Below are 57,671 nucleotides of genomic sequence, written 5' to 3'. Positions count from 1 at the left end.
GATCATGCGAGATAATTCAGAAGCTTGTCTTGGCAGATCGGTTAACATTTCTACTGCATGTAATGCCCCGTCAGTGATACGTTGGCGAACTTTGTTAGGTGCATATTTTTCTCGCAAAAGTTTGCGTCCAAAAGGCTCCGCCATACTCAAAATACTGAGCGATGGATCTAACCGCTCAATTACACCTTCCAGTGTAATCAGTGATTTACCCAACAACGTCAAATCTGGTGGAATTCCGATTCGATAACGGCGTACCACATCAAACATTTCATTTAATGCACTACCTAGATTAATACGGGAAAAAGGAACATCATAATACTGCTCTCGCATACGTTCAAAATCGCTACGTAGTGCAGACATATTCACATCTTCCGGTACAAAACCGAGTCGCATCACCGCACGAATCATACTGTCTGTATTTTTACGTAGCAAAGCAATAATTAATGCGGTCAGATGACCTTTCATTTCACTGCTAAGTCGCCCCATCAGTCCAAAATCAAGAAAAGCAATCCGTCCATCACGCAAAGCGAGTAGATTCCCCGGATGCGGATCGGCATGGAAAAAACCATCGATAAAAATCTGTTGCAACATCGAATCGACCAGATGTTGCGCCACATTTCCCAAGTCTAATCCTTGCTCTAAAATCTCTTCTCGCTTACCCAAAGCAATCCCATCGATATATTCCATCGTCAATACACGAGCAGACGTATAATTCCAGTACGTGACCGGAATATGGATATTGCGATCCCGTTCAAACTGACTAGCGATACGCTCCATATTACGTCCTTCGACACTGTAATCCAATTCTTCACGCATCGACTTGGCAAATTCTTCAACGATTTCTTCCAGTTGATATTGTGAAGCCCATTCCATATGCTTTTTGATCAATCCTGTCAGATCACGCAAAATCTCCAAATCTCGATTAACGACTCGTGATACGCCGGGACGCTGTACTTTGATCGCTACTTTTTCTCCTGAATGTAAAGTGCCTAAATGCACCTGTCCAATAGAAGCAGCAGCTACAGGTACATCTTCAAACGACTCAAAGACTTCTTCGATCGGCAATCCCAATTCTAGCTCGATAATCTTACGTGCTTCTGTTGCAGGAAATGGAGGGACTTGTTCTTGTAACTTGGTTAATTCTTTAACAATATTTTCAGGCAATAGATCAGAACGTGTACTGGCTAATTGCCCTAGCTTTACAAAGGTGGGACCTAATTCTTCAAGCACCAGACGGATACGTTCTCCTAGCGTACGAATACCGTGTACTTCACGACGTGCCAGTCGAAGCGGAATCGCTAGCATCTGGTGTAGCCCTAATTCCTCGACCATATAACCAAAGCCATGACGCATGAGCGCCATGGCTATTTCTCTGTACCTTCCGGCATGCCGGATATGAAGAGCCATCTTATTCCGGTTGTTGCGGTGATTCCAGTTCGGCAACACGCTTCTCTAGAACCGTAATCCGCTCATTCAATTGTTCTGTTGTTTCTTTGGACGGTACTTCCAGTTCAGTCAGCACTTTCTGAACTTGTCCACGAATCCATGTTTTCACTTGGTTCTGTTCTTCTTCTCCACGATCCATTAACTTGTTCACTAATGCACGAGATTCAGAAGGAGCCAATTCTCCACGTTTCACCAAATCTTCTACTGTTTTTTCTACTTTTTCTTTGCTGACAATGGTAAGTCCCAGCCCTAAAGATACTGCTCGTTTGAATAAATCGCTCATTTTCATTCCTCCTGTTGTATACTTCCATCTATCTATGCTAAGTATCCTTTTACCTAACAGAAGCCCTGCACATTGCCATAGTCCGGTTACTTGTTCATTACCGACTCATGGCAACATGCCCATGTCTTGTCGATCTATTATAAGTATAACGTCTAAAAGCAGATATGCCTAATTTCTGTACATGCAAGATGATTCCCAAAGCGATCTATATCCTCTACGTATCTGTACATCATTTCTACTATTTTTCATTGTCCAGACCTGCGACCCAAAACATACTTTGCACTACGATTTTGCGATACTCGGGATAGTCGAACGAAGCTGCATGATGTCCTGGCATAAGATACACAACCCGTCCTAATCCGTAATTAGAACACCATGCGGCTGGCCATGTGGTACCTTCCAAATTATATTCCATTAATATTGTACGCTCTGCCGCAGATAACAATGAAAATTCATAAGGTTCTTCTTCCATCGAAAAAGAAAAAATTCCCTGCATAATCGGGTGACTTGGTGACGATACGCTCATATCCAGTGGCTGGTAATCGGTATGTCCACGATAAACAGCTCCCATAAGTAACTTTATTTCGTGACGCTGTTCTTGCATGGATACCCCTGCATGAATAATCAGCAATCCGCCTCCATTGACAATATATGAAATAATGCCGGCAGTATGCTTGTCACTCATCTTTTTGTCAAAAGAATCGGTATACGAAATGCACAGGTCATAAGCTTCTAGACGTTCCGCTGTAAACATATCATAGTCATCGGTTACATGTAATTCCCAGCCTTCAGGCATCAGCTTACGAATCTCTTTTTCAATCGGTTCCAGTGGATGATAAGGTGCATCTTGATGATAATCCCCAATTAAAATAGCTTGTTTGATGTAAGTTTTGCGATCCGGTTGTAATTTCATAAGACAAGTAATCTCCTTTACATAGAGTGTTGACCGAAAATTCCGCTCTCTATGTTCCATTACCCTTTTCTTGCAACAATTCGACAAATAGATAAGCTTTATTTCAAATTTTATTCATATAAGATATGAGAAGATAGAAGTCTATTAGCGATGATGGGTAGAAAAAGTAGCTATTTATCTTGGACTGTCGTATAGCGAAATGTGACTAAGAGCAAAAGCATCCGATTTAGGCGTATAGCCTACTTTCTTTTTCGTATCTTCTAAATTGAGACGCTTAAATCGATTATCTGAAATCCCATGCAGAATCGTAAACGGTTCAAGATCCGTAGCTATAATAGATTTATAAAATAGATCACACATATCTGCCGGGCTGAGATATGCACTCATATCACGCGCTTCAAGTGTCGGCCCTTCTTCCTTAAAATCATCATAAGCTCCGATACGAATTGCAATACTCTGCAATCCCTCGGTATACGCAAAATATGATGCTAATGATTCGCCAAAACATTTGCTCACGCCATACAGATTACGTGGTCTTGTGGGTGTGTCAGGATAAATCTGCGCATCAATCGGATAGCCTTCGATCGTCTGTGCGCTACTTGCTAGAATGACCCGCTGTACCCCTTGATCTTTGGCGGCACGGAAGATATTAAATGTACCTTTGATATTGTTATCTAATAAAGATTCATAGAATCCTGAATCTGGCAAAGGATCACCTGCTAAGTGAATGACGGTATCGATTCCTTTGCAGGCTTGCTGGCAAGCTTCTGGATCAGCAACGTTGAGAGTGATGATCTCGTGCTTGGTATGCTCATACGTCTGTAATCGATCGGTATGCAGATCCGCCAGACGCAGTTGGAATTTATCTTGTAAATAAGCGGTCAGTTCACTGCCAATCTTGCCAGCGGCTCCAGTGATAAGAATATTCATAGGTCAGCTCCGATTCTGTCTAAAGATAGTATTTTTTATAGATCAATGATCTGGATACTATTATTTATAATCTTCATTATCTTTAAATTCTTCTGGACCTGCATCCATTTTGAATGTGCCATCTTCATATAGCCACGGGCTTGCTTCTACCCCTCGACCGGAATATTGTTCTACATGACTAATACTGGTTGCATCATTAGCGGTAAAATCAATATGAGCAATCGCTACCCAATACGCATAATTATTCTTTTCATGGAGTGGAGAGGTGATGACTTGCCCTTGATTATTATCTACAACTGCACGAACTTTCATTGATTTGAAGCTACCTGTGCCATTGCTTACAGCGCTATAGGCTGCAAATAACACATATTTCAAAGCATCCGGTCGATGAATCTGAATTGTTTCTTTGCCATGTGTTAACGCATCTCCATCAAGGGTGATGTACGGCGTTTCATGAGTCGAGCCTAGATTACGATAATATACTTTGCCTACCTGATTGGCTTGGGTGACATAAAAGCAATATAGATCCAGATCTTTTTTGGTTTCCCATTCTAATGTAGCTGTAATCGTCGGCGACTTTTGGATATTAATGCTTTCTTTCTTTTTCAGTTCAATCTTCATGAGTGACACAGGAGCAACCGTAACTGGTGGAGTCACTTCTGGAATAGGATCAGGTGTAGATACATCATCGTCTACAGATAGCCCAAAATTCTGTACCAATGCTGATAATCCACCGTTAAACCCACTACTGATCGCATTAAATTTCCATTCGCCGTTATGTACATATACTTCGCCTACCACAATCGCTGTTTCACTACTTAATCCTTCGCCAAAAGCAAACGTGATCAATTCTTCGTTGGTCACTGGATCGTAAATACGACAGTTCACTTGTTGTACATGTTGAAAGGACTGATGATGATCGCCTTCTTCATGAATTGTTAATGTGATGGCAATTTTGGAGATATTCGAAGGAACTAGACTCGGAGTAATTTGAATCATTTCACGATCTGGCGGACTTTGATCGGAATGAGTGACCGCATGTTGACGGCTACTTTGTTGATTATAGAAGATCATATCTTCATCTTGCGTACAGACTCCTGCTGAATTAAGTAGAAAAGCAGAAGCATTAATATCCAAATTAGCTTGAGCAGTTGTCCAATTAAGTCCGATTGCGATACTAGATAATTGGCGTCCTTTAGTAATATCAACTTTTTGTCCTTTAGTGATGTTCATGCTGTTTCCTCCCCGGGGTACAAATGATTAGGATAAACCCATTGAGACTGAATATACATACCAAAAAAACCTCAAAGTAACTATACAGAGCATAGCACAATGAGGTTATAAGAATCATTCCAAAATCAGGTTATATTTTATATTATTCTAAATACTCTGAAGGTAGATAAACAATTTCTGATGCGGCTTCGATAATTAATTGGTGTTGGTCTGCTTGATACTGCACACCTTGTTCTTTGACATAGTACCAGTGCTTGATCTGTGGAGCATCTTCAGGTAGTTCAAAGCGGAATAGATTTAGCTCATTTTGCAAAGTAAGAATATCTTGCACAATCTCTTCAGGCACATTCATAAGCGTCATACGGAAACCACCTGCTGGCAGATCGCTTAATTCATAAGTGAACGTGTGCTTATTATTATTTAACAATTCTCGACCTGTCACTGCATGCTTGACCATTACGGTTTCTTTCATCAGCTATATTCCTCCTAAGGCAAGTCGATCAGCAAGAAAAAGACAGGTTCTTCTGCTGTCATCTGTAAATGAGTTTCTTGTTCGATCCGCACAGCATCTCGCTTGGATAACAAATGTTCTTGATTCATCGTCAGACTGCCTTGAATCACAAATACATACGTACGGCGATCTGGATGCTGAACGAATGGAATCTCTTGCCCTTTTTCCAGACGACTGAGATAGATGGTCATGTCTTGATGAATCGTCGCTTGATTCTCGCCACCCTGACGACTTACGATCGGTAACAATTGACCATTTAACGAAGCTGGATTATACGATGAACTCATATACGAAGGCTTAAGACCACGTGCTTCTGGCTCAAACCATAACTGCAATAGATTACAATGCGTCTCATCTGAAGCATTATGCTCTGTATGAACAACACCAGTACCCGCAGACATCCGCTGAACACCGCCAAAAGAACTTACAGCTACATTCCCTATATTATCTTCATGGCGCAATTGTCCTTCCAAAATAATCGATACAATCTCCATATCACTATGCGGATGCGCACCGAATCCACGTGAAGGTGCAATCACATCATCGTTAAATACACGAAGAGGACCAAAGCTTACATTATTCGGATCTTGATATTCACTAAATGAAAAGCTATGACTTCCTTGTAGCCAACCTCGATCAAAACTAAAACGTTCTTCTGCCGGGTATCGTGTAAACATATCTATTCCTCCCTGAGTAAATGATCTGCTGTTCATTGGTTTATATCATCACTGAATTATTGTAACAAACTTACGAATATAATGTAAAATGTAAAATAAGAACTAGCCGTTGTCACTTAATATGAGACAACGGCTATAGTATTGAAACATGTTCATCGCAATAGTTATACTTTAAAACGAGAAACCAATTGTTGTAACTGTTCTGCTAGACGCGTTAAATCGGTAGCCGCACTGGATACTTCTTGCATTGAAGCCAGTTGTTCTTCTGCTGCTGCTGAGATCGTCTCTGTATTGCTTGCTGCTTCTTCTGAAATACTAGCGATATCTTCAATCGATTCTACAACCGCATTCGCATCACTGTTCAAATGATCTGTTGTTCCGGTTACATCATTCATTTTGCGAGAAACGGCTTTGATCGCACGATTAATTTTGGAGAATGAGCGTCCAGACGTATCAACTGCTAGAATCCCACCAGTTACATTTTCTTTGGCCTGATCCATAACTTCGATCGATTGTGCAACAATACCTTGCATGCCTGTAATCAGACTACCGATCCGTTCTGCGGATTCTCCTGATTCGGAAGCAAGCTTGCGAACTTCGTCAGCAACTACAGCGAACCCTTTACCATGTTCCCCTGCTCTAGCAGCTTCAATCGAAGCATTCAACGCTAACAAATTAGTCTGCTTGGCAATATTACGGATAAGATCAACAATACCACCAATTTCACTGGATTGAGTATTGAGACTGGTGATAATTTCAGCCAAACGATCGACGGTTAATTGAATTTCAAAAATTTGTTGCGTTACATTAATAACCGATTCATTTCCTTTAGCTGAAGCCGTTGCCGCATCAGTCATACTTTGGCTCACTTCTGCCACATGACCAGAAATTTCAGATACACGTTCTGACATACGATGAATAGCATCTGCTCCGATCTGTACGCCCGCTACTTGTCTTTCACTGCCTGTAGACACTTCTTGAATCGCCATCGTTACATGTTCTACAGAGCGACTGGTTTCTTCTGCACCTGCTGCAAGTTCTTCCGAAGCTGCGGATACATTATCTGTTGTATCTCTGACTTTTTCGATCATTTCACGCAGACTGCTCACCATAATCGCAAAGTCATGCGCCAAATCACCAATCTCATTGTTTTTGCGATCATCTATTTGGATAGTCAGATCACCTTCACTAATTTGATGGGTGGTTTTGCGCAAAGCAAGCAATGGCTTCATAATCATATTGATACAGAACGCCACAATGATCGCTGCAATCACAATTGCAATAATAATAATCAGGAATGCTTGATTACGAATCGGTTCGACCGCTGCATCAATTTCAGTGGTGTACATCGTACCTGCAATTTTCCAGTTGGTATCTTTGTTAGTAAGAAAGACCATTTTTTTCGGTTTATTTTCAAATATATAGTTAATCGTACCGGTATCCTGAGCATACATTTTTTCTAAATATTCACCAGTTGCGGGATCACCGGGTACACCACTACGTGTCACAATATATTTTTTCTCGGCATCCAAAATAATCACATAACCTGCTGTACCTACATCAATATCCACTAATTTAGAAACATTTTGCAAATTTAATGTAATACCGACTACACCTGATTGATCTTTTAAACGATGAGCAATCAGCACAACAGGCAGATTATCTGCATTGAGCTTCACAGAAGTAATAATAGATTTGTCTGGAGAAGCTTCTGCCAACTGATACCAATCATTTTTTCGAGGATCATCGCCCGCTTTATTTTCTTTGGTTGCTCCATGAATAATTCTTCCATCTTCAGTACCCACAAAGATATCTGTTGCTTCTGGATGAAGCCCTAAATACTGAGTTAACTTGGGATTAAGAAGAGAGCTAGAACTTTCAGCTAGAAGCGATTTATCAAAAATACCTGATAAGTACTCCACATCGTTATACTTCGCCTGAATCGCATTGCTGATAAATAAATTAGCCATTTCTACACTTTGTGTCGCACTAGCATTTAGATTGTCTTGTGCTTCGACTTTGGCTTTGTTGTACATACTGATACCAATGACTAAGCTTGGACCCAATAAAATTAAAGCGAAAGCTAAAATTAATTGATTACGAATAGACCATCGAAAAGCAGGTAATTTAGCCAACTTTTTTCTTTTTTTCATGAACCCCACTCTTTCTATAAATGAATACAGATGATTCTGATGCCTGATGTTAATCATCTACAATTTGCTGGTACTGTATATATCGCCTAAACGATGTTAGTTTTTTAGGTAAAAAACAAAAAACCGACAATATCGTTATGATATTTGTCGGTTTTTGTTTGATTTATCTTTGGTTTCGCACAAATATATTGTGCGTTACTTAGTTTTCAGCTAGTCGGCTATTGTATTTATTTTTGAAAAGAAGACTATCCACAGATAATAATAGACTACCTGTAAATGCTAATTGAAGGGAGGTGAATAACAACAAATAATCAAATTCGGTACCCATCATAAATGGCTGTCCCGCTTTGGCTGTAAGCAATACGCCAACCATAATTACGGTTAAAGCAACACCTGCCATACGTGTTAGTAGACCCAGAATTAACAGTAGTCCACCTAGAATCTCAATAATCGCTACAACAGGAGCCAAAGCTCCAGGTAACCCTATACTTTGGAAAAATCCCATTGTACCGCCAATACCACCTTGAAATTTAGAAAATCCATGCAATAAAAAGATAACACCTGTTAATACACGAACAATAAACAGTCCTAATTCTACATTACGTTTAAGCAACATTATTATTCCTCCTTAGTATGAGTAAAATCTTCACTACATGGCGTAGTGTATTACTATAAAAATAGCCACTTATACAATCATTATAGAAGTGACCACAATAACAAAATACTGAGTGATATCAATATAACCACAGAAAATAGTACAGTTCCTATTGGCAAACGCAAAGATTTCTCTTGATCAGGTTCAACAATACGATGAATTCGGTAATTGAGTGATGTCTCGGCAAAAGAAGAATAGATCATCCGAAAAGGTTGAGGGGAATGGTATTGCTGACGGTGAACAAGCTTTAATAATGCACCGCCTAAGCCAACAGGTGTACCCAAATGATGAACAGCATAACTATCTGCTAGAATTTCACGCGATATTTTATAATGTAATGTAATATTTCTCAATACAGGCAAAAACCATAATGCAACAGCAAACTGCCCCAACAAAAAAGTCGTTAATGGATCACGATGTCGGTAGTGAAATAGCTCATGATGCGCAACAGCTTGTTGCTCTTGTTGATCCAACATGCGAAGTAATCCATCTGATAAAATAATACGTCGCCGAAAAATACCCATTGTTAACGCCAATGGTTGCGGACAGTGAATAATCACAAATAATTTGTTCGCAGGGCTGTAGACTTCATTATATCGTGCTGACTGTTCTTCATCTTGTAGCGACTGAAAATAACGATATGCTCGGTGCGATCCTAGCCATTGATCTAACCCGTAGCCGATATATAAGACAAATGTACAAAGAACAAGACCTCTGAGTACATGCGCTACTGAAAACCAACCTTGAGCTTCCATCCAACGGTTACAGATACGTAGCAGATCAAAAGGAATATTCCAGCCAAATATCGCATGGAGAGCATAAATAAACATAAGCCCTATCGTAAATAAAGATAGCAATAGCCCGGTATGAAGCAATCTTCTTGAACGACGTTGCCAGTGATTTACGTTTCTTTTTTCCATTGTTTGATTTTATCCTCCAAGGCGCGAATAAGTTGAGGATCTACTTCCTCCAGCACATCTACCATATGATTTACGGCGAGTGACCCGAATTCTTCCATCAATTCATGCGTCAATTCCCTGGACTGATTGTTCAAAAATTGCTCTCGACTTTCAGAAGGCTCATAATGAAAACTTCGACTTTCTCCCGTTTTCGTTAAAGCTCCTTTTTCAACCAAGCGGTTCATCACCGTCATAATGGTATTAAAACTAAGTGTTTTGGTTGTCTGAAGTGAAGCTAGAACTTCTTTAATCGTCATGGGGTGATCCATATCCCATAGAATATTCATGACTTGAGCTTCCAGTGGACCGAAAAAGCGATCCATTCCTGTTGCGCCTACTTTAAAATTTTGTATTTTCATATCCTTATGCCACCTCACTACATATAGTAGTGTATCTCTGTAGCACGCGTCAAACGTCTACCTTTTAGAGTGGAATTGATTCTTTTTTCTGCATTTCCTCTATATAAGGATACATTATACAAATAATACCAGATTAATATCGTTTTGCGAAGCTATTTTTTTGGAAATCATGATCTTATCTATAGCTCTTCTGATAAGCCACTGTCATAAATACTCTTTATGTAAAGGTCATGTTATAATTGAACTGGAATAACAAGCAATAGCTGTATAGCCACAAGCGAGTAGGTCTATAATCTATTTAGAAATGAGGGCATGATGAATGAAAAAAATATGGAGTCTATTCTTGACTGGAATGTTACTTGTCGTCATCGTAAGTGCTTGTAGTAACGCATCTGCACCCGCTAATCCTTCAACTGAGAGCACTCCGGAAACGAATAATACAACCGATACGACGAATACAGAACCGGCAACACCTGGGACAACAGATACAGAATCTTCAGATATGACCACTGAACCTGCTTCGACGACTGATTCTTCCACTGAAGCAACCGAGCCTGCGACGGAAAGTAATGATACTGCAACCAATTCAGGATCACTGACAGAAAAAGGACCGATTGCAGCAGATAGTGTAGAAAAACGTCCTACTTACTTACCGACAGACTTCCCGATTCCCGATGATGCGGTCATCTCCACATCTCATCAAGAAGAAAACAAAGGTAAAAAATCGGTTTTACTTATCTTTACTACTAAAGGAAGTATGGAGACTCTATCCCAAACCTACAAACAATATTTTGATGCCAAATCTCTTACTGATGCAACATCCACAATTGATGAGAAAAACCTTATCATTCAAGGAACCGATCCTAAAACTAAACAAGTCTGGTCGATTATTGGCGGCGCTAAAACAGGCAAAGATGTTGTAGAATTGACAGTAAGCTGGTCAGAGAAATAAGTAGATACGTATTTTAAGTATTTCAAATCAATATACGCTTATACAACAAAAAGATGTGACTTCGCTCAAAAAGGAAGTTACATCTTTTTATTATTTATACTATTCATTTGATTGTATTCATTCCTATCGTTTTCATTTCGATTGATCATCTATCTTTATTGATGTTTCATCACTTTCACCGTTACTTCTACTGTATCTTTGGAGGCAGTAGGTGCACCAGTTAATGACCATTGTTGAGCTGTAACCGGTTCTGTTCCTTGTACGCTCAATTGCTGTTCATTTAACGTCTGAATCGCTTGATCCATATTCACAATACGGAAGTATTCGTCATACGTTTTGGCAAGAGTCTCCATACTACTTTTCGTATGAAAAACAAGCAAAATACTATGTTGTCCTTCAATATACGTTTGTTGAGACGTATCGATCACGGCATCATCGGGAATCGGGAAATCAGCAGGTAAAATGTCTGTGGTTGGTCGCTTGGTTAGAATATCAGGAGTCACAACAGTATAAGATCCATTTTCAGTGGCAGCAAATGCAGGTGCAACGAACGAACTGGACGTTACGACAACAAAGATGAACAACACACCTATCATGCCAACGCTCCATGATTTTCTCATGACTCACATCTCCTTCAATCTTCTGGAATAGTAAGCACCCATCTGTTGATCTTCCTACACTGTATTCATACGAACAGACCCCTTTTGCCTTTCATCACCCCTTTTTTAGAGTATACAAAGGAGCGCACACATGAATTTGTAGCGCTCCTTCGTCATAACTGCGGTCAATAGTGACCTTATCCTACTAAGCTATCTTTTTTTGAGAACGATTAAGGTCTCTATTCACAGCTTATATATAAAAGCGTTCTGCTTCATTTCAACTAACGATACCCCTTTAATATAAAGCGGAACGCTGAATATCTCAAGTCAATCATTTGTCATTTGTTGCAAGTGATGATTACGATCTCATTTGTCCCATAAATTCACTGATATCAATGCCTAATCCTTGTGCTAGACGCATACCATATTCACGGTCAGCACGGATAAAGTTACAGATTGCCAGCAATTGAGTATCTTTTTTAACCTCTTTTAAATCATTAACCAAATTTTGCAATAAATTCTCTTTTTCTTGAGCAGTATATGAACGATATTGATCTCCTGCTTGAGCAAAATCATCGGTTTTGGCAATTTTCTGACGGGTCACATGTCCTTGTTCCAATTCTACTTCAGAATCACGGTAATGCGGATCTTCTGTAGGGCCATCGGTATAGCTATTCGGCTCGTAATTATACGTAGATGTATCTTGCTTGATGTTCATTTGTCCATCTCGTTGCTGGTTACGAACAGGTGCATACGGACAATTAATTGGAATTTGAAGATAATTGGTTCCTAGACGGTGACGTTGTGTATCTGGGTAAGAGAACAGACGACCTTGAAGTAATTTATCTTCAGAAGGCTCAATCCCTGGAACCAAAGCACTTGGTGAAAAAGCAGATTGTTCGACTTCAGCGAAAAAGTTATCTGGATTGCGATTGAGTGTCATCGTTCCGACCGTATGCAAAGGAAATTGATCTTCAGGCCATACTTTCGTTGGATCTAGCGGATCAAATGCATAATTATCGATATCTTTGGGCTCAATAAATTGGACTTTCAATGTCCATTCCGGGAACTCGCCTTTTTCAATATGTTCAAACAGATCACGGGTGGCATGATTGAAGTCTTTACCTTGTTGCTTTTCAGCATCGTCAGCCGTGAAAGTACGTACACCTTGTGCTGTTTCCCATTTGTATTTAATATAAGTCACTTTACCCTCAGCATTAATCCATTTGAACGCATGAACACTGAATCCATCCATTTCACGATAATTCGCTGGTGTACCATGATCTGAAAATAACCATGTCATCATATGCGTCGATTCAGGCGTGAGTGTCATAAAGTCCCAATAACGTGCTGGTGTTTGTAAATTGGTCTGCGGATCAGGCTTGAGTGAGTGAACCATATCCGGGAATTTCATTGCATCACGGATAAAGAATACAGGCAAATGGTTACCTACAATATCGTAGTTGCCTTCTTTGGTATAAAATTTAACAGCAAATCCGCGCGGATCGCGTGCTGTTTCGGGTGAACCTACACCATGAATAACCGTTGAAAAGCGTACAAAAACAGGTGTTTCTGTGCCCACTTCTTGTAAAAATTCAGCTTTGGTGTATTTCTTCATACTTTGATCGACACGGAACACTCCATGAGCGCCTGCTCCACGAGCATGAACAACACGTTCTGGAATACGTTCACGGTCAAAGTGAGCGATTTTTTCTAGCAAATGATAATCTTCTAGTAAAGTAGGTCCTCGACGACCTGCGGTACGGGAATTCTGATTGTCCCCTACAGGTGCACCCTGGTTGGTCGTTAGACGGTGGTCGTTGTTTGTCATTGTTAGAAATCATCCTCTCATCATAAATGGTCATCAATCTAATTTATAATTAGACTCATTCCAAAAGATTAGATTCATTCTAACATCTATCCTTACCACCATTCATGAGTTACCTATGAGCCTTCGATGAAGAAATGATGAAGAGCTCCCTTAATCTGCCAATCGATAACCTACGCCACGCACAGTTTCTACATATTGCGGTGCAGAAGCATTATCACCGATTTTTTTACGTAGACTTTTCACATGAACATCAACAACATTACTACCACCAAAAAATTGAGTGCCCCAAATTTCGCTCATCAAATCTTCACGAGACAATACGCCGCCTTCGCTTTCGATCAGCATAAGTAATAGATCATACTCTGTTTTGGTGAGTTCAATACGCTGTTGTGCACGATGAACGGTCATTTTTTTGCGATCGATCCATAGGTCTTTGAAAACAGTGCGATGTTCGGTATCTCCTGTTGCAGGTGCCGCTGGGCGATTGCTTCCCGCACGAATCACACGTTCTACATGATACAGTCCTTCTTGCGGACGTGCAGGCCAGACTAACAATTCTTCTTCTGCCCATTCGTTCAGATCCGTCGTTAACATATCTTCACGCACAAGGAACAATGTTGGTAAATGAGAATTTTTCTCACTAAACTGTAACTTAGCAGACTCAATATCTTGAGCACCTGATGAAGAAATCAGATCAAATATAAACAAATCAGCACTGATTGCGCCTGCACCATTACTTTCCCAACGGTGAAAAACCATAACATCAAAGCAACTATCTGATAGTGTACGTGTTAATTCATGTACACGGCTTGGTGCTGGACTGATAATAACCACTCGTCTTGTAATCGGGCAGGAATGTGCGATAAGATCGGCTGCATTACGCATATTGCGTTCAGCTACAGACCAGTTCATTAATGTATCTGTTGTTCCTAAATGATAATCATTATCAATTATTTTCGTGATTTGTTTCGACATTCTGTGCACACTCCTCTAAATACGACATGAGCATGGTGTACATCATATCCTGTTTCTTCGGCTACGGCTGCATACCATTCTACAGGTGCGTCTGTCATCACTTCATCTACAGCTCCACAGTTTTCACATACGATGTGTTGGTGATCATCCATTTTGCCATCATAACGACTTGCGGCTTCACCTAATTTTAATTCGCGAATCAAATCTTTATCTGATAAATATCTTAAAGAGTTATATACCGTCCCATATGCAAAATTATGACCACGCTCTACTAACCGATTCATAACATCAGCAGCAGTCGGGTGATCCGCAGCTTCGCAGACGATTTCATATACAGCTTTGCGCTGTGTCGTCAAGTTGATTGTTTTCATTTGGATCATTCCCTTAATTTGATTTTAGAATAAGTATAAATCCATTTAAAATTATGGTCAATAGTTTTGCAGACAATTCTGAGAATCATTATCATAAATTGGGCGGATTTGAGGCTTAAAGAGGTGCATTTAGACGGTATTAGGTAAGTGACGCTACGGCAATCGTTATTCTTGTCGTCGCTGGTAGAACGGAATCCCTTGATGTACCGCTTTGCGGTGGGGATTACGTTCTAAAGGCGAACGCTCCGCTCTTTCAGAATAATGATTGCCTCCGCTGGCGTGGGATATCACGTTGGGTATTGAAATGAATGTAGGGCAAAACCTGAAATCTTGGGTGGGAGGGGAGCAGGGTAGGAATTTTAAAGATGATATTAGTTTAAATTATCTTCATCACTCTTACCTCTTACCTCTTACCTCTTACCTCTTACCTCTTACCTCTTACCTCTTACTAATATTATCGGGTGAATATAGGAATATTTGAAATTATTTAATGGTGAGATATTTGAAATTAAAATGTAGTGGTTATGTATATAGTTAAACTAAAAAGCCTTCCATAACGCGGAAGGCTTGAAAGGGTTATAGATTGAGTTTATTTTAGACGGTTAATACTTTTTCGATGGCTTCGATGACGTCGGATGTGAGTTGGATGCCGGATGCGCTAGCGTTTTGTTTGACTTGTTCAGGACGACTGGCTCCAACGAGTGCGCTGGATACATTTTTTTGACGCAAGATCCATGCTAGTGCTAGATGGGTTAAAGGTATCCCTGCTTCATCAGCGATTTTTTGCAATTGTCCGATTTGAGATAGTTTTTCGTCGCTAAAGCGGTCATCATCCCATTTGAGTTTAGCCGCACGGCTATCGGATGGAATATCGGTTTTGGATGTGTATTTACCTGTCAATAATCCTTGAGCAAGCGGTGAATAGACAACTTGTCCAATACCGTATTTCTCACCAAGTGGAATCACTTCTTCTTCTATATAACGGTTAAACATATTATAGACTGGTTGATTGACAACAATACGATCTAGCAAATAACGATCTGCTACACCCACCGCCGCTTGCATCTGAGCAGCTGTCCACTGACTGACACCTACATATAATACTTTGCCCTGACGAACAAGATCATCGAGCGCACGTAATGTTTCTTCGATCGGTGTCTCTGGGGAAAAGCGGTGGCAATAATAAAGATCAATATAATCATGCCCTAGACGTTTAAGACTGGCATGACATTGTTCGGTAATATGTTTGCGGGATAACCCTTTGTCGTTCGGTCCATCGCCCATATCGCCAAATACTTTGGTTGCCAGTACATACGATTCACGAGGATAGTCTTTAAGTGTAGCACCTACCACTTTTTCAGCTTCTCCACGCTCATAGACATTTGCAGTATCAAAAAAGTTAATCCCTAAATCATAAGCTTCACGAATCGATTGAACCGCATTTTCTTTTTCCACATATCCTCCGTAAGTGAGCCAACTGCCCAGGCTAATTTCACTTACTTTCAAGCCACTACCACCTAATCTGCGATAATTCATTGTCATTGTAGATATGCCTCCTTGGATATGTAGTTATTAATAACGCTTACAAATGATTGCTTTTTTATTTTACCTTTCTCCAGAGATTAAGCAAGCATATTGCGGTTTATATAGTAAGATAGACCCAAATGAGAACTTTCATAAAGCTTCCATTGATGCATCCAACTCATTACTTTTTACGTATGAGTGTATAGGGAATATACAAAGATTCTACATATTGGCCATTTAAGATTCTGAAGGAGGATTTATCTATGCTACAAAGACGCTTTTTCCGTATAGGTGCCGGGGTTGCGCTTATACTCTTGATTGTCTATTTAGGAACACTAGTTGACTTTATTTTCACCCCAATCGCTTCGTTAATTAGCCTCACCATCGTTCCACTGTTGATCACAGCTTTTCTATACTATCCACTACGTCCACTCGTTAACTATTTAGAAAAAAAGAAGTTAAAACGTTCTTTATCTATTTTATTGATGTATCTGGCGGTTATTATCGTCTTAGCCATCTTTTCTATTATCGGCTGGCCGACATTACGAGATCAGGTCTCAAGTTTTATCGAAAATGCGCCTAGATTTACACAAAGTATTATTACGCAGATCCAGCTATTACAACAGAATCCAACGATTCAGCAATATATCCCTGCTGAAAACAACCAAGAGTTGATCGCTAAATTAACAGAATATTTGAATACGATCTTTGATTGGTTATCTGTTCATATTTCAAGTATGTTCTCCTTTATTTCTAACTTTGTACTTGTTGTGGCTACTGTTCCTATCATGTTGTACTACTTGCTTAAAGATGACAAACGGTTGTCACCTCAATTGCTCAAACTTTTTCCAGCTGGTCATAAAGAAGATGGAAAAGCGATGTTGGATGAAATGGATGATTCATTAAGTAGCTTTATTGCAGGTCGAGTACTGGTTAACTTGGCACTATGTGTGCTTCTGTATATTGGTTTCTTGATTATTGATCTACCATATTCATTATTACTTGTATTTTTAGCTTTCTTCTTAAACTTTATTCCTTATATCGGTGCCATTTTGTCTGCTGTTCCAGTAGCGATTGTGGGTTTGATCGAATCCCCTGCTATGGGAATCTGGGCAATCGTGATCGTGATTATTGCGCAAATGATCCAAAATAACTTGCTTGAGCCGATTATTTTCGGGAAGCAGTTGGATATTCATCCATTTACAATTGTTGTGCTCTTATTAGTAGGTGGAGACATGGGTGGTATTCTGGGAATGTTGCTTGTTATTCCATTGTATATGGTTGTGAAGATTGGGATCGTGCATATCTATGGTATGTATTTGAAAGATAAAATGAATCATAATTTCGAAGATAATCCGAACAAACCGAATAAAGATTCTATTTTCAAATTGTAATCCCATCATAAAAGACAAAAAACGAGCATCCTGTTGCATCAGGAGCTCGTTTTTTGTTTTTTCCTACTATAGTATAGAAAGCATTTTATGAATTAAACGCAGTCGTTACTGTTTCTTCGACCTGACGCAATACATTTTCCAATTGAGCTTCATCCGCATAAGGCGCGCTACCGAAGATCAAATGCCCTACACTTTCAATACCTACAAAGCCAAAGATTCCTGTTGTTGATGTGATTTTGAGACCATCGGTCATACCCACTTGATCATAGATTTCATTCGTCTGACCATGTGTGTTAATAATAAGACCTTTTTTACCAGTAAGCAATTGAGCAACGCCTGTTTCTCCGTAACCATAAGCAAATCCGTAAGCAAACACGCGATCTACATAGCCTTTCAAAATTGCAGGAAGACCTGTCCACCAGATCGGATAAATGAAGGTAATTGCGTCAGCCGCAGTAATGTATTCTTGCTCAGCTTTGATATCTGCTGGTGTATTACCAACTTTCATCGCTTCTGTGTCTGCTTCTGTTAATACTGGTTGGAAATTAAGTGCATATAGATCACGAACAACTACTTCATGCCCTTGCTTTTCTAAGGTGTGTACCATTCTTTTCAAAATAGCTTGATTAGTACCTTCTTGATGGGGATGAGCAAATACGATTAAATGTTTCATGAATGACATTCTCCTTATTAGATAGATATCTATATATTTTTATAAAAAAAGGCTCTCACCATCTCAAAGCCCTGAGTACACGCGTTCTAATAAATACTCAAATTGTTCTTGTTCCTGTTCACTTAGACGACCATAGACTTTATGATTGATAGCTTCAGATACTTGATTGAAGATAGGCTCTAATTCCCATCCTTTATCTGTTAAATGAACCATCGTTATGCGCTGATCTTCATCATCTTTGAGACGCTTTACATAACCTAACTTCTCAAGTTTGTTGACCAGTACGGTAACGGTTGGTTGAGTACGATGCACTTTCTGTGCTAGCGTGTTAACAGATAAGCTACCTTTTTCACTGTACAAAAAGCAAAGGATATCTCCATGAGAAGGAACAACATCTGTAATATTGTTCTTTGCTAACTCTGTGATAATCAGCTTGTTAACGTCGTCGCGAATTTTAGAAATGATTGCACATGCGTTGTAATTTAACATAATTTTATATTACATAGATATCTATGTATTTGCAAGTATTATTTATTATGATCTTATTTCTATGAATTATTCTGAAGAATGAGTGTAATATTCTTCTGGCTGGGTAATAATACAGTAAATACTAAATTGCTAAGATAAGGGGTCGACTATTATGGATAACGAATCTACAAAATCAATTATTACAGGTGCAATTGCTGGGGCATTAATTGGTGCAGGAACAGCACTTCTATTCTCTACTCCACAAGGTGAAAAAATTCGTACTCGTGTAGCAGAATTGACTGACCTTGTTGTTGAGAACGCTCCAATGTTGAACGAACGTGGACATGTTCTTGCTGAAAAAGGTCAAGAAGTTGTGGGTATGGTTAAAGAATCTTTAGATGGTGTTAAAGATTTGAAAGATGAAGCTCAATCTGCAACTCAAGAAGTTAAAGGCGAAATTCAAGGCTTCAAAAACTCACATACAAGCTAATTGTAATTTATACATTTCAATACCAAAAAGCCCCTCTATGTTAAATAGAAGGGGTTTTTTGATTGTCAAAAAGGGCTCTATCGTATATACAGGTTATCTATTTTATGATGTAAAGTAATGTCCTTGTTCTAGATCTTCAAGTAATGAAGGATGTGTCGGTTGCCATCCTAAGGTTTTTTGAGTGGATTGACTAGAGCGAGGAATATCCAAACCCGCAAGCGCTCCAAGAAAACCAAAGTGATCTTGTGCTTCTTCCTGTGCAATACTCACTACAGGCAAATCCAAATGTTTGCCAATTATAGTGGCTATCTCTCGAAAAGCTATTCCTTCGTCGCCTACCCCATCTAACCGCGAACCTGCTTCAGCCTGTTCTAAAGCAAGCCGGTATAAATGAGCTGCATCCAGTCTGTGTACAGCAGGCCAACGATTATTGCCTTCTGCGATATAAGCTGAAACCCCTTTGGTTCTAGCAATCTCAATAAGCTGTGGTATAAAGCCAGTATCTCCTTCACCATGAACAGAAGGGCAAAGTTCGATAATCGATGTGCGCACTCCACGTTTCGCTAATGATAAAGCAACATTTTCAGAAGCATTTCCGTTAAAATGAGCTGTGGTCACAAATGGCTTGCCAGAGCCTTCAAGTACCGCTCCTATCGCTTCAATCACTTGTAGATCTGTTGCAAGGGCACCTTCAAAATCTGAAAAATCATGTTTAAACGCTAAATGAATGACGCCGTCTGCACTAGCCACTCCTTGTTGTAGACGATCTGCCTGATCAATATCTCCCTGATACGCTTCAGCACCAGCTTCTTTTAATAATTGAGCACTCCGATCTGAGCGAGCCAGACCAACGACCGTATGACCAGCAGCAATAAGCTCACGAACAACAGCAGAACCGATATATCCTGTAGCTCCTGTGACAAAAACATGCATAATCTTATTCTCCTCATCTAATGAACGATTGAAATAATATTCCTAGACTATTTACCAGGCTACTACACCATTCTCATCTGAAAATGTTCCTGTGGGACCATCTGCTCCAATAAGCGCAAGACGAACAGCTTCACGAGCGCCTTCTTCTACACTACGTGTACCTGCAAAGTTATTCAGTGCTGTTGAGGTGAATCCAGGACAAGCAATATTCACTTTAATCGGAGTCGATTCCAAAGCGAAAGCAAAAGCAAGGGTGACCGCATGAAGTGCTGATTTGGAAGCAGAATACGTGCCGAACATGGCTCGATGCGGATTGTCTGGATTGGAATTCCATGTTAGCGATCCGCCAGAGCTACCGATATTCACAATCCGTCCTGCTGGTGCTTGATGGAGAAGTGGCAACATCGCTTGCGTCAGAGCAATCACACCGAATACATTCGTTTCAAATACCACCCGAATATCTTCAATCGGTGCTACCGTCAACAGACCGGATTGCACACTTGCTGGAAAAGCCCCATCTGCTTTGCCCGGGTGGGAGATACCTGCATTGTTAATCAACACATCAAGGCGACCATACTCACGCTGGATATGCTCGGCAGCGGCTGTAACGGAATTAGCATCTGTTACATCCAATTGCAACGCATGAGCATCCTTCCCTATGCTATTTGCAGCTGTTTCACCATTCTCCAACTGACGTGAACCGATCAGTACCGTAAACCCTTTAGCCACCAGATCTTTTGCAATTTGAAGACCAATTCCTTTATTCGCTCCACTTACCAAAGCAACCTGTTTATTATTCATGAGGATCTCCTTTGTACTGATAAATGTATTTTTATAGGTTGACGCGTCAACCTGAATACAATTTAACACGTTGAAGTTGACGTGTCAACCATGCTATTATACTTTTATGGATAATCACGAGATCAATCAAGAAGAAATGAAAATATGGCATATGTGGAAAGGTACTTTTCATACCATTTTCGGACGTGTCGTTAAAGAAATGTCGGATCACACCGGGCTATCAGAAAGTGACTTTGGAATACTGGATCGATTGATTCTTTTGGGAGAAGGCAAACTTCGTCAACAAGAACTCGCCGATTCTATGGATTGGGATAAAAGTCGGTTGTCTCATCATCTAAAACGTATGGAAAAACGTGAGTTAGTGGTACGAAATCCGCTTGATACCGATCGTGGTGTTCAAGTTGAGATTACATCTGAAGGCAAATTAGCACTGGATAATGCGCGTCCTTTTCTGTTCAAAGCGATACGCAAACATTTTTTTGAACAACTAACAGATCAAGATATTGAGGTTATTACCAAGCTAGCCGAAAGAACTAAAGAAGACCTTTAGGCATAAAAAAAGGCAAAAAGAAGCATTAGCACATTCGCTTCTTTTTGCCTTTTTGATACGGAAAGGAAGATGTTATGAGTATTAATCCCAATATCGCTGAAGTCGCTTCTTTGTTAGCAGAACCTTCACGAGCAACGATACTGACCAGTCTGATGGATGGACGTTTTCATACAGCAAGTGAACTGGCATTGATGACTGGTATTACGCCACAAACGGCTAGTTTTCATTTATCCAAATTAATTGAAGGACGACTGATTAATTTTGAAAAGCATGGACGGCATCGGTATTATGAGTTAGCGAATCAGGATATCGCTTCTATTTTGGAGTCCTTTCTAACCCTATCTTCTCCGCCAGAAGTCCGTTCGCTGCGTCAATCCAGTCAAGTGCAATCGTTACGTGAAGCCCGTACTTGTTATGATCATCTAGCTGGCAAATTAGGTGTAGATCTGACCGATGCAATGCTTGCGAATCAATATATCACTACAGGCGAGACTGAATTTATCGTTACCGCTAAAGGTGAAGTCTTTTTTGCACATTTCGGTCTCGATTTGTATATGCTCAAGCGCAAACGACGTGCTTTTTCTCATGCCTGTCTGGATTGGAGCGAACGCCGACATCATTTAGCAGGCGCTCTGGGACAAGGACTGATGCATCAACTGTTTGATCTTGGATGGATTGTACGTGTTCCTTCTATTCGTGCTGTTCAAGTTACAGAGCAGGGTGCCCAAGGTTTTAAAAATGTATTTGATCTGTAAATCATAGATATACTACTGTACGTTTGCGTTAGAAATGCTTATCCTACACGATTTCTATCCAAAAAAACGTACAGTCTGATCTATAGATAACGTCTATTTTATAAGCGTTGCTGATCTCTTTTTAGATTGAAATTGCTGATTCACCAGATAAATGCCTACTATAATAAATAATCCTCCCACAATACTGGAAAGATACAATGTCTCTCCTAGCAATAACCAGCCGGATAATACGCCGAAAAAAGGAGCTAAAAACAAAAAAGAACTCGTTTTACCGGGATCGCCATGTTGAAGGACATAATACCAGACTGCAAACTGAACAATCGAAGAAAAAATACTTAACCATAGCAAGATCAAGATCGACTCTTTATTCCAGACAAAAACAGGATCTTCTAATAGTAGACTCAGTAGTAGTAAAATAATGCCTCCGCATAACATCTGATACGCAGACAATACCCATGTATCGAACAACATCCCCCACCTTTTCACCAGCAAAGTAGCCATCGCCCAGAATACGGCTGAACATAACCCGAATACAATGCCTATTTTCCATTCAATCTGCGCGCCAACAGTAATGCTCACACCGATCACGCCCAATACAACACCGATCCACTGATACCATTTGTACCGCATACCCATGAAGATCGTACCCAGTACAACGACTAATAATGGATTAGTAAAAGTTAAGATCGACGACTCACCCGCAGTAATTGTGCGTAGACTTATAAATACACAACCCATTACCCCTGCTGTCTGCAAAGCACCAATCAGCCCCATTTTCAGCCAAATCGTAGGGCTTTGAGGATGAGGTCTTCGCAATACCAGCACAATTCCTACCATAATGATTCCTGCTAATACAAACCGTAAACCCACCAAAAAAAGCGGTGAAGCGTAATGTAGCCCTATTTTTCCGACTGCAAATGAAGAACCCATCAAAAAAGTGGTTAACACAATCAGCGCTGAAAATTTCCAAATATTCATCTTGACTCTCCTGACTTTGCTCTATTCTCTCTACTCTGCTGATTATAATTGCAAAACATTTCAAATGTGATCGAAGTATGGAATACATTATTCATTATAATTTTAATACAGAGTTTACAAAACTCGGACTTACACCTAACATTGCCACCCTACAATAAGTGAGTAGTCAAAAAAAACATAAACGTATGGTCCTTTAATTAGGGGGAGGAGATTTAAACGATGTCTAGAAAACTGCCAATTTTATTATTTACACTGACGATGATTCTTGTGCTTGCTGCTTGTGGTTCTAACACAGGTACTACAGGGTCAGGGTCAACAACTGGTACTACAGGAGAAGCTTCCACAGGTACAGAACTTAGCGGGTCCGTGCTTGCTGTAGGATCGACTGCATTGCAACCATTGGTTGATCAAGTCGCTCAGAAATTCATGGCAGATTCAAAATATGCTAACGTCTCCGTTCAAGTACAAGGTGGCGGTAGTGGTACAGGTTTAACTCAAGTATCCGAAGGTCAAGCAAACATTGGTAACTCTGATGTATTTGCAGAAGAAAAATTAGATGCTGATAAAGCAAAAGAATTGGTTGATCACCAAGTAGCAGTTGTAGCAATTGCAACAGTAGCTAACGAAGCAGCTGGTGTAACGAACTTAACAAAACAACAATTGGTTGATATCTTCACAGGTAAAGTGAAAAACTGGAAAGATGTTGGTGGTAAAGATCAAGCGATCGTTATCGTTAACCGTCCAAGTAGCTCCGGTACTCGTGCAACTTATGAGAAATTTGCTTTGGGTCAAAAAGTAGAAGATTTAGCGGGTTCGATTCAAGAAGATTCTTCAGGTACAGTTAAGAAATTAGTAACTGAAACACCTGGTGCAATTGGTTACCTAGCTCTTTCTTACCTTGATGATAGCCTTAAAGCTATTCAATATGATGGTGTAGATGCTAGTGTTGAAAATGTTGAAAGTGGTAAATATCCTGTCTGGGCTTACGAGCACATGTATACAAAAGGCGAGCCTGATGCAGCAACTAAAGCTTTGCTTGATTACATGTTGACTGACGAAGTACAGAACGGTGATGTTAAAGACCTTGGATATATCTCTATCTCTGGTATGCAAGTAAAACGTGATGTTGAAGGTAAGATCACGAAGTAATGAATGAAACATTCTGTGAAAAGAGGAAACTTACGTTTCCAAGGCAATAGCTGGAAGAGGCGGACTATCCGCCTCTCTTTTCACGTTTAATATAGCACAAAATTTTCTAATCATTACCATTTAAGTTTAAGAAAAGAGGTTTTAACGTATGGAGCAATCCAACACAACTCCAAGAGAAGCACGGAGGCGCGCCTGGCCTATGGAAAAGCATCGCGTAGAAGACTGGATCGGTAGAATCTACACGTCTATCTGTGTCGTATTTCTGATTGCTGTTATTATATCTATTGTTTATTTTGTAACATCTAAAGGTGTGGCTACCTTTGCAGTCAACGGCGTAAGTCTTAAAGAGTTCTTCTTGGGTACGAACTGGAATCCTCAAGCAGACACTCCTTCTTTTGGAGCATTACCGTTTATTACAGGTTCATTTATGGTTACTCTGTTAGCGGCATTGATCGCTAGTCCACTGAGTATCTCGGCAGCTTTATTTATGACAGAGATTGTGCCTAGCTTTGGGAAACGTATCCTTCAGCCAGCGATCGAATTGTTATCAGGTATTCCTTCAGTTGTATACGGATTTATCGGTTTAAGTGTTATTGTACCGTTTCTACGTGAACATGTAGGCGGGCAAGGAATTGGGATTGGCGCAGGAGCACTGGTATTGTCGATTATGATTTTGCCAACCATTACGAGTGTTGCTGCGGATGCTCTCGCTTCTCTGCCACGCGGATTACGTGAAGCTTCTTATGCACTAGGTGCTACACGCTGGCAAACGATTTACCGTGTTGTTTTACCAACGGTTATGCCTGCATTGTTAACTGGTATTGTACTGGGTATGGCTCGCGCTTTTGGTGAAGCTTTGGCTGTACAGATGGTTATCGGTAACTCACCACATATCCCTACGTCCTTACTGGAATCTGCTTCAACTCTAACCAGCGTAATTACACTGGGTATGGGTAACACAGCGATGGGATCGATTCAAAATAATGCGTTGTGGAGTATGGCGCTTGTCTTGATGTTGATGACATTTGTCTTCGTCTTGATTATTCGTCTACTTGAAAGGAGAAACCGGTTATGAGCACAGTAAAAGTCAATCAAAAAGCTAGAAAACGCGCGAAAGCTACAGATAAACTGGCTACTGTGCTCATCGTTACTTTTGCTATGGCGATTGTAGCGATTCTTCTTGGATTACTTGGTTTTATTTTATTCCGTGGTCTAGGGCATATCAGTTGGAACTTCTTAACCTCTGTTCCACAGACGATGCGTGCTGGCGGCGGAATAGGGCCTCAATTATTCAACTCATTATTCCTATTATTCTTAACGATGCTAATTACCGTTCCTTTAGGTCTTGGAGCAGGTATTTACATGTCTGAATATGCAAAGCCAGGTAAACTAACTAACTTTATCCGTCTAGTGGTTGAAGTATTATCTTCATTCCCTTCGATCGTTATCGGTTTGTTCGGATTATTATTACTTGTAAATACATTCAATCTTGGTTTCTCCTTACTATCCGGTGCACTTGCACTAACGATCTTTAATTTACCGTTGATGGTACGGATTACGGAGCAAGCTTTTGCAGGTGTACCGAAAGAGCAAAAAGAAGCAGGGCTTGCACTGGGTCTGTCCAAGTGGAAAATCATCACTTCGATTATGTTGCCTGTAGCGATTCCGTCTCTTATTACAGGTACGATTTTAGCGTCAGGTCGTGTATTTGGTGAAGCAGCAGCTTTGCTTTTCACAGCAGGGATGAGTACTCCACCACTAGACTTTACGAACTGGAACCCATTTAGCCCACGTTCGCCAATTAACCCTCTTCGTCCAGCTGAGACATTAGCGGTATATATTTGGAAAGTAAACAGTGAAGGTATTGCTCCAGATGCTACACAGATCGCAGCAGGTGCTTCGGCTGTACTTGTAATCATGGTGCTAATCTTCAATCTGTTAGCACGTTTCTTGGGACGTACTCTTTATCGTTATATGACAGCTTCAAGACGAATGAGTTAATATGTGATCTGGTTTGTAGGGTGAATTAAAGGAGGAATTTCTCAATGGCATTACCTTTTAGTACAGAAGATTTAAGTATCTATTATGGCGAGTATCAAGCTGTGAAAAATATAAGTATGTCGTTCCCGGCACAAAGTGTAACTGCACTGATCGGCCCTTCAGGTTGTGGTAAATCTACATTTCTTCGTTCATTGAATCGAATGAATGATGAGATCGCAGGTTCACGTACAACAGGGCATATCTGGATGGATGGGATTGATCTTACTGCATCCTCTACCGATGTGATCAAGCTTCGTCAACGGATTGGTATGGTATGGCAACGTCCTAACCCATTTTTCAAATCGATCTATGAAAATATTGCATTTGGTCCACGTTATTATGGCACCAAAAACCGTAAACAACTGGATGAAATCGTAGAGTCTAGCCTACGCAAAGCTGCACTATGGGATGAAGTGAAAGATCGGTTAAAAGAATCTGCGCTTTCTTTGTCTGGTGGACAGCAACAACGTCTTTGTATCGCACGTGCATTATCGGTTACACCACAGATTTTGTTATTGGATGAACCGGCTTCTGCACTTGATCCTGTATCGACAGGTAAAGTAGAAGAATTGATCAGTGAACTCAAAGATGAATTGCGTATCGTTATCGTAACTCACAATATGCAACAAGCAGCACGAGTATCGAATTATACAGCTTACTTCTACTTAGGTAAATTGATGGAACACGGAGAAACGGATACGATCTTCACCAATCCAACACAACAATCCACTCAAGATTATATTATGGGACGCTTCGGATGAAGCGTCTTTTTTTATGTCTATATCTTCTATACATACGAACAGAACCTTAAACGGTATGTAAGGAAAGTTTAAGGTAAATCGATAGTTTGGATCTACGTCTGTCCTTTATGCTTGAGTCATCTATTAAAGGACGGTGACTGATATTGTCTATGCTCACACTTCGTAAAGGAATAACGTTGAATCATTTTCAGCTTAAATTACTGGGAATATTATTCATGGTTTTTGATCATGTGCATCAATTTTTCTATATCGATGGAATACCGATGTGGTTTACATGGCTAGGTCGAATTGTTGCGCCTATTTTTTTGTTTTTAAGTGCAGAAGGATTTCATTATACGCGTAATCGGTTCAAGTATTTACTGCATTTGTATATTGGATTTGTTGGGATGAATATTGTAAGTCAAGGATTGCAAACTACTTTCCCTTCAGACCATATGCTGATCAATAATATTTTTGGAACGTTATTTCTAGCGGTGCTTTATATGCTGATGATTGATCGATTGATCCAAAGTATCAGGCATCATCACTGGTGGAATATGCTAGGTACAATAGGACTGATGATGATTCCTGTTCTTTTGAGTTTTGTAGCGATTAGTCTATTATCGCAAGAACATATTTCTTCATGGAGTCTTTATATCATGTATGTATTACCTATACCTATATTGGTTGAAGGTGGGTACTTCTTTATTTTACTTGGCGTCATGTTCTATGTATTACGCAAATATCGTATCGGGCAAATAATTTTTTTCATTTTATTTTCGCTGATGATAGGCTTGCTATCCGGTGCTTCTCTACTAGATTTGGATACTAATTTTCAATGGTTAATGATCTTCGCTGTCATTCCACTTTCTCTCTACAACGGTGAAAAAGGACGTAGTATGAAATATTTCTTCTATCTATTCTACCCTGCTCATATTTATTTCCTTTATATCCTGGCTTATTATATTCAACGTTGATCCAAAAGATACAAATAACGGATATCGTTCGTCTTATAATCAAGAACGATATCCGTCTGAGTAATGAAATCTAATAAATTTTAATCTATTTCTTAACCATGTGGAGGTGGTCTTATGGCTGATCGCTTTATTTTTGCAGGTGTTATTATTGTCGTCGTGGTGATTGCACTTGTTGTCGTTGCTGAACTACCGATTTATCAATTTAATCAGATGCCACGTTAACTACTTGTGTCGATCATGGCTCACGATATTATTCAGAGGATGCTCCGAATTGGAATGTAGAGATGCGCACACCTTTTGAAAGTTTGAGGTAGACATCATGTTTTCCAGTCACACCTGTGATAGATGTCTGCTCTGTACTCCAATGCTGTTCTCCAGATGCACTCGCAAGCACAATAGCACCTACACTTGCTTGATCTACCTGATCCAATGCAATCTCTATCTTCGCTTGATCTTGGGTCGTCGCCATTCGAACCTCAACGTGTTCTACACCTGTACCAAAATCGACATCTTGAAAAAGTATCCATGCCTCATCTGTGATCGCTTCGATGACTGCTCCTCCTTCTTTGGATTCGCCCAGCTGTACATGATGATAGTTATCGTAATTCACAGCTTGTGTATTAACCGTGAGATCACGCGCAGGAATCACTTCTCCATTGACTTTGATACTCATCTGCTGAGCAATATCTGCTGAAGAACGTCCGATCATCAATGTATACGTACCTGCTTCTACACAATACAGATCACGTGTTACATCCCAGAATGATAGTTCTTTCACAGGTATCGTAAAATGCACGGTCTGTGATGTTCCAGCTGCTAGATGTATACGGCGGAAGGCTTGCAACGTTTTGATTGGACGCTTCACACGCGAATGATCAACATGTGTATACAATTGCACCACTTCTTCGCTACCCATAGCGCTGATATTTTTGACCTGTACCGATAATTCGATCACTTCGTCCACTTCTAATTCAGACGAGACCACTTGAATATCACTATATTGGAACGTCCCATACGTTAACCCATGACCGAACGGATACAATACATCTCCTTCAAAATACTGATATGTTCTACCTGTGCGGATAATATCATAATCTCGAATATCACTCAGTTGTTCTTCTGAACGATACCATGTCATATTCAGGCGACCTGCTGGAGCATAATCTCCGTATAATACATCAGCTACCGCATTTCCTAATTCTTGCCCTACATGAGATAAATAGATAATCGCAGGAATATGTTCTTCTACCCACTCCATCGCAAATGGATAACTTCCCACCACTACGACTACGGTATTAGGATTCGCTTTGTATACTTCTTGTACCATATGGAGTTGGGATGCCGCTAATTCTAAGCTTGGACGATCAATCTCTTCTTTACCATTAATCAATGGATTGTTGCCGATAAATACGATAGCTGTTTCTGCTTCTTTGGCTGCTGCGATTGCTTGCTCTAATCCATTTTCAACGATTATTTTTTCAAAAGAAGCATGTTCGTCTAGCGATTCCGGTGTGTCTATGATCGTTAATTGCCCGGAAGTCGGATTGACCGAAACGGTTTTACCATTCCAGGTTGTTATGGCTGTCGTTCCATTCGCTTGAGGTTGAAGTCCAAATACTTCTTTTACAAACCAACCGTACGCTTCATCAGCAGAAGCTGTCACGATGCCTTGATCATCATTGCTTGTCCAATATTTATGATTAGGAGCACGTAGCGTATAACTGCCGAATCCCCAATCAGACAATTCGAATACAGTCTGCTCTGTTGTAGACTCGCTAGCAGCACTGAGTACACCTGTAATCGGTTTGTTCGATTGAATATCATTAGGATTAGCTGATGTGACTGAAGCTGTTACAGACTCTTGTACAGGATCAGGTTGGATCGACAATGATGCTCCTGTTGCTGTCGACGTTAAAGTAATTCGATCATTACCATCTTGATATGATACTTTGCTATTCACTTTCTGTTGAATACCTTCAAGTGCAGTAACGGCATAAGGTAATGTACCAGAGTACCAATCACGATAGACTGCATTTCCCAGTTCACCGATCACAGCTACACTTCCAGTTGCTGTTTTGGATAATGGTAATGTCTGATTGTCATTTTTGAGGAGTACGATCGACTTACGTGAAGCTTCAAGGGATAATGCTTTGGCTTCTGCGGTCATCATAGCTTCTTCGCCGATATGAACATATGGATTCAATTCCGCAGGATCGAATTCACCAAGCAGAAAACGAACACGGAATGTGTTAAATAATGCTTGATCGATATCTTCAAATGTAAGCTGACCATTCGCCAAAGCTTCACGCAAAGCTGTTTTGGATAATTCAGGATCATCAGTAATACTATCTATTCCTGCTTTGACCGATTCGGCAACACCCGGGGTATGAGAGTCATAATAATGATGATCATTTTTGATACCCATCACATCGCCTGCATCGCTAACGATAAATCCGTCCATTCCCCATTCGCCTTTAACCACTTCATTCACCAGTGGATGTAAAATAGCTGGCGTTCCATTGATCGAATTATAAGCCGTCATCATCGACTTTGCTCCGCCTTCTACAAAAGGCTGTTCAAATGCTTTTAGATAATATTCACGCATATTCCGTGGATCGATACTGGAAGAACCACTGCCCCGTTCCACTTCATTATTATTGCCAAGAAAATGCTTTAACGTAGCTACAGCTTTGAGATATGTAGGATGATCTCCTTGAATACCTTGCACTAAATGACTGGTTAATTCTCCTGTTAACTTAGGATCTTCTCCATAAGCTTCTTCGTTACGTCCCCAACGTGGATCACGTTCCATATCTACCGTCGGTGCCCACAACGTTAGACCATTCACTTCTGGATTGCGTTTGTAGACTACACGCGCTTCATCTGAGATTACATTACCGATTTTTTTCATCAATTCAGCATCCCAAGTACAAGCTAATCCTGTAGGTTGCGGGAAAAAGGTAGCTTCACCTAGCCATGCGATTCCATGTGCCGCTTCTGTACCGTGTTTATATCCGCCTAGACCTAGACGTTCAACAGCAGGCTGATATTGCAACATGGATTCAATTTTTTCTTCATCGTTCAAGCGAGATACCAAATCGTGTACACGTGTATCAATATCTAGCGTATGATCTTGAAATGGGTGTTTCTGAGTCTGTTCCATATTATTATATCTCCTTTAAGTTTATCGTTATTTTATTGAATATTGGAAGGTTATTTCATTTTATTTTGTGTTTCTTTTCGTACCTCATTGTTATATTAAAACAAACTATTTCTAAAAGAAAGCCCTTACATACCAAATCACCCATGAGTAATTAGCGTAATAATTAGTGATGCCATACAAACAAAAAAAGAACAGTTTCCTCTATAAAGGGATACTGTTCTCAGTGACTTTTTTTATTTTAACAAATCAGATAATGGATCACGTGCAGGCGATGAAGCCGTATTGGAAGACGGTAATGAATTGGATGGAGAGCCTGTGATCGAAGCGATCGGATCTTTGTTAACATCTGCACTATCTAAGCCTAGACGCTTGGTCATCATATCGTTAATACCGGATAATTTGACCGTATAATCTTTACAGCTTGCAATAATATCACGGTTCGATTGTTCCGAGTTATCCAGTGCAGACATCAGATCATTGATCGCTTGATTGACTGAATCCAATGACATTGCAGGCTTTTTGAGTAGTTCAGCCGAACGTTCACTATTCACTTTGAGCATTTCAGCATTGCGCTTGAATTGATCTTCGATCGTCTGATTTACACTTTCTACTGCATTCGCTACACGTTCTTGATCTTCGATCGCCAGCGCAATCATCGCTGAAATTTTGATCAAGTTCGCGGCTTTGTAGACCGAATCATTGACCGAATCAATCAATTTGTCATTCGTATCATTCACAATATCGGTTGCAGCAATCGCTTGATTAAACAGCATAATATTTTCAGTCATGGATTGAATACGAGTGACCACTTTACGTAGACCCCGTTCTAAGTATACTTTGCGAGGAGCATTTTCAGGCTTCTGAATTTCAGCTTCAAATAAATCTTTAAGCTTGTTACCCATCTCAATCTTATATTGGAGTTGATAAATTTCTTCTAATGAATTGCGTTTGAGTGTACGCATACTGATCATATTTTCTTCCAGATTATCTTTACCATCTCGAAGTCCGATTACGATCGCGTCTACATTTGTTTTGACAGACTGGTATTTGTATACATAATTTTTGATAGGAGATTTACGCAACAATTTACCAAATAATCCTACGTTTTTACTTTGCTGTAATTCTTCACACTCGTTACGAAGCGATAGGATCAAGTTAGACACTTCTTTGGACTTGCCGCTCATAAGATCATTGACCGGACGGTCTAGCATCTGTAACGTCTGTCCTGCGCGCTCTTGCGTCTGCATACCGAGCTTACCCACTTCATCCATCAGTGTATCTAACTGCATCTGATCCGCTTGCGATACCCGCTGAATAATCATAGATGCTTCTTGCATGACTTTGTGTTCGTCTTCTTTTTTTAAAGTAATAGGTTGACTTGCCATAAGTTCTTCCTCCTTATTATCAATAAACATCTTCTTCATACTGAAATAGATATTGTACCGTCAATCAGGAGTAGCGTTGGTGAAGAAGTTCTGCCCTTGTCTGTAACTCCATCAAGTCTTTATGTTCTATCGTTTTGACGATATGTGTAATTCGGCTATCTACATCTCGAATACCATCGAGTAATACACGTCTATTTTTGGACTTGGCTTCACCACTGAGTCGCAAAAAGGGATTAATGATACTGTTTAAATCTTTCAGCACCAGTCGTTTTACCGTATGGTTGATCTCATCATTATGAAGCTCACCTAGCATCGGCAATACGCGTTGTAATCGTAAAAACAACGAACAGGACTTTTCAACAATCTCATTATCCAGATTGTCTTTCTGCCCTTCAGAGATGACCATATCTTCTAATACCGCTAAATATTCTAGCACCGGTTGAAAAATCGGCGGTACGGCTTCTTGTTCCACAACAGGTGTAGGGCTAGAGGAAGATAGACGATTGGCAGGACGTTCTTCTGTAAGGGTCGGCACAAGAGGTTGATCGGTTGTGAGCGTGTCTTGTACATGAACAGGTTCTGCGAGTGGTTTCTCTAGATTAGCGGTAGGATTACTGCTTAGCTTCGCCCAGACCACACCAGCTAACGTCCCTACAACCGGGAAGATTAATGTAATATAGTCTTCTGTAAACCAAAATCCTGCTAATATTCCTGCTAGATAACCTACGATACCACCTACGGTTGATTTACCAAACGTTTTCCAAAACGTCATTACGGTTCGCCTGCCTTTCGTCTAAAATCACAATGCGCTATTGAATAACATATCTAATAACATACGGTTTATAGTCAAGATTGTTCCAATTTACGAATTAATACAGGTTGCTCTACATAGCTCGCTAGAATACCAAACTCTGGATTCTGCTTTTCTACAGCATGACCTAATGCTAATTTGACAGCTAAATAAGGGAAGTCGACACCACTCAGACAGGAGATATGCAATCCACCAGACATACGAGGATTGATCTCTAACACTTTGGGAATATCGCCTTGGTACTTCAGTTGTAAATTATAATTATACGGAATCTTATAGAACTGCGCCACTTCCTCCGCAAGTCGAATCAATTCCGGTACATTTTCAAGTAAACGTGCACGTCCGCCATCGGCTTTGCGGCGAGGGACAGCCGCTAACAATTCTCCTGTTGGAGAAGCCAGACAATCGATACTATATTCATGCCCTTCTAGTACTTCCATAACCATAAGCTCAGGGAAAGACTCAATAGAAGATAAGATCTGAACCGTTTGCTCATACGAAATATTAACATTAGGAACGTCTAGCAATTCCTCTAAAGCATTATAATTCGGTTGAATAACGCGGAATCCCAGTCCACCTTCTGAACGAGTAGGCTTAAAGCATACCCCTAGTCCTTTGCTAGTCAAATCATCATACGCTTGCTTGAATTCTGCCACATTATGCACTAGATGATATTCAGGCACAACCATCAGACCATTCTGCTCGACTGAACGATAAAAGTTACCTTTATCTTCGATCACATCCAGTAGTTCTAGATTCGTACAAGCTACTACTTTGACACCAATCGCTTCAAAAGACGCAATCGCTCTCACAATATTGATCATCCGCCAGCGTGGAACAAAGACATCGATCTTATGACGCTTACAGAAATCCAGACAATACGCTACGTACTCATCACCCGGTAGCGCCGGTTCGATCTCTGTATAATCACAAGCTTGAAACGAAACATGTTCTGCATCCCGATGTGTACCGTAAATTTCAAATTCCAGTCCATCCGGGTTATGACGAATATTATTCATATAATGATATCCGACAGCAAACCAACGATTGAACCAGACCCGTACTTTATGACTCATAGCTGACTTTCCCTTCTGTATCTAATGTAGCCACTACATATTGCAGAATCTCATCTGCGGCAAAAATGCCTGCTTTAGATGTAAACGAATAATGACGAAGTGCAGGCTCAGCTACCGATTCACGATACAATTCACCATGAGCAGGAGCGATCGAATAGTCTGCAATATCCAGTAAGCCACGATCCAAAATCGAATCGCCTGAAGCAATTACTTTCGAAGCGCCTACTCGTTGCTTCACTTCAGTAATCGCCCGATTTTTACTGACTGGAAAAGGAACCAGATACACTTTGCGTCCTTGCACCGACATCCCCCAGCCTAACGATTCTAATTGCGGTTGAAGAGCAAGCACAGTATCCAGTGGCATCAGCTCACGATCCACCACAATAGAATAAAATGTACTTTCCCAGAAATGTTCAGCTACGATCCAGCTGGGATCAGATACGCTATGGAATATAGCTAATGCTTCTGCCGCAGGAGCCGACTTGGCATACACATCTGCCAGAATCTGCTCGTGCCATGCTTGATCAACCACTCCATTGACTAGAATATTTGCTCCATTACTGGTAATCGCATATTGAGGAATTACGTTATTTTGAAAAATATGAATACGTGCATATTGATCGAGTGTACGAGTCGTGACCGGGACAAAAGTGATCTGCTGAGCTACACGTTGCAATTGTTGAAGAGTTGCTATGGAAATATAAGAAATAATCCGTTCTTTGTACGTCTCCGCAGGTTGCATCACCGATAGATCGACATCCATTCCCATCGAGCGTACCGAATAGATTAACGTCTGATCCAGATCACTAGCATAGATCATTCGCTTTCCCCCTGCCTTGGCTTAATAATGCCACAGCAAGAATACGTTAGATTCGGATAGACTTCGACAGGCACACCACGATCTTGAGCCAACAGCAAAATATGACGCAGATTCGGATTGTCTTCACGATCAACAAGAATTTTCCACGGTACACGACGTAATAAGACACGTGTCGTCTCTCCTACGCCCGGTTTCACTAGATTGATATCTTCGATCCCATACTGATCTTGAATCGACCGAATATCACTTAGCCCTTGCCATGTAATCGGTTCAGGCGTATCAAGCAATTGTTGCGCTTGTTTTTTGGCTTCTTCAGCGATAGCAGGGAAATAAGAAGATACCTGATCGACAAATACATTGGATAGATCGCTATCTAACCATTCTTTATAAAATTTAGCACCGTGAAAATCATGTTCACCAATCAGATCGTCACGTAGTACCGTTCTACTCATCAATCCAGATACGGTCGAGTTCAGACAAGCACTTGGAATCAAAAAGTCTTCGCGTGTGCCATACGTATCCGAGCAGAAGCCTGGATCAGCCAGTACAGCGAGATCATCATTCAGACGAACACCGTAATCTTTTTCAAATTGATCACAAGCCTGAATCAATACCTGACGGATCGCGCCCTTACCTGTCCAACCATCTACAAATTGTAATTCTTGCTCTGCGCCATGTTGTTGGAAAATATATTTCAGCGCATTTTCGTCGATCCCTTTACCGCGAATAATAGAGATACTGTAATGCGGAACATCCAATCCATATTGTTGCATCAAATAGCGCTTCATCAAGATACCAATAGGCGTACCTGCTCTAGCAAGCGAAGCTAGAACCAGTTTTTGACCACGTTTATGCAAAATCAGTTCACTCACTACACCCGCAGCCAAAGCTACTTTTTCAGCCGATTCGGCTAACGTTTCATGAAATAACTGAATATATTCAGGAGTTGGTTGATATTCTACAGGTAACATTTCCGAATAGTGTGTTCCCGTCTGGATCGCTTCTTCACGTTCCTCGGTACCACGCTCTAAATTTACATTACTTAAATCTTTCAATAGGAAAATCACATCGGATGGACTGTAGCTTCCAAGAGGTTCTGGATGTGGTAAGGGGAATGCTAGCAATTGCTCTTGTTTATGTTCGGTCATGATCTATCCCTTTCTCTTGCACCATTTGAGGACCACAGATCACGATATGAATCTGCTGGAACAGCTTGGAGCGTAATACATCGATTAATGGTTGGATACGTTCTTGAGGGACATCGCGTTCTAGAAAGACAAACACATCATCATAATGCCCTTCCGGAATGTTATATACAAAGTTGGTTACACTACTATCTTCGGGAGAGGGGAAGGTATCTCCTGTCTGAATACTATAATGCGGCATGAGTGAACGATAAATCGGACTACGTGTTGTGGAATGGAACTTAATGCCATCGCCCATTTCACTACTGATTCGCATCGGAATATACATAAATTCTTCGGTTCCCAGACATAATGTCCGTTGACCGGTTCTGTGCTCAACAAGTGATTGTGCAGCTTTTTCTATACTGATGGTGTTGCATAGATTATCATGTGCACCGATACCGAATCGTCCTGTACCTGTCATCAATGAAGCACGATTCTGATGACCCTGTCCATCAATAGAGGCATATCCTTCTTGCTGTGCAAACAGATGATCCAAATAAATCATATCTACCGGAATATCTGCTAATTGCTCATGCAGTGTCATCGGATCATGAGTCAGACTTGGTTGTCCATCCACCGTAATCTGTCCTTTGATCAATGATAGCACTGTAATCGTAATATTCAGTTCTTGTTCTAGATCAGCAAATCGCTGAACATGAGCATCTTCTCGCCAATCCAGTAACGAAGCAACATAATACGTATCACGTGGATATTCAGCATGAATTTCCCGAATAATATTAAGGGCTGTTTTGCCTGTCGTAATCTCATCGTCTACCAAAATAATCGGATCGTTGCCTGTAATCATACCTTCCGATTGGGCATAACAGCGATGAGCTGTTGCATGAGAATGTTCTTCTTCAAATGTAATTACCGAGGATAGACCGGCTATATCATGCCGTGTCGTATGTACATACTGAGCTCCCCGATCAAACACTTGATACATACTATGACCTAACGCTGTCGCTGTCTCAGCAAAGCCAATAAACGATACAGGCGCAGGTAAAACAAGCTTTAGGTTCATCAATTCATGATAGGCTTCTGCCAAGCCTTCACCGGATGACATCGCTTGTAGAATACGAGGAAGTAACGCTGTTATCTTCGGATCAGATTGTTCCCGCATATCATTGTAAAGTAACAATGATAGAACTGCTCCACTCAGCAATGACAAATAAGGATCAACCGCCAGATGTTTGCCTAATACTTTGCTGACAAATAAAAACGAGCGCTTAGGATTAATACGTGCTGCCATCGTAAATAAGTGATCTAACTCTAATTGAAAAGGATTATGTTGCACTTCTACGTTTACCGTTAAGTCTTTTAGAATCTTATACGTATATACGTTGTTCTTGCTCTGAGAGAAGAGAGATGAAATGTTGTTGTTCATGTAGCACCCCATAAATTTGTGATCTTGCTATAATTTTTTGCGCCCAATTTAAATGAGGTTTGATTTCATTCATTTTGTTAGCATAGCCGCTTTTGAATACTCCAAGTTCGCCATTGTTGTTACGAATAATACTTTCCGCATCTTCAAATTCTTCGCGGGTCACTGTATATAGTGATTGTACCAGACCAATATGCGTTGGATGAATAATCGTTTTGCCTATAATTCCATTTTCTTTATCCATAATGACTTCGCGAATCAATCCATCCACATGACGATTAATATACTCTTTCCGTAACTTACGTCCATCATCACCAAGCGCTTCTTCAAAAGGCGATTGACGCAACATCGGTTTGAGTACACGTTCACCATTGGCAAAGTATTCCCATACCGGCCCTGAAATTACATATGGCGAATCCATGCGACCGAATAAGTTAATAATATCAGACATACAGTCACGAATAGGCGCAATATCATAAATTGTCATATCTGGACTACGACGTAATCCGAATAAACTGGAGAAATCAGTCGCACCAATCCGTACATTCAGTACATACGGTTTGTACGTATCTAATATTTTTTTGATCGCTAATAAATGTTCGACCCGACTTTCACGGTAGATCACAGCAGCTGTCTCCAAGATAGGCAGTCCGTACAATACAGGAGCATAAATATCTTTCTCCTGATTATAACGTGCGATCGCTTGAAAATATTGCAATCCTTGTTCAGGATCGAATTTGGGTAACATAAAGCCTGTGATCAACTTCATCATTTCGCCTAACTGGTCGATCATTCGCTCTAATTGCCCAATACTGCGTACACGAATAAATAACAAAGGTAACCGATCTCTATGCACCTGTTCTTGCTGTAATTGGATATACAGTTGTGTCAGTTGTTGTACTAATAATTCTTCAGCCATTGCTACCTGATGATCTCCAACAGCATCTTCTAGATCAAGTACCCATGAAGTCAATCCTTGATGCCGCTCTGTCAAAATATCTCTAGCAATTGTGGGACGTGTTGCAGGACAATATAGTGCTGCGCCTACGGCATACGCCAATAGTTCCTGTTCGGAAGAGTTATTATAATGAATCGGTGCTGAATAGAACAATTCCTGTTCTTCTTCAAGCGATAAATAATTAAAGTAACGCATAAGTCTCCTCCTTTGTTGCACCGAAACTTGAGCTTGTTAAGCCGCCGTATAATAAATAAATCCCTCCTATTGTGCAGGCAGGAGGGATCATCCAATCTGTTGTAGCAGCAATCCTGATTAAGACTGTTCTTTTTTACGACGAATCGAACTGATGACCATCGTTCCTACAAACACCACAATAAGAATTGCAAAAAACAACACTTGAGAAATTTCAAAACCAAATGCGCCTACAATCATTTTGACTGCAATAATCGCAATTAAAATAAAAGCGGTTTTTTCAAGTTCAGGGAACTTATTAATCAGTTTCAAGAACAATTGAGCAACGCCACGCATCATCAAGATACCAATAATACCGCCCAGGAATAGTACCCAGACTTCATTACTGATACCAAAAGCAGCCACGACGCTATCAATACTGAATGCAATATCCATCATTTCAACCATTAATACGGTTTTCCAGAAAGACATTGGCTTGTTCTGTACTTCGTCTTCGTCTCCGCCTTTGAATAATCCTTTGTACGCAATATAGAACAGATACAATCCGCCAATGACTTTGACTGCTGTAAATGTAACCAGATACGTTCCAAGACCAATCGCCAGAAAGCGGAAAAGATAGGCTCCGAGAATACCATAGAACAAAGCCTTTTTCTGCTGTTTCGGTGGCAAATGTCTGACCATAACGGCTAACACAAGCGCATTGTCAGCGGACAATAATCCTTCTAATAGTACAAGACTTGCAATAACTCCCCAGCTCACTGGATCGGATAGAGTTGCAGCAATCTCACTCCATGAGAAGAAGTGACCGTAGTTATCAGCAATACTTTGAAAAAAATTACTGAACCAGTCCATACATCGTCCTCCATATACACTTCGTGTGTTAAGCGTGATGTCCACATTCTAATTATTTTAGAGGTGTATCAACACTTGTAATACCGATTTGTGTAAATTCTGTGTATGTTCATTATCATCATCTATAGCGATAGCCTAATCTTTGCTACCGGCTTTCCAGCGCATGCCCCAATTGAAAGCACGATCCATATCCGAATGACCTTTGAAATACTGAACCAACTTTTCGATACTAAAAGTTTCATTACCCACATTTTGTATCATTGCAATCGCACACATCGGACTGCGATTATCTGCCTCGTCTAGACGCACAATAATATCAGGGCCATTTTGTTGAGAAATAGTTACGACACCATCGGCATCTGTCCAACGTGTAATACCTTCATAGATAAAAGAAAAGACCAGAATACGCTTGATTTCGGATATTTTGTTACCGTTAATCCGCATATTTTCGCCACCTGCTATAGCACCTGTTCGATCATCACCGTCTAGCGCTACAAAAGGCCAATTTGTCAAAGAACCAAAAGAATTACCGAGCGCTTGAACTACACCTTTATCACCATCTTGTAATTCATACAAGCAACCTAGATCCAGATCGACTCCTGAACTACGTTTGAATAATCCTTTTTTCTCCTGACGATTCCAGTTCAGATTGATCAGTAATTCCCCGAGGGTACCACCCGATTTTTTCTGAAGATTAATCACATCGCCTTTTTTCTTAAGCTCAATCTTGGATAGATTTAAGTTTACTGAAGGCGTAGGAGCTGGTGTTGGCGCTGGAGGAGCAGGAGGTGGAGTCGATGGTCGATTAAGATTCATCGGCTTCGCCGGTATTGGAGCTGGTGCAGGAGGCGGCGGTGGTGGCGAAACAGGCTTAGGAGGTACTGGTGGTGTTGGTGGCGGTGTGGGAGCAGGTGTATCTTCTACCTCAACACCATAACTACCACATAATTCTTTAAGTCCACCAAAATAACCTGCTCCTACTGCTGCGAATTTCCATTCTGTCTGATAACGATAGAGTTCCCCTACCACAATCGCAGTTTCGGATGAAAATTGGGAATCGATATCATAGCGAAAAATCTCTGCACCTGTCGCTTCATTGGTACAACGTAAGTACGTACGATTCACCTGACTAAAATTTTCTGTCGGTTTATCGCTATTGTAAATGGTCAGCGTTACCGCAATTTTTTGAATATCTTGCGGAATCGCTCCTACATTTACTTTAAATTGACGAGCATCGCTGCCTGTCGCATTTTCAACATAAGTAATAAAAGAATTGCCCGGGTTACCATAAAAAATAAGATCATTATCACTTTTCACTTTTCCATTTTGTTGAAGCAAAAAAGCAGAAGTATCTAATTCTAATGAAGCAGGTGCTTCCCAACCCAGCGAAATAATAAGCTGTTGAAGCCCTGGTGTTGTTTTGGTTATGTCTGTTTTTTGTCCTTTAACAATAGCTACACTCATAATTGTTTAACCCCGTAATTTATGACGTAAATGGTCCATTGTTCTTTCCTATTTTAGCATTAAATGCTAGTGACGAGTTAAAAAAAATAGGGCAGGAAACCCACCCTATTCATATATAGTTCATGCTTTTGCCTTATTTGTTGAGACAACAGGATTATACTGGTAATCCGTAGTTCTGACACAATGCTGCCAGTCCACCTGAGAATCCACTACCGATCGCTTGGAACTTCCAATCTGTTGCTTGGCGGTAGAACTCACAGAACACTACTGCTGTTTCTGTAGAGAATTCTTCACCTAGATCAAAGCGCAAAATTTCACTATTGTTATCTTCATTGACTACCCGTACAAAAGCAGCACTTACCTGTCCAAAATTCTGTCCACGTGCGTCAGCATCATGAATCGTAACGGTAATTCCGATACGCGAAATGCTAGCAGGCACTTTACTGAAATCGACAACGATCTGCTCATCATCCCCGTCACCTTCACCTGTTCGGTTATCTCCGGTATGCGTAACAGCACCATTGTAGGTCGTTAGATTATTGTAGAATACAAAATCCGTTTCTGTTTTGGCTTTGCCATCTTCATGCAATAAAAATGCCGAAGCGTCCAAGTCAAAATCGCTACCACCGCTATATTTATTCGTGTCCCAGCCCAGACCTACCACAACACGTGTTAGTCCTGGATTTGTTTTCGTAAGGTCGATCCGTTGCCCCTTGGATAAATTAATGGTCATCCTCTGTTCACTCCTTACCATCACTGTAATGTCATACTACGTATGAGACTGAAACAAAACGGAGCTATGCGCTCCGCCTCGTTGACAGCTTATTTAAAAGATAGAAAATGTTACAATATTTTGCTTTGCAAAAATCATTTTCTCATTGCACTTGGTCGCGTTTTTACTGCCAAACGCTGGAAGTAAGATATTTTGCTTTGCAAAAATCATTTTCTCATTGCACTTGGTCGCGTTTTTACTGCCAAACGCTAGATACCAAAGGTTTATTGTAAGCCGTAGTCGCGTGTCAATCCTGCAAGACCATCTTTGTAGCCGTTACCGATTGCGTTAAATTTCCACTCTGCGCCATGACGGTACAATTCACCAACAACTACACCTGCTTCGATAGAGAAATCTTCTCCAAGATCAAAGCGGATCAATTCTTCGTTGTTATCATCGTTTACGATACGAACGTAAGCGTTAGATACTTGACCGAAGTTTTGGTTACGAGCTGCTGCTTCATAGATTGTGATTGTAAATGCAATTTTGTCTACATCAGCAGGTACGTTCGGGATGTCTACTTTAATTTGCTCATCGTCGCCATCGCCTGCGCCTGTACGGTTGTCGCCTGTATGTACGACAGAACCATTTTCATTTTGAGGATTATTGAAGAAAATAAAGTTTTTCTCGCTAGATACTTTACCTTCAGTATTCGCACAAAATACAGATACGTCCAAATCGAACTCTCCGCCGCCATCATATTTATTTGTATCCCAACCAAGACCTACAGTGATCTTAGCCAATCCTGGATTACTTTTCGTTAAATCTACTTTTTGTCCTTTAGATAAGTTAATTCCCATGTTCAATTCCTTCTTTCCATGTGTATGATTTGGAGTTGCTGTTGAAGATAACGCTTACTGATTACGAATATTGGCGAGCCAAAATATCGATATGTGCGGCCTGTTTTCCTTGACCGATTGCGTTGAATTTCCATTCTGCTCCGTTACGGTAAATTTCACCCGTAATCAATGCTGTCATACCGGAATAATCATCCGTCAGATTAAAGCGAACCAATTCCTGTTGATTCTGTCCATTCATAATACGAATATAAGCAGACGAAATCATACCGAAATCTTGTTTGCGTTGCTCTGCTTGATAAATATTAACCACAACGAGCACTTTATTCACATCAGCAGGTACTTTAGAAAGATCGATATGGATTTGCTCATCGTCTCCTGCACCTTCACCAGTTAGGTTATCGCCGCTGTGTTTGACAGAACCACAACCGCTCGTCAAGTTATGAAAGCAGACCAAGTTGGTAGCTTTGGTCAATTTATCATTTGCATCCAACAGAATCGCTGAAGCATCACAGTCGATATCTGCTTTTGCTTTTTTCATACCGAAGAATCCTTTAGATTGCGTTTCTGCGGGATCCCAACCCAAACCAACCACCAGTTGATTCAGACCGCTATTGCCTTTGGTTAAATCAATTTTTTGACCTTTGACTAAGCTGATACTCATAAAATGATATGACCTCCTTTGTAATACTGATATGTAATACTGTTATTACCGGAGAATCGTTTCAACTTTTTTGAAACTGCCTTCATTCTTACCCGACTTACAGTCCAAATTCAGAAGCATTCAAGCCAAGAACTGTCGCGATTTCGCGTACAACCGCTTGCTCTTGAGGATCAAAGTCACCATCAGCTGAACCGATTGCACTACATACACCAATCAACAATCGACCTTCTTCAGGTTTGCTTTTGAATTTACTGATCGCTTTAAGCGCTTCTTGCTTACCGATAATCGCATCAAATTCAAAATTTTCTACATAATGATTAAAGCGAGCAATCACCAAGCTCATATCAAACACTTTCAATTGCTCATTGCGTCCGATATAACCTGCCATTTTTTGCTTTTCATCTGCGCTGATATTACCATCTGCTGCCGCTACAAGAGCACAACCTGCTACGATCGCTTCTAAAAAGTCCTTATTTTTGAACTTTTTCATCTGATCATTCAAGTTGCTTTTCGTACTGTTTAACCATGATTTGAATGCACTCATATCGATCACCTCCTATTTATCATAAACCAATTTGAAGCAGACCTCTAGTTTTGCAAATCTACAGTATTTATAGAAACCACTGTGCCTCTATATTTTCCCACAAGTTATCAAAAAAACCAAATTTCCCTTTTGAGTTTGTCAGTTGATCTCAGCAAAGAAATAGTCTCTTCTCTCATAATAAGCCACAGCTCTCTTACTGAAACAAAAAGCACCTTAATCCGGTATATTTCCGAGATCAAGATGCTCTTTATCATTTAGCTATTTATCTGTTCTAGATTGACGCTGCACAGTTCTACGTGGGGCGCATCACCGGGCAGAATAACGTATCTCCTTGTTACTCTTGCCACCGAGTATGACACATGTTTTTAAAACAGTGCTTTTTGGTTTTTTGTAAACAACGATTTATTTTAACTTTTCCATAGTATAGGAAGAAAGGTAGGTTCATTTATAGTGTGAAGAAAGAATAGAAGTTAGAGTAGTCGCTTAATGTGCACGATGATTCGTATTGAATGTGTCGCCAAAAAATAACTAGAAATCATATCACCAATCGTTAATACGATGACTGCAATAACAGCAGATCCTATGGCTTCGTAGACACTGACATGAATACCATACATCCACACTAAAAAGATAATCATCGCCGGGATCAGATTCCAAATCATTTTCTTTTTAACACAATCGGTAAACGCTATGCTGACTCTGTTCATTCATAAGCCTCCATGTTAGATATAAAATAACAGCTTATAGAATATACCACAAAAATATCCATTTAAAACCATTTTAGAAGATATGTTTTGGAAATATTTTGAAATTCAACAAAACAGTCATTAAACGCCAGAAAAGAGCGTGATCTGTAGGCGATCATGCTCTTTTCTGGTCTTCTCTATTCATTTAGGGAATGTTTAGGTGTTCTATGATATCAACTAATTTACTACTTATGTGGTATGTTGCTACAGAATTCTTCGGACTCACTACGTTTACTTGCTAGAGTATTTCTATTTATTTCCATATTTCTATAGGACAGCTATTTACATCTACAAGCTACTTTACTAATGTTATTTCTAGCGTGCTTATGAGCTTAGGGTATATAGGATTGTAGTGAGATCCTGTCAGCCAACATTTGTACTTCTACGTGTCCGTTTATAGGTCAGTAGTGAAGTAACTTGTATCCTTATTATTACAGGAGTTTTCAAAAAACGGATTCTTTTATTTTGTAATCACAACCTTTTTTTGTAATCCGTGAGTGTTTATTCCCAAATTCTATAGGTCAATAGAACCCTTATACTAAGTTACTAAAAAAGGTACTCTGACATTTTAAGTAACTTATAGAATAATAAAAACTATCATTTTCTGGAATCGTAAAAGGAATATTGTATTTTTCGGAGGTGCTTACCGTTTATGAGCACACTGGATACAGTACGCTCTCATATTGAGCAAGAACTGCAAGACAAACAAATCAATTTAACGCAGTTTGAAAAAATATCAGGGATTAACCGTGGCGTATTGAGTGCAACACTCAATAGCAACCCACCTCGATCAATATCGATCAACCAGCTAGATCGTATGGCAGCCGCTCTCGATCGACCGGAAGGCTGGTTATATGAGCAATATGTAGAAGAATGTTTTGTAGATCAAAAAGTAAACTGGAGACGCATTCGTGCTTTACTCCTCCGTTGTATTCAATTAAATCGAAACGTTTTGATTCAGCGGACTTTATATTTGTTAATGGAAGATTACCGTTATGTGCCACATGTTTTTGAATTGGCTGAGGAACTAGTGATTCAAGGACAATTAGATAATAGTGTGCCTTTTTATACATGCGTTATCGAGAACGAACGTCAGCAACATGCGGAGCGTCTGGCAATCAGTCATTATCGACTGTTTCGTGCTCAGTTAAGTGAGGATATTGAACGGAATAAATCAGCAGTGACTTTGTTCTATCCTTATCGTGATCGTATTCCAGATCACTTGAGATTAGATGCATTGCTGCAAATGGCAAATGTATATTACACCGTGCAAGAATGGGATCTGATGGAACAAGTAACCGATGAGATGAGTGTATTGGTTCATCGAGTATATGAGGAAGAATGTACAAAAATGGATCAGCAAAGTCAGAATTATGTCCCTCTGTCAACCGAAAGACATTTGGTTGTTTATTATGGGCAAAGTTATTTATTGAAGTCTATTTTTATGGAATACACAGGAAAATATAAAGAAGGATTAAAATATATTGATCAGTATATTGATCTTAGTGAGTTTAAATATTTAGATACTGTTGGTAAGCATGAAGTACAAAAATTCAAAGTTATCGGTCAGGCTAACCAATATAATTTAAGGCTTTTACTAGGAGAAATAAACTGCTTATATGAATATGCTGATTTTATAGAATCTTATCCTACCGAATGGCTCCCTAGCCTATTGATTATTCTGACAGCTGCTAATGAACATAATATTATAATCAATGATATTTTAGAACGTTTTTCTATTAAAATTTCTACTGAAGTTACATTCCAGCGTGGTTACTATAATGAATTTACTCACAATGCAATGTTTACAGATTTTTGCTATCAATTAGCTCTTTACCAAATCAAAAATAGAAGAAATATTAAAGAATTGAAAAATACATTGAATACATTTGATATGTCATTACGTAGATACAATATGAGCCGTACGATGGACTATACGTCTTTACTACAACTTTTTATTCGTTCGATGCCTTAATACAACAGTCAAGAGGTGAGCTGTATGGACAACCGAATAGCCTTATGTACGGAGTTAGAAAATGAGATTTCCCGACAAGGTTATTCTCTTAGTCGTTTCAGTCAAATTTCTGGAATCAATCGTGGCATTTTAAGTGCCACATTGAATGGAAACCCTCCCAAACCGATGTCGATTAATCAGTTAGATACAATGAATACTGCTTTGGGCAAGCCAGAAGGTTGGCTGTATGAGCTGTTTGTAGAACAATGCTTTGACGAACAAGGTAAAACGAATTGGCGACGTGTGAGCGCACTCCTATTCCGTTGTATTGAACTGAATCGAAACGTTTTGATTGATCGTATTTTGTGCTTGTTGCTTGAAGACATATCCTATCTTAATCACGTTTTTGAATTGGCTGAAGAACTCATTGTAGATAATCCGAGTGACAGTGTTATGCAGTTGTATGAATGTGTCGTGAGTAATGAGCGCAACTACCAAGCAGAACGGCTGGCGATCAGTCATTATCGTATTTTCCGCTATTCGATTAAACGCGATATTAAACAGAACTTTATAGCGGCTGTGACTTTCCAAGCTTTCTGTGATCGTCTGCCTTCTTATATGCAATTAGATGCTTGGTTGCAGTTGGCAAATGTGTACTATACCGCTAACGAATGGTTACTGATGGAAAAGTGCGGAGATGCTTTAATCGAATTATCCAATCGACTTTATAAAGAAAAGAAATACCATAATCTCAAAAGTGAGCGTTCTTTCGTTGTTTACTATGGACAAGGGTATCTTATGAAGTCCACATTTTATCAAAAAGTAGGACAATATGAAGAATCAACAACATATATTAGGAAATACAGTGATCTGAGTTGGTTAGACGATCTGGATGAGTGCGGACAACAAGAAGTAGAACACTTCAAAATATTTGCTCAAGGCAACAGCTACTGTACCGAGTTATATAAAGGGAATTTTAGTGTACTGGATAGTTATGTTGCCTTTTTGGAAAACTATCCGAAGGAAACGATTCCGGGGTTGCTGACGATTCTAAGTACTGCAAATCAATACAATATTGTGGTTGATCATATTATCGAAAAATTCCATGAGCATATTACAACGAACTTATATATGGATCATTCAGCGAAAAGAAAATCTGTGGCAGACAATCAGTATACAAATATGTGTTACCAGTTAGCTGTCTATCAATCGAGACATGCGAGTCAGTCTACTAAACTTCAAAATACGATTAAACGCTTTGATACATCATTACGTAAATGCAATATGAATCTCAATTTAAACTATACTTCTTTACTCCAAAATGTCATTCGTTCCATGCCTTAACATATACCCTACTACATCGAGGTGATCTGCATGAAGCATCGAATAACCCTAATTACTGAACTTGAGTCCGAAATGCATAAGCAGGGTTATTCGCTTAGTCATTTTAGTAAGGTTTCTGGAATCAATCGTGGTATTTTGAGTGCTACGTTGAACGGAAACCCTCCCAAAATCATGTCGATCACTCAATTAGATGCTATGGCTAAAGCTCTGGGCAAACCGGAAAGCTGGCTATACGAATTATTTGTAGAACAATGCTTTTCAGAAGAAAATAAAGCGAATTGGCGACGTGTTCGTACACTTCTACTCCGTTGCATCGAACTCAATCGTGATGATCTAATCGGTGATATTTTAAACTCATTGATGGAAGATCCTGCCCATGTCGCTCATGTATTTGATCTCGCAGAAGAATTAGTAGAGCAAAATCAAGCCATTGTGGCGATGCCTTTTTATGAATGTGTGATCGAGAATGAGCGTAATTATCATTCTGAGCGGTTAGCCATCAGTCATTATCGACTATTTAGAGCAAGAACCAGTCCGATTATCGAAAATAATCTTAGACTGGCTATGGTTTTTCATCCTTTTCGTAATCGCTTACCCGATCATTTGAGACTGGAAGCTTTACTACAACTCTCCAATATCTATTACACTATTCAGGATTGGGATATGGTTATAAACTGTGCCAATGAATTGAATGTGTTATCTAATATTATCTACGCCCAAGAATGTAAAAGAAGAAAAAAGAACTTACCTGTTACAACGGTTCTTTTAGAAAGACCACTGGTGACTTATTATGCACAAAGCCATCTTATGAAATTTGTGGCGTTAGAACATATGGAAAAGTACGATGAAGCTCGACCTTATTTGAAAAAGTTTGCCGATTTGAGCTGGTTTGAAGGTTTAGATGACATCGGAAAAGAAGATGTCGAAAAATTTAAATTATATGCTGTATTCAATGAATTGAATTTAGATTTATTAACGGGGAATACAGATAAATTAGTTGATTATGTTGAATTACTAAAAGCTCATCCCGGTGAAGCATTGCCTAGTTTAGTGATCATTTCAAAAGCAGCCAATAAATATAATATGAATATTGATGATATTCTTGCTGATTATGACGACATTATTTATCCAAATGATATTTTAGATTATATTCATCATGGTAAATTTTTAAGGGATCATTATAAAGATATTCCGATTGGAATTAGCCGTTATATCAACATTTACTACCAACTGGCTCTGTATCAATGCAATCGTAATGTCTATGATGAAAAGCTCGAAAAAATTCTAATTGCCCTAGAAACATCAGTCGAAAAGTATAACCGTGGACGTATTATAGATTGTCTGGCATTATTCAAAAAGTTGCGTGAAATGCCTAGAGAACATAAAGAATAATCTATCTATTGTGCTAACTATTTAACTTCATTTGTCTGACATACCACAGAGGTGAAATCAATGAATTATCGGACAACTTTACGTGATGAACTGGAAAAAGAGATTAATCTTCAAGGACATTCTCTTAGCCATTTTAGTCAGATATCTGGTATCAATCGAGGCATACTAAGCGCCACCTTGAACGGTAATCCTCCCAAACCCATATCGATCAAGCAGTTAGATCAAATGACTCAGGCATTAGGAAAAAAAGAGGGCTGGTTATATGAGCAATTTATGAATGAATGTTTCGAAGATGGTAAAGCCAACTGGCGACGTGTTCGGTCTTTGCTGGTTCGTTGTGTAGAGTTAAAAAAGCACATATTAATTGTACAAACATTAAATGGCTTAATGGAAGATGTTTCATATATTACGCCAATATTTGAATTCGCAGAAAGTTTAACTCAAGAGGAAGAAATATTAGCAGCTTTCCCTTTCTATAAATGCGTTATAGAAAACGAACGCCAATCTCATAGCGAAAGAATGGCCATAAGTCATTATCGTATATTTAGAGCATCCATTAATAAAAATATTGAAAATAATTTACTTTTGGCTATACAGTTTAGTCCCTACCGCAATAAACTTCCTGTAGAGCTAACCATAGATGCTTTATTACAACTAATTATTATTTGTTATGGTACTCAAGATTGGGTATTAGGTGAGCAATATGCTGATGAATTGATTGCACTAATAAAAATAATAATTAAAGAGCAAAAAGAGAAAAACATGTTCAATTCAATAAACACTCCACTTCCTTTAGTCTATTATTATGCTCATTCATATTCTATGAAATTTGTTGTAAAAGAGTACACCGAGCAATATGATGAGGCACTTCTTTGTATCGATGAATTTGCTGATTTGAGTGGCTTCCCAGGATTAGATGAAGCAGGGCTTTTCGAAGTAGAACGATTTAAGCTTTTTGCTATTTTTAATAAACATAATATCGAATTGCTACAAGGCAATTTTTCAAGACTAGATCAATACATTGAGTTAACTGAGCAACATCCCAAAGAAATATTAGCAAGCTTGCATATGGCAATCAAAGCAGCAAATATTCACGATTATAATGTTAATCATGTAATTGATAAGTTTAGTGAAATTATTTATCCTAACGATATTATTCAATACATTAATCAAGATACTGAATATACAGAACAAACAGGAGTTAGTCGTTATATCAATCTTTACTATCAATTGGCACTTTACCAATCTAATAAAGGAAAGTATGATGATAAGCTTGAAAAGATTCTGCTTGCTCTAGAATCGACTGTTACTAAATATAATAAAAGCAGAATATTAGATTGTCTTGAACTGTTTAAAAAACTTCGACTGATTTCTAAAAATGGAAATTAAGTTACCCCTAAGACATAGAAACCATGACTTTCCTTGCATGGTAACTATGTCTTTTGTGATTCCTAAATTTTGAAGATTTGATTAAAAGTAATTGACCCCCGTTCAAAGCGTAATGTATAATGTAATAAATTTGAATTTCATGGGCTTACTGGGGCGCAACAACGGGAAACTTTCAACATAAAGGGGTGTGTTCGGTTATGATTACCAACACCACAACCATACGGCTTGAGATTGAAAAAGGAATTCGACAAAAAGGTCATTCATTAAGCAGCTTCGGTAAACAGGCTGGAATCAACCGTGGTATCATCAGCGGGATCTTGAATGGTAATCCTCCAAAATCGATTTCTATTCGGCAGTTAGACTTGATGGCAGAAGCTTTGGGTCATGCAGAAGGCTGGATGTATGAGTATTATGTGGACGAATGTTTTATTAATGAAAAAGCAGACTGGCGTCGGATCAAGGCATTTTTATTGCGTTGTACAGAGATTGGCAGATATGATTGTATCAAAGAAGTTCTTGATCGTTTGATGGAGGATTTGAACAATACGATATCAATCTTTGGATTGGCTGAAGAATTGTATGCTGAAGGTAAGGTACAAGAGTCGTTGCCCTTTTATGAGTGCGTAATTGAGAATGAAAAGCATCAGCATTCTGAAAGATTAGCTATTGCACATTATCGAGTTTTTAGAGCTTCGATTGGTGATAACACAGAGAAGAACTTTAGAGCAGCTATACGTTTTGAGACATTTCGTGATCGACTGCCAGAAAATTTCATGCTAGATGGTCTTTTAGCATTATCAAATATTTATTATGTGCTACAAGATTGGAATATCGTGGAAAAATGTGCTGATGAGTTAATATCTATTATACAAACTATTTACAAAAATGAAGAAAAGAAAATGGAAGAAAGCAATAATTATATTGCTTTGGATACAGAAAGACCATTAGTATTTTATTATGGACAATCTTATCTTATTAAAGGAGTAGCATTAGAACACAAAGGCAGGTATGAAGAATCCAAAACATATATTCATAAATATATGGATTTAAGTTGGTTTAAAGGATTAGATGCTGATGGAAAAGAAGAAATTAAAAGGTTATCTCATTATGCAACTGCGAATATGTACCTAGTTGAAGTATTAATGGGAAATACAGATGTTTTACCTGCCTATGTGAATTTCTTAGAAAATCATCCTGCTGAAATCTTACCCGCAATGTTTATTATCTTAAAAGCTGCTAATATGCATGGATTTGATGTAGATAATCTTCTGGTTAAATTTGAACGTTATTTGGAATATGATGAATCTTCAGAAAACCATTATAGTAAAGTAGCTGTCATTAACAGATATGTCAATTTTCATTATCAATTAGCTATATATTCTGCTAAAAAGAACTTGTATAGTGATTGCATTAGTAATCTATTGAAAAGTTTAAATTTAGCAATCAAAATATCAAGTAAAAATAAAATTCTAGATGTTATAGCCTTTATAGAACAAATTAAAGCTTTTGCATCAGAGACTCAATTACTTGAGTATGAGTCCCTTTTAAAAGGAGTTGGTACGGATGAAAAAATCTATGATTTTGCTAACTTTATTTTTAGGGCTAATTAATGTTATTGCTCTAATTTCAGATTTGCGAATGCCTATCCAAGTTTTAGAACATGGAATAGGCATAAAAAAATAATTATTTAAAGGAGAGTTTATTAATGAAAAAAATTCTATGCACACTTACTTTATGCTTGGGTCTATCTGGTCTCATTTTTACTTCTTTACCCGCTTCTACTGGTTCAATTACAACTTTGGAACATGGAATGGGTTAATACAAAATAAAAAAAGGAACCTCTTTAAAAGAGGTTCCTTTTTTTTATAATCCCATCCAATTTTCGTAATATTGTTCTAACTTATTCTCGATTTCGCTTTCTCTTATTTTAATTTCTAGCAATTCTTTTTCATTCTGATAATACTCTAGCAAAAATTTTTGCTTGATTTCCAATAATTCACTCTCTAATTTAAGAATATATTCCTCTATTTGATCTTTTTTATCCATTGATTCTATACTTTCAATCACTTTTGAAATTTGACTATTCCTGTTGTCCTTCTTAGATAATGTTTTAATTTCATGATTTGATACCAAGAAATTATTAATTTTCTTCTCCTGCCACTCTCGCCAATCCTCATAATTCCCCAAATTCACACTCAACACTCCACCATCCAGACTCCAAATTTGACCGGCAATTCGATTGATAAAATAGCGATCATGGGATACCGTCAAGATCGTTCCTGGAAATTCTTCTAATGCTTCTTCCAGTGCTTCTCTGGCGGAAATATCCAGATGGTTGGTTGGTTCATCCAGAATCAGCAGATTCGGGCGTTCGTGCATCAGGATGGCTAGACGGAGACGGCTCCATTCGCCACCCGATAGACCGGAGACTTTTTTGAACACGTCTGATCCGTAAAATAAGAACTTCGCTAACTGTCCTCTGGCTTCGCCTTCTTCCATCTTCGCCGCTAGCTTGAACCATTGCAGTACTGTTTCTCCCAGATCAGGTGGAGCGGCTTCTTGCGCCAGATAGCCGACTTCAGCACGTGAGCCGAGTGACAATGTTCCTGCATCGATTGATTCTTGTTGCAGTATCATACGTAATAAGGTCGTTTTGCCTGCACCATTGCCACCGATAATCGCGGCATTTTCCCCATATCGTAATAGAGCCGAGGCTTGGTTTAACAAGACTTTATCTCCATAGCGTTTATTCACTCGATCCAGTACTAATACACGATCACCAGAACGATCTTTCTGTCTCAAATCCAGTTCAATCTGTGCACGATCCATAATTGGACGTTTAACCTTTTCCATACGATCTAATGCTTTCTGCATCGAAGCGGCTTTGCGGTGGAACGATGGGTTAGGCGGATTAGAACGATTCCCCCATTCGATCAGACGTTTGATCGACTCTTTGATGCGTTTAATTTCTTTTTGCTGATCTTTGTAATCTTCGAATTGTCTGACCAGACGGCGCTGTTTCTCATCTCGATATGCCGAATAGCTCATCGGATACGTGGTAGCTTCTCCGTCCTCTAGTTCTAAAATTTGATGGACTACTTTATCTAAAAAATAACGATCATGCGAAATCACGACTACCGTTGCTGTCGATTGACTGATAAATTGTTCTAACCAGACGACTGCATCCATATCTAGATGGTTGGTCGGCTCATCTAAAAGCAGTACATCTGGATCGGTGAGTAATAGTGTGGCCAGACCGACTTTGGTCTTTTCTCCACCGGATAGTCCTTCGAACGACCGATCGTAATGCTCAGCAGGAATCCCTAGACCATTTGCGATTCGATCGATTCGAGCAGACATTTCATACCCGCCTCCACGCTCAAAGGTATCCAGTGCTTCTCCATACTGCTGAAGTATCCGTTGCATCTGTTCTTCTCCCAGATGTTCGTCTGACATCTGTATACTTAGTTGCTCCATTCGTTCTTGCAATTGGGTCAGATGAATAAAGCTTTCTTGCAGAACTTCTAAGATCGTTATATCTGGAGCATAGACAGGCATCTGTTGCAGATAACCCACTCTAGCACCTTTTTGGATATGGACTTCTCCTTGAAACGGTTTGTCTTGACCGGATAAAATGCGAAACAGCGTTGTTTTGCCTGCCCCATTCATTCCGATCAGACCGACTTTGTGACCACTGTGAATTTCAAAAGTAACATTCGTTAACACATGCTCGGCACCATAATATTGTTGAACCTGCTGACAGGCGATCATAATAGACATATTGTTCATTCTCCTCTGAGTATATAAAGTAGAGGGAAATGCGCTTCTGCCTTGCGATCTGATCTGTGCGCATAGGGTAAAGAACACAAAAAAGCCGCAGGGAAATGTCCCTGCGACTTCTCTGTTTTTGCTTGCATCAGAGCAGACGCTTTATATGCCAGCAGGTATAGAGTGTTACGTGTGGCTTGCTAGAACGTACGAAGTGATTATATCGGAATTGCTTTCCGTTGCACCGATCAATCGTAGCTTCGTATCTAGACAAACTTACGCTCTGTATCCGTCTGGAGATAAAGGCAGGAGCGGCATTTCGCCATAATAAAGATATTCATTTTTGGACAGACTTCTCCCGTCTTCGCCAAATGAATGAATAATACTATAGCTACCAAGCGGTCTGCGCTCAAGCGTAATAGATAATAGGAAATACAACATCCTGCCTCACCTCCTTCTCCAATTCAAGTCGTTGAATCTTCCTGCTTCTATCCCAGAGATTACAGGTTCAACAGACTCGGGTATAATTAATATATTTTTAACATAGATGGTTAGGGTATAGCAAGACATTTTTTTAGAAAAGGATGTGTCTACTGATGAATACTGTCTCACTTTCCCCTGTATTATTAGAGTTATTCGATGGACAGCAATTACATGAAAAAAAGCAATTAGCGATGCCTCTTCTTACGGTTAATGAAGATGGTTATCCGCATCAAGCCATGGTTAGTGTCGGTGAAGTGATCGCCATAGATAGCGAGCATCTACGACTCGCTCTATGGGGAGGTACAACAACGACCACTAATATTTTACGTACTGGGCAAGCGTTACTAACGTTTGTCTGGCAAGGGGTGTCTTATGCTTTGCGTGTATCGCTTACGCCTTTGCCAGCGTTACCAGATGCCCTCTATGCTAGAGCACGATTTGTCGCTACCATCGAGCATATTCGCGAAGATACCGCCAAATATGCTACCCTTACTTCCGGTATCACGATTGAGCTTCATCAAGCAGACGAAGTATTGGAACGCTGGCAACAGACTTTACAAGAATTACTTCGATAATTGCGATAATTACCATGATCATATTTCTATACAAATGTAGTTTACACTTTACGATTTGGCATTGATGATGTTAAATAAGTCGTTATGATTAAACACATCATAGCTAACTTTCCATGTATCTGCGGTAGGCTGTAATTGTAATTCGCCCTCGACAGGAATACTTGGCTCTCCGTTCGCAAAAGCGATCTTCATTGTATAAGAAAGTTGCAGAACCCCTTGTCTGGTTTGGGGTTCTTTTTTGTGTATTTCTAGATCTTCAGGGCTTAACGTACTTTGCTTTTTAACAGCTAACTGCATAGGTAAAGTGAGCAGTCTGGATACAGTCTGATATTGTAATTGTTTTTCTGTAAGATAGGATTCATTTTTCGTCATTTCTTGTTCGATCATTTCTTCTAGTGAAGTTTTTTTCTTGTATTCCTCGCCTACTGTATATTGATCTTTTTTGTAATTAGCAGCGAATTGGATAGCTTGCTCTACTTGCTCTTCTGTGAATGTAGTTGAATCTGCTTTGGAACTTGTTGATATGCTATTTGCTTGATTACTTGCTGCATTTTCAGTAGTCTGGGTTGGCGTTGTAGACGGTTGTTCCGTAGTCGCTGGCGTCGCTGATTGACTTTGTTGGCATCCTGTCATTACAGCCAAAAGTAAAACGACACTTCCCATGATAAACAGACGTGATTTGCGTTTTTTCGTTGCTTGGGTCATATGTATCTCTCCTTTGTAGTTGGTGAAGTGTTCTATTTTACCATGAAATTCCTGCATATACATCTTTTCACGTATAGCCAAGCGCTTAGTCTTATCCATACGGTGGTAATAATAAAAATGAAAACCTATGAATTTCAAATTACAACGTTCTTATTACAGAACCGGACGGAGGACAACGATGCAAGAACCATCTCATGAAGAAACGTCTGAAAATACATCGCCTCAAAATTTACCTGAATATCCATCTTCGCTGTGGAGAGCTACGGTCGATCTGCCTACTTTTCCTAGTGTGCAAGGAGAAATGGATACAGAGATTGTTGTTGTAGGAGCAGGGATCACAGGCATTACAGCGGCTTATCTACTGGCTCAAGAAGGTAAAAAAGTAGTCTTAGTGGAAAGTGGCAAAGTATTAGATGGAACGACAGGATATACAACTGCCAAAGTCAGCTCGCAACATGGCATGATCTATGATGAGTTGATCAGCAATTTTAGTGAAGAAGAAGCTATTCTTTATTATGAAGGTGCCCAAGAAGCACTCCATTATATGCGCCGTCTGGTTGAAGAACATCAGATTGATTGTGATTGGCAACAAGAGACATCTTACATCTATGTAGAGTCCGACGATGCTACACTCAAAAAGTTGGAAAAAGAAATGGATGCTTACCGTAAGCTGGGTATTCCTGGCGAATGGGTCGATTCGTTGCCTATTCCGTTAAGTGTCAAAGGAGCTATCGCTTTACCGGATCAAGCACGATTCCATCCGTTACAGTACCTTGTGTTCTTGTTGCAACAATTCCTTTTACTTGGTGGAACAGTCTATGAAGATACGATGATTGAAGAAGTGGAATCAGGAGATCGTCCACGTCTGTTGATACAAGATCAGGAATTTGGTATCACTTGCGACAAAATAGTATCCGCATCGCATTATCC

57 protein-coding genes (2 of these 57 cut by a window edge) are annotated in these 57,671 nt (G+C 39.6%); 17 read left to right on the top strand and 40 right to left on the bottom strand.

What is annotated here, in order from left to right:
* The 11 genes from PTI45_RS11615 to PTI45_RS11565 all read right to left on the bottom strand — a co-directional run.
* Positions 1-1,407 carry the 5' portion of an ABC1 kinase family protein gene (locus PTI45_RS11615; RefSeq protein WP_069327745.1) on the bottom strand. It extends 264 nt beyond the left edge of the window, so 1,407 of the gene's 1,671 nt are visible here — the first part of the coding sequence; the start codon lies at positions 1,405-1,407; its stop codon lies beyond the left edge, outside the window.
* 1 nt (position 1,408) lies between these two features.
* Complete coding sequence (locus PTI45_RS11610) at positions 1,409-1,729, bottom strand: phasin family protein (RefSeq protein ID WP_069327744.1); 321 nt, start codon at positions 1,727-1,729, stop codon at positions 1,409-1,411.
* 238 nt (positions 1,730-1,967) lie between these two features.
* On the bottom strand, positions 1,968-2,642 hold the full coding sequence (locus tag PTI45_RS11605) for a ThuA domain-containing protein (RefSeq protein ID WP_069327743.1): 675 nt from the start codon (positions 2,640-2,642) through the stop codon (positions 1,968-1,970).
* 174 nt (positions 2,643-2,816) lie between these two features.
* Entirely contained in the window at positions 2,817-3,572 is a 756-nt protein-coding gene (locus PTI45_RS11600; RefSeq protein WP_069327742.1) for an NAD-dependent epimerase/dehydratase family protein, read from the bottom strand.
* A gap of 60 nt (positions 3,573-3,632) precedes the next feature.
* Positions 3,633-4,805: a TerD family protein gene (locus PTI45_RS11595; protein WP_069327741.1), complete on the bottom strand. Its 1,173-nt coding sequence runs from the start codon at positions 4,803-4,805 to the stop codon at positions 3,633-3,635.
* A 142-nt stretch (positions 4,806-4,947) separates the two neighbouring features.
* Positions 4,948-5,277 (bottom strand): hypothetical protein, encoded by a 330-nt coding sequence (locus tag PTI45_RS11590; protein WP_069327740.1) that lies wholly within the window; start codon positions 5,275-5,277, stop codon positions 4,948-4,950.
* A 14-nt stretch (positions 5,278-5,291) separates the two neighbouring features.
* Entirely contained in the window at positions 5,292-5,993 is a 702-nt protein-coding gene (locus PTI45_RS11585) for a pirin family protein (protein ID WP_069327739.1), read from the bottom strand.
* 164 nt (positions 5,994-6,157) lie between these two features.
* On the bottom strand, positions 6,158-8,146 hold the full coding sequence (locus PTI45_RS11580; protein WP_069327738.1) for a methyl-accepting chemotaxis protein: 1,989 nt from the start codon (positions 8,144-8,146) through the stop codon (positions 6,158-6,160).
* A gap of 199 nt (positions 8,147-8,345) precedes the next feature.
* Complete coding sequence (locus tag PTI45_RS11575) at positions 8,346-8,762, bottom strand: DoxX family protein (RefSeq protein ID WP_069327737.1); 417 nt, start codon at positions 8,760-8,762, stop codon at positions 8,346-8,348.
* 80 nt (positions 8,763-8,842) lie between these two features.
* Positions 8,843-9,721, bottom strand: a complete 879-nt coding sequence (locus PTI45_RS11570) for a M56 family metallopeptidase (protein WP_069327736.1) — start codon at positions 9,719-9,721, stop codon at positions 8,843-8,845.
* Positions 9,703-10,119, bottom strand: a complete 417-nt coding sequence (locus tag PTI45_RS11565) for a BlaI/MecI/CopY family transcriptional regulator (protein WP_069327735.1) — start codon at positions 10,117-10,119, stop codon at positions 9,703-9,705. Before PTI45_RS11565 ends, PTI45_RS11570 begins: the two co-directional genes overlap by 19 nt.
* A gap of 319 nt (positions 10,120-10,438) precedes the next feature.
* Here PTI45_RS11565 and PTI45_RS11560 point away from each other — a divergent pair, with 319 nt between their 5' ends.
* Positions 10,439-11,071 (top strand): hypothetical protein, encoded by a 633-nt coding sequence (locus PTI45_RS11560; protein ID WP_139129243.1) that lies wholly within the window; start codon positions 10,439-10,441, stop codon positions 11,069-11,071.
* Positions 11,072-11,226: 155 nt separating this feature from the next.
* Here PTI45_RS11560 and PTI45_RS11555 read toward each other — a convergent pair whose 3' ends face one another.
* From PTI45_RS11555 to PTI45_RS11535, 6 genes are all read right to left on the bottom strand, one after another.
* On the bottom strand, positions 11,227-11,691 hold the full coding sequence (locus PTI45_RS11555; protein ID WP_069327733.1) for a hypothetical protein: 465 nt from the start codon (positions 11,689-11,691) through the stop codon (positions 11,227-11,229).
* Positions 11,692-12,028: 337 nt separating this feature from the next.
* Positions 12,029-13,501 (bottom strand): catalase, encoded by a 1,473-nt coding sequence (locus PTI45_RS11550; RefSeq protein WP_069327732.1) that lies wholly within the window; start codon positions 13,499-13,501, stop codon positions 12,029-12,031.
* Between the two features lie 150 nt (positions 13,502-13,651).
* Complete coding sequence (locus PTI45_RS11545) at positions 13,652-14,476, bottom strand: winged helix-turn-helix transcriptional regulator (RefSeq protein ID WP_069327731.1); 825 nt, start codon at positions 14,474-14,476, stop codon at positions 13,652-13,654.
* A complete protein-coding gene (locus PTI45_RS11540; RefSeq protein WP_069327730.1) occupies positions 14,452-14,847 on the bottom strand; it encodes a Fur family transcriptional regulator in 396 nt (131 codons plus the stop codon). The genes PTI45_RS11545 and PTI45_RS11540 overlap by 25 nt, the downstream gene beginning before the upstream one ends.
* 165 nt (positions 14,848-15,012) lie before the next feature.
* Positions 15,013-15,138, bottom strand: coding sequence for a hypothetical protein (locus PTI45_RS24550; protein WP_281181689.1), 126 nt, complete (start codon positions 15,136-15,138; stop codon positions 15,013-15,015).
* A 303-nt stretch (positions 15,139-15,441) separates the two neighbouring features.
* Positions 15,442-16,383 (bottom strand): aldo/keto reductase family protein, encoded by a 942-nt coding sequence (locus PTI45_RS11535; RefSeq protein WP_069327784.1) that lies wholly within the window; start codon positions 16,381-16,383, stop codon positions 15,442-15,444.
* 251 nt (positions 16,384-16,634) lie between these two features.
* On the opposite strand from PTI45_RS11535, the gene PTI45_RS11530 reads away from it, so the two are divergent.
* On the top strand, positions 16,635-17,765 hold the full coding sequence (locus tag PTI45_RS11530) for an AI-2E family transporter (protein ID WP_069327729.1): 1,131 nt from the start codon (positions 16,635-16,637) through the stop codon (positions 17,763-17,765).
* 85 nt (positions 17,766-17,850) lie between these two features.
* Here PTI45_RS11530 and PTI45_RS11525 read toward each other — a convergent pair whose 3' ends face one another.
* Both PTI45_RS11525 and PTI45_RS11520 read right to left on the bottom strand, forming a co-directional pair.
* A complete protein-coding gene (locus PTI45_RS11525; protein WP_069327728.1) occupies positions 17,851-18,438 on the bottom strand; it encodes an NAD(P)H-dependent oxidoreductase in 588 nt (195 codons plus the stop codon).
* A 63-nt stretch (positions 18,439-18,501) separates the two neighbouring features.
* On the bottom strand, positions 18,502-18,927 hold the full coding sequence (locus PTI45_RS11520; RefSeq protein ID WP_069327727.1) for a MarR family winged helix-turn-helix transcriptional regulator: 426 nt from the start codon (positions 18,925-18,927) through the stop codon (positions 18,502-18,504).
* 151 nt (positions 18,928-19,078) lie between these two features.
* Here PTI45_RS11520 and PTI45_RS11515 point away from each other — a divergent pair, with 151 nt between their 5' ends.
* Positions 19,079-19,396, top strand: a complete 318-nt coding sequence (locus PTI45_RS11515; RefSeq protein ID WP_069327726.1) for a YtxH domain-containing protein — start codon at positions 19,079-19,081, stop codon at positions 19,394-19,396.
* 102 nt (positions 19,397-19,498) lie between these two features.
* On the opposite strand, the gene PTI45_RS11510 is transcribed toward PTI45_RS11515, so the two are convergent.
* Both PTI45_RS11510 and PTI45_RS11505 read right to left on the bottom strand, forming a co-directional pair.
* Positions 19,499-20,329 (bottom strand): SDR family oxidoreductase, encoded by an 831-nt coding sequence (locus PTI45_RS11510; protein ID WP_069327725.1) that lies wholly within the window; start codon positions 20,327-20,329, stop codon positions 19,499-19,501.
* A gap of 51 nt (positions 20,330-20,380) precedes the next feature.
* Positions 20,381-21,130 carry an SDR family NAD(P)-dependent oxidoreductase gene (locus PTI45_RS11505; RefSeq protein WP_069327724.1) on the bottom strand — a complete coding sequence of 250 codons (750 nt, stop codon included), beginning with the start codon at positions 21,128-21,130 and terminating at the stop codon, positions 20,381-20,383.
* Positions 21,131-21,236: 106 nt separating this feature from the next.
* Between PTI45_RS11505 and PTI45_RS11500 the strand changes: the two genes are divergently transcribed.
* Both PTI45_RS11500 and PTI45_RS11495 read left to right on the top strand, forming a co-directional pair.
* Positions 21,237-21,680, top strand: a complete 444-nt coding sequence (locus PTI45_RS11500) for a MarR family winged helix-turn-helix transcriptional regulator (RefSeq protein ID WP_069327723.1) — start codon at positions 21,237-21,239, stop codon at positions 21,678-21,680.
* A 74-nt stretch (positions 21,681-21,754) separates the two neighbouring features.
* Positions 21,755-22,435, top strand: coding sequence for an ArsR/SmtB family transcription factor (locus tag PTI45_RS11495; protein WP_069327722.1), 681 nt, complete (start codon positions 21,755-21,757; stop codon positions 22,433-22,435).
* Between the two features lie 93 nt (positions 22,436-22,528).
* Here PTI45_RS11495 and PTI45_RS11490 read toward each other — a convergent pair whose 3' ends face one another.
* Positions 22,529-23,413, bottom strand: coding sequence for a DMT family transporter (locus tag PTI45_RS11490; protein WP_069327721.1), 885 nt, complete (start codon positions 23,411-23,413; stop codon positions 22,529-22,531).
* 219 nt (positions 23,414-23,632) lie between these two features.
* Here PTI45_RS11490 and PTI45_RS11485 point away from each other — a divergent pair, with 219 nt between their 5' ends.
* The 5 genes from PTI45_RS11485 to PTI45_RS11465 all read left to right on the top strand — a co-directional run bounded on the left by PTI45_RS11485 (position 23,633) and on the right by PTI45_RS11465 (position 28,319).
* Positions 23,633-24,562 carry a phosphate ABC transporter substrate-binding protein gene (locus PTI45_RS11485; protein WP_069327720.1) on the top strand — a complete coding sequence of 310 codons (930 nt, stop codon included), beginning with the start codon at positions 23,633-23,635 and terminating at the stop codon, positions 24,560-24,562.
* Between the two features lie 148 nt (positions 24,563-24,710).
* Positions 24,711-25,637 carry a phosphate ABC transporter permease subunit PstC gene (pstC, locus tag PTI45_RS11480; protein WP_069327719.1) on the top strand — a complete coding sequence of 309 codons (927 nt, stop codon included), beginning with the start codon at positions 24,711-24,713 and terminating at the stop codon, positions 25,635-25,637.
* Positions 25,634-26,563, top strand: coding sequence for a phosphate ABC transporter permease PstA (gene pstA, locus PTI45_RS11475; RefSeq protein WP_069327718.1), 930 nt, complete (start codon positions 25,634-25,636; stop codon positions 26,561-26,563). The genes pstC and pstA overlap by 4 nt, the downstream gene beginning before the upstream one ends.
* Positions 26,564-26,607: 44 nt before the next feature.
* Entirely contained in the window at positions 26,608-27,363 is a 756-nt protein-coding gene (gene pstB, locus PTI45_RS11470) for a phosphate ABC transporter ATP-binding protein PstB (protein ID WP_069327717.1), read from the top strand.
* 149 nt (positions 27,364-27,512) lie between these two features.
* Entirely contained in the window at positions 27,513-28,319 is an 807-nt protein-coding gene (locus PTI45_RS11465) for a TraX family protein (RefSeq protein WP_069327783.1), read from the top strand.
* Positions 28,320-28,569: 250 nt separating this feature from the next.
* On the opposite strand, the gene PTI45_RS11460 is transcribed toward PTI45_RS11465, so the two are convergent.
* The 15 genes from PTI45_RS11460 to PTI45_RS11390 all read right to left on the bottom strand — a co-directional run bounded on the left by PTI45_RS11460 (position 28,570) and on the right by PTI45_RS11390 (position 45,092).
* On the bottom strand, positions 28,570-31,482 hold the full coding sequence (locus PTI45_RS11460) for a glycoside hydrolase family 3 protein (protein WP_069327716.1): 2,913 nt from the start codon (positions 31,480-31,482) through the stop codon (positions 28,570-28,572).
* Between the two features lie 233 nt (positions 31,483-31,715).
* Entirely contained in the window at positions 31,716-32,867 is a 1,152-nt protein-coding gene (locus tag PTI45_RS11455) for a toxic anion resistance protein (RefSeq protein WP_069327715.1), read from the bottom strand.
* Between the two features lie 64 nt (positions 32,868-32,931).
* Positions 32,932-33,639, bottom strand: a complete 708-nt coding sequence (locus PTI45_RS11450) for a hypothetical protein (protein WP_069327714.1) — start codon at positions 33,637-33,639, stop codon at positions 32,932-32,934.
* 74 nt (positions 33,640-33,713) lie between these two features.
* Positions 33,714-34,754, bottom strand: coding sequence for an ATP-grasp domain-containing protein (locus PTI45_RS11445; protein WP_069327713.1), 1,041 nt, complete (start codon positions 34,752-34,754; stop codon positions 33,714-33,716).
* Positions 34,744-35,574 (bottom strand): HAD family hydrolase, encoded by an 831-nt coding sequence (locus tag PTI45_RS11440; protein ID WP_069327712.1) that lies wholly within the window; start codon positions 35,572-35,574, stop codon positions 34,744-34,746. The genes PTI45_RS11445 and PTI45_RS11440 overlap by 11 nt, the downstream gene beginning before the upstream one ends.
* Complete coding sequence (locus PTI45_RS11435) at positions 35,571-36,722, bottom strand: cysteine protease StiP family protein (protein ID WP_069327711.1); 1,152 nt, start codon at positions 36,720-36,722, stop codon at positions 35,571-35,573. The genes PTI45_RS11440 and PTI45_RS11435 overlap by 4 nt, the downstream gene beginning before the upstream one ends.
* Complete coding sequence (locus tag PTI45_RS11430) at positions 36,709-38,145, bottom strand: phosphoribosyltransferase family protein (protein WP_069327710.1); 1,437 nt, start codon at positions 38,143-38,145, stop codon at positions 36,709-36,711. Before PTI45_RS11430 ends, PTI45_RS11435 begins: the two co-directional genes overlap by 14 nt.
* Positions 38,087-39,295 carry an HpcH/HpaI aldolase/citrate lyase family protein gene (locus PTI45_RS11425; RefSeq protein WP_083243478.1) on the bottom strand — a complete coding sequence of 403 codons (1,209 nt, stop codon included), beginning with the start codon at positions 39,293-39,295 and terminating at the stop codon, positions 38,087-38,089. Before PTI45_RS11425 ends, PTI45_RS11430 begins: the two co-directional genes overlap by 59 nt.
* A gap of 117 nt (positions 39,296-39,412) precedes the next feature.
* Positions 39,413-40,144 carry a TerC family protein gene (locus PTI45_RS11420; RefSeq protein WP_069327709.1) on the bottom strand — a complete coding sequence of 244 codons (732 nt, stop codon included), beginning with the start codon at positions 40,142-40,144 and terminating at the stop codon, positions 39,413-39,415.
* Between the two features lie 135 nt (positions 40,145-40,279).
* Positions 40,280-41,608, bottom strand: coding sequence for a TerD family protein (locus tag PTI45_RS11415; RefSeq protein WP_069327708.1), 1,329 nt, complete (start codon positions 41,606-41,608; stop codon positions 40,280-40,282).
* A gap of 154 nt (positions 41,609-41,762) precedes the next feature.
* On the bottom strand, positions 41,763-42,341 hold the full coding sequence (locus PTI45_RS11410; RefSeq protein ID WP_069327707.1) for a TerD family protein: 579 nt from the start codon (positions 42,339-42,341) through the stop codon (positions 41,763-41,765).
* Between the two features lie 263 nt (positions 42,342-42,604).
* Entirely contained in the window at positions 42,605-43,180 is a 576-nt protein-coding gene (locus PTI45_RS11405) for a TerD family protein (protein WP_069327706.1), read from the bottom strand.
* A 61-nt stretch (positions 43,181-43,241) separates the two neighbouring features.
* Positions 43,242-43,841: a TerD family protein gene (locus PTI45_RS11400; RefSeq protein ID WP_069327705.1), complete on the bottom strand. Its 600-nt coding sequence runs from the start codon at positions 43,839-43,841 to the stop codon at positions 43,242-43,244.
* Positions 43,842-43,938: 97 nt separating this feature from the next.
* A complete protein-coding gene (locus tag PTI45_RS11395; RefSeq protein ID WP_069327704.1) occupies positions 43,939-44,385 on the bottom strand; it encodes a tellurite resistance TerB family protein in 447 nt (148 codons plus the stop codon).
* A 470-nt stretch (positions 44,386-44,855) separates the two neighbouring features.
* Positions 44,856-45,092, bottom strand: a complete 237-nt coding sequence (locus tag PTI45_RS11390; RefSeq protein WP_069327703.1) for a hypothetical protein — start codon at positions 45,090-45,092, stop codon at positions 44,856-44,858.
* Between the two features lie 691 nt (positions 45,093-45,783).
* On the opposite strand from PTI45_RS11390, the gene PTI45_RS11385 reads away from it, so the two are divergent.
* The 5 genes from PTI45_RS11385 to PTI45_RS11365 all read left to right on the top strand — a co-directional run bounded on the left by PTI45_RS11385 (position 45,784) and on the right by PTI45_RS11365 (position 52,820).
* Entirely contained in the window at positions 45,784-47,106 is a 1,323-nt protein-coding gene (locus PTI45_RS11385; protein WP_069327702.1) for a helix-turn-helix domain-containing protein, read from the top strand.
* A 24-nt stretch (positions 47,107-47,130) separates the two neighbouring features.
* Entirely contained in the window at positions 47,131-48,429 is a 1,299-nt protein-coding gene (locus PTI45_RS11380; protein ID WP_069327701.1) for a hypothetical protein, read from the top strand.
* A gap of 30 nt (positions 48,430-48,459) precedes the next feature.
* Positions 48,460-49,821 carry a transcriptional regulator gene (locus tag PTI45_RS11375; protein WP_069327700.1) on the top strand — a complete coding sequence of 454 codons (1,362 nt, stop codon included), beginning with the start codon at positions 48,460-48,462 and terminating at the stop codon, positions 49,819-49,821.
* Between the two features lie 60 nt (positions 49,822-49,881).
* Complete coding sequence (locus PTI45_RS11370) at positions 49,882-51,210, top strand: hypothetical protein (protein ID WP_069327699.1); 1,329 nt, start codon at positions 49,882-49,884, stop codon at positions 51,208-51,210.
* 197 nt (positions 51,211-51,407) lie between these two features.
* Positions 51,408-52,820 carry a DNA-binding protein gene (locus tag PTI45_RS11365; protein ID WP_069327698.1) on the top strand — a complete coding sequence of 471 codons (1,413 nt, stop codon included), beginning with the start codon at positions 51,408-51,410 and terminating at the stop codon, positions 52,818-52,820.
* A gap of 253 nt (positions 52,821-53,073) precedes the next feature.
* Here PTI45_RS11365 and abc-f read toward each other — a convergent pair whose 3' ends face one another.
* Complete coding sequence (gene abc-f, locus PTI45_RS11360) at positions 53,074-54,990, bottom strand: ribosomal protection-like ABC-F family protein (RefSeq protein ID WP_069327697.1); 1,917 nt, start codon at positions 54,988-54,990, stop codon at positions 53,074-53,076.
* Positions 54,991-55,254: 264 nt separating this feature from the next.
* Complete coding sequence (locus tag PTI45_RS24140; RefSeq protein WP_161594256.1) at positions 55,255-55,419, bottom strand: hypothetical protein; 165 nt, start codon at positions 55,417-55,419, stop codon at positions 55,255-55,257.
* A 155-nt stretch (positions 55,420-55,574) separates the two neighbouring features.
* On the opposite strand from PTI45_RS24140, the gene PTI45_RS11355 reads away from it, so the two are divergent.
* Positions 55,575-56,036, top strand: coding sequence for a pyridoxamine 5'-phosphate oxidase family protein (locus PTI45_RS11355; RefSeq protein WP_069327696.1), 462 nt, complete (start codon positions 55,575-55,577; stop codon positions 56,034-56,036).
* A 48-nt stretch (positions 56,037-56,084) separates the two neighbouring features.
* On the opposite strand, the gene PTI45_RS11350 is transcribed toward PTI45_RS11355, so the two are convergent.
* A complete protein-coding gene (locus tag PTI45_RS11350) occupies positions 56,085-56,741 on the bottom strand; it encodes a hypothetical protein (RefSeq protein ID WP_069327695.1) in 657 nt (218 codons plus the stop codon).
* 178 nt (positions 56,742-56,919) lie between these two features.
* Here PTI45_RS11350 and PTI45_RS11345 point away from each other — a divergent pair, with 178 nt between their 5' ends.
* Positions 56,920-57,671, top strand: the beginning of a protein-coding gene (locus PTI45_RS11345) for an FAD-dependent oxidoreductase (protein WP_069327694.1). The gene runs 817 nt beyond the window's last position; the window shows 752 of its 1,569 coding nt (coding positions 1-752); its start codon is at positions 56,920-56,922; its stop codon lies beyond the right edge, outside the window.

It is taken from the genome of Paenibacillus nuruki, assembly GCF_001721045.1.
Classification (GTDB): domain Bacteria; phylum Bacillota; class Bacilli; order Paenibacillales; family Paenibacillaceae; genus Saccharibacillus; species Saccharibacillus nuruki.
Note: the sequence above shows the minus strand (reverse complement) of the source record. Positions and strands in the feature narration are given on the sequence as shown.

Coding starts and splice junctions, on each gene's coding strand:
- PTI45_RS11380 (WP_069327701.1), top strand. CDS start 47,131: ATGGACAACCGAATAGCCTTATGTACGGAGTTAGAAAATGAGATTTCC.
- pstA (WP_069327718.1), top strand. CDS start 25,634: ATGAGCACAGTAAAAGTCAATCAAAAAGCTAGAAAACGCGCGAAAGCT.
- PTI45_RS11415 (WP_069327708.1), bottom strand. CDS start 41,608: ATGAGTGTAGCTATTGTTAAAGGACAAAAAACAGACATAACCAAAACA.
- PTI45_RS11395 (WP_069327704.1), bottom strand. CDS start 44,385: ATGAGTGCATTCAAATCATGGTTAAACAGTACGAAAAGCAACTTGAAT.
- PTI45_RS11450 (WP_069327714.1), bottom strand. CDS start 33,639: ATGACGTTTTGGAAAACGTTTGGTAAATCAACCGTAGGTGGTATCGTA.
- PTI45_RS11410 (WP_069327707.1), bottom strand. CDS start 42,341: ATGACCATTAATTTATCCAAGGGGCAACGGATCGACCTTACGAAAACA.
- PTI45_RS11440 (WP_069327712.1), bottom strand. CDS start 35,574: ATGATCTATGCTAGTGATCTGGATCAGACGTTAATCTATTCGGTACGC.
- PTI45_RS11425 (WP_083243478.1), bottom strand. CDS start 39,295: ATGCGTTACTTTAATTATTTATCGCTTGAAGAAGAACAGGAATTGTTC.
- PTI45_RS11535 (WP_069327784.1), bottom strand. CDS start 16,383: ATGAATTATCGCAGATTAGGTGGTAGTGGCTTGAAAGTAAGTGAAATT.
- PTI45_RS11435 (WP_069327711.1), bottom strand. CDS start 36,722: ATGACCGAACATAAACAAGAGCAATTGCTAGCATTCCCCTTACCACAT.
- PTI45_RS11385 (WP_069327702.1), top strand. CDS start 45,784: ATGAGCACACTGGATACAGTACGCTCTCATATTGAGCAAGAACTGCAA.
- PTI45_RS11460 (WP_069327716.1), bottom strand. CDS start 31,482: ATGGAACAGACTCAGAAACACCCATTTCAAGATCATACGCTAGATATT.
- PTI45_RS11495 (WP_069327722.1), top strand. CDS start 21,755: ATGAGTATTAATCCCAATATCGCTGAAGTCGCTTCTTTGTTAGCAGAA.
- PTI45_RS11575 (WP_069327737.1), bottom strand. CDS start 8,762: ATGTTGCTTAAACGTAATGTAGAATTAGGACTGTTTATTGTTCGTGTA.
- PTI45_RS11445 (WP_069327713.1), bottom strand. CDS start 34,754: ATGAGTCATAAAGTACGGGTCTGGTTCAATCGTTGGTTTGCTGTCGGA.
- PTI45_RS11430 (WP_069327710.1), bottom strand. CDS start 38,145: ATGAACAACAACATTTCATCTCTCTTCTCTCAGAGCAAGAACAACGTA.
- PTI45_RS11555 (WP_069327733.1), bottom strand. CDS start 11,691: ATGAGAAAATCATGGAGCGTTGGCATGATAGGTGTGTTGTTCATCTTT.
- PTI45_RS11595 (WP_069327741.1), bottom strand. CDS start 4,805: ATGAACATCACTAAAGGACAAAAAGTTGATATTACTAAAGGACGCCAA.
- PTI45_RS11545 (WP_069327731.1), bottom strand. CDS start 14,476: ATGTCGAAACAAATCACGAAAATAATTGATAATGATTATCATTTAGGA.
- PTI45_RS11465 (WP_069327783.1), top strand. CDS start 27,513: ATGCTCACACTTCGTAAAGGAATAACGTTGAATCATTTTCAGCTTAAA.
- PTI45_RS11510 (WP_069327725.1), bottom strand. CDS start 20,329: ATGCATGTTTTTGTCACAGGAGCTACAGGATATATCGGTTCTGCTGTT.
- PTI45_RS11405 (WP_069327706.1), bottom strand. CDS start 43,180: ATGGGAATTAACTTATCTAAAGGACAAAAAGTAGATTTAACGAAAAGT.
- PTI45_RS11515 (WP_069327726.1), top strand. CDS start 19,079: ATGGATAACGAATCTACAAAATCAATTATTACAGGTGCAATTGCTGGG.
- PTI45_RS11505 (WP_069327724.1), bottom strand. CDS start 21,130: ATGAATAATAAACAGGTTGCTTTGGTAAGTGGAGCGAATAAAGGAATT.
- PTI45_RS11525 (WP_069327728.1), bottom strand. CDS start 18,438: ATGAAACATTTAATCGTATTTGCTCATCCCCATCAAGAAGGTACTAAT.
- PTI45_RS11600 (WP_069327742.1), bottom strand. CDS start 3,572: ATGAATATTCTTATCACTGGAGCCGCTGGCAAGATTGGCAGTGAACTG.
- PTI45_RS11420 (WP_069327709.1), bottom strand. CDS start 40,144: ATGGACTGGTTCAGTAATTTTTTTCAAAGTATTGCTGATAACTACGGT.
- abc-f (WP_069327697.1), bottom strand. CDS start 54,990: ATGTCTATTATGATCGCCTGTCAGCAGGTTCAACAATATTATGGTGCC.
- PTI45_RS11585 (WP_069327739.1), bottom strand. CDS start 5,993: ATGTTTACACGATACCCGGCAGAAGAACGTTTTAGTTTTGATCGAGGT.
- PTI45_RS11375 (WP_069327700.1), top strand. CDS start 48,460: ATGAAGCATCGAATAACCCTAATTACTGAACTTGAGTCCGAAATGCAT.
- PTI45_RS11590 (WP_069327740.1), bottom strand. CDS start 5,277: ATGAAAGAAACCGTAATGGTCAAGCATGCAGTGACAGGTCGAGAATTG.
- PTI45_RS11490 (WP_069327721.1), bottom strand. CDS start 23,413: ATGAATATTTGGAAATTTTCAGCGCTGATTGTGTTAACCACTTTTTTG.
- PTI45_RS11350 (WP_069327695.1), bottom strand. CDS start 56,741: ATGACCCAAGCAACGAAAAAACGCAAATCACGTCTGTTTATCATGGGA.
- PTI45_RS11605 (WP_069327743.1), bottom strand. CDS start 2,642: ATGAAATTACAACCGGATCGCAAAACTTACATCAAACAAGCTATTTTA.
- PTI45_RS11580 (WP_069327738.1), bottom strand. CDS start 8,146: ATGAAAAAAAGAAAAAAGTTGGCTAAATTACCTGCTTTTCGATGGTCT.
- PTI45_RS11540 (WP_069327730.1), bottom strand. CDS start 14,847: ATGAAAACAATCAACTTGACGACACAGCGCAAAGCTGTATATGAAATC.
- PTI45_RS11365 (WP_069327698.1), top strand. CDS start 51,408: ATGATTACCAACACCACAACCATACGGCTTGAGATTGAAAAAGGAATT.
- pstB (WP_069327717.1), top strand. CDS start 26,608: ATGGCATTACCTTTTAGTACAGAAGATTTAAGTATCTATTATGGCGAG.
- PTI45_RS11500 (WP_069327723.1), top strand. CDS start 21,237: ATGGATAATCACGAGATCAATCAAGAAGAAATGAAAATATGGCATATG.
- PTI45_RS11565 (WP_069327735.1), bottom strand. CDS start 10,119: ATGAAAATACAAAATTTTAAAGTAGGCGCAACAGGAATGGATCGCTTT.
- PTI45_RS11550 (WP_069327732.1), bottom strand. CDS start 13,501: ATGACAAACAACGACCACCGTCTAACGACCAACCAGGGTGCACCTGTA.
- PTI45_RS11390 (WP_069327703.1), bottom strand. CDS start 45,092: ATGAACAGAGTCAGCATAGCGTTTACCGATTGTGTTAAAAAGAAAATG.
- PTI45_RS11355 (WP_069327696.1), top strand. CDS start 55,575: ATGAATACTGTCTCACTTTCCCCTGTATTATTAGAGTTATTCGATGGA.
- PTI45_RS11370 (WP_069327699.1), top strand. CDS start 49,882: ATGAATTATCGGACAACTTTACGTGATGAACTGGAAAAAGAGATTAAT.
- PTI45_RS11570 (WP_069327736.1), bottom strand. CDS start 9,721: ATGGAAAAAAGAAACGTAAATCACTGGCAACGTCGTTCAAGAAGATTG.
- PTI45_RS11455 (WP_069327715.1), bottom strand. CDS start 32,867: ATGGCAAGTCAACCTATTACTTTAAAAAAAGAAGACGAACACAAAGTC.
- PTI45_RS24140 (WP_161594256.1), bottom strand. CDS start 55,419: ATGTTGTATTTCCTATTATCTATTACGCTTGAGCGCAGACCGCTTGGT.
- PTI45_RS11560 (WP_139129243.1), top strand. CDS start 10,439: ATGAAAAAAATATGGAGTCTATTCTTGACTGGAATGTTACTTGTCGTC.
- pstC (WP_069327719.1), top strand. CDS start 24,711: ATGGAGCAATCCAACACAACTCCAAGAGAAGCACGGAGGCGCGCCTGG.
- PTI45_RS11520 (WP_069327727.1), bottom strand. CDS start 18,927: ATGTTAAATTACAACGCATGTGCAATCATTTCTAAAATTCGCGACGAC.
- PTI45_RS11400 (WP_069327705.1), bottom strand. CDS start 43,841: ATGAGTATCAGCTTAGTCAAAGGTCAAAAAATTGATTTAACCAAAGGC.
- PTI45_RS11530 (WP_069327729.1), top strand. CDS start 16,635: ATGCTACAAAGACGCTTTTTCCGTATAGGTGCCGGGGTTGCGCTTATA.
- PTI45_RS11610 (WP_069327744.1), bottom strand. CDS start 1,729: ATGAGCGATTTATTCAAACGAGCAGTATCTTTAGGGCTGGGACTTACC.
- PTI45_RS11485 (WP_069327720.1), top strand. CDS start 23,633: ATGTCTAGAAAACTGCCAATTTTATTATTTACACTGACGATGATTCTT.